The 57,671-nt window shown below is 59.8% G+C and carries 50 protein-coding genes and 1 tRNA gene (1 of these 51 running past the window's edge); 19 read left to right on the top strand and 32 right to left on the bottom strand.

Annotated features, from left to right (window positions below):
* On the bottom strand, positions 1–364 hold a 364-nt coding region (locus tag HY896_13920), incomplete at its 3' end, for a DJ-1/PfpI family protein (GenBank protein ID MBI5577444.1).
* Positions 365–623: 259 nt separating this feature from the next.
* Here HY896_13920 and HY896_13925 point away from each other — a divergent pair.
* The 4 genes from HY896_13925 to HY896_13940 all read left to right on the top strand — a co-directional run bounded on the left by HY896_13925 (position 624) and on the right by HY896_13940 (position 7,029).
* Positions 624–2,129, top strand: a complete 1,506-nt coding sequence (locus HY896_13925; protein MBI5577445.1) for an efflux transporter outer membrane subunit — start codon at positions 624–626, stop codon at positions 2,127–2,129.
* A gap of 15 nt (positions 2,130–2,144) precedes the next feature.
* A complete protein-coding gene (locus HY896_13930) occupies positions 2,145–3,266 on the top strand; it encodes an efflux RND transporter periplasmic adaptor subunit (protein ID MBI5577446.1) in 1,122 nt (373 codons plus the stop codon).
* Positions 3,267–3,271: 5 nt separating this feature from the next.
* Positions 3,272–6,373, top strand: coding sequence for an efflux RND transporter permease subunit (locus HY896_13935; GenBank protein ID MBI5577447.1), 3,102 nt, complete (start codon positions 3,272–3,274; stop codon positions 6,371–6,373).
* Between the two features lie 356 nt (positions 6,374–6,729).
* On the top strand, positions 6,730–7,029 hold the full coding sequence (locus tag HY896_13940; GenBank protein MBI5577448.1) for a hypothetical protein: 300 nt from the start codon (positions 6,730–6,732) through the stop codon (positions 7,027–7,029).
* A 68-nt stretch (positions 7,030–7,097) separates the two neighbouring features.
* Here HY896_13940 and HY896_13945 read toward each other — a convergent pair whose 3' ends face one another.
* The 4 genes from HY896_13945 to HY896_13960 all read right to left on the bottom strand — a co-directional run bounded on the left by HY896_13945 (position 7,098) and on the right by HY896_13960 (position 11,718).
* Entirely contained in the window at positions 7,098–8,474 is a 1,377-nt protein-coding gene (locus HY896_13945) for an NAD(P)(+) transhydrogenase (Re/Si-specific) subunit beta (GenBank protein MBI5577449.1), read from the bottom strand.
* On the bottom strand, positions 8,471–8,767 hold the full coding sequence (locus tag HY896_13950; GenBank protein MBI5577450.1) for an NAD(P) transhydrogenase subunit alpha: 297 nt from the start codon (positions 8,765–8,767) through the stop codon (positions 8,471–8,473). Before HY896_13950 ends, HY896_13945 begins: the two co-directional genes overlap by 4 nt.
* Complete coding sequence (locus HY896_13955; protein ID MBI5577451.1) at positions 8,764–9,912, bottom strand: Re/Si-specific NAD(P)(+) transhydrogenase subunit alpha; 1,149 nt, start codon at positions 9,910–9,912, stop codon at positions 8,764–8,766. Before HY896_13955 ends, HY896_13950 begins: the two co-directional genes overlap by 4 nt.
* Positions 9,913–9,993: 81 nt before the next feature.
* Positions 9,994–11,718, bottom strand: coding sequence for a sigma 54-interacting transcriptional regulator (locus tag HY896_13960; GenBank protein MBI5577452.1), 1,725 nt, complete (start codon positions 11,716–11,718; stop codon positions 9,994–9,996).
* A 322-nt stretch (positions 11,719–12,040) separates the two neighbouring features.
* Between HY896_13960 and HY896_13965 the strand changes: the two genes are divergently transcribed.
* The 5 genes from HY896_13965 to HY896_13985 all read left to right on the top strand — a co-directional run bounded on the left by HY896_13965 (position 12,041) and on the right by HY896_13985 (position 16,706).
* On the top strand, positions 12,041–13,534 hold the full coding sequence (locus HY896_13965; protein ID MBI5577453.1) for a DUF3373 domain-containing protein: 1,494 nt from the start codon (positions 12,041–12,043) through the stop codon (positions 13,532–13,534).
* A gap of 22 nt (positions 13,535–13,556) precedes the next feature.
* A complete protein-coding gene (locus HY896_13970) occupies positions 13,557–13,883 on the top strand; it encodes a hypothetical protein (protein ID MBI5577454.1) in 327 nt (108 codons plus the stop codon).
* Positions 13,884–13,969: 86 nt separating this feature from the next.
* Positions 13,970–15,337 carry a cytochrome C gene (locus HY896_13975; protein ID MBI5577455.1) on the top strand — a complete coding sequence of 456 codons (1,368 nt, stop codon included), beginning with the start codon at positions 13,970–13,972 and terminating at the stop codon, positions 15,335–15,337.
* A gap of 22 nt (positions 15,338–15,359) precedes the next feature.
* Positions 15,360–15,614 (top strand): hypothetical protein, encoded by a 255-nt coding sequence (locus HY896_13980; GenBank protein ID MBI5577456.1) that lies wholly within the window; start codon positions 15,360–15,362, stop codon positions 15,612–15,614.
* Positions 15,615–15,749: 135 nt separating this feature from the next.
* Positions 15,750–16,706: a hypothetical protein gene (locus HY896_13985; GenBank protein MBI5577457.1), complete on the top strand. Its 957-nt coding sequence runs from the start codon at positions 15,750–15,752 to the stop codon at positions 16,704–16,706.
* An 82-nt stretch (positions 16,707–16,788) separates the two neighbouring features.
* Here HY896_13985 and HY896_13990 read toward each other — a convergent pair whose 3' ends face one another.
* From HY896_13990 to HY896_14005, 4 genes are all read right to left on the bottom strand, one after another.
* The gene (locus HY896_13990; protein MBI5577458.1) at positions 16,789–18,126 is read right to left on the bottom strand and encodes a S8 family serine peptidase; all 1,338 of its coding nucleotides are present in this window, start codon (positions 18,124–18,126) and stop codon (positions 16,789–16,791) included.
* Between the two features lie 9 nt (positions 18,127–18,135).
* Positions 18,136–18,861, bottom strand: a complete 726-nt coding sequence (locus HY896_13995; protein ID MBI5577459.1) for a hypothetical protein — start codon at positions 18,859–18,861, stop codon at positions 18,136–18,138.
* 136 nt (positions 18,862–18,997) lie between these two features.
* Positions 18,998–20,989, bottom strand: coding sequence for a hypothetical protein (locus tag HY896_14000; protein ID MBI5577460.1), 1,992 nt, complete (start codon positions 20,987–20,989; stop codon positions 18,998–19,000).
* Positions 20,990–21,182: 193 nt separating this feature from the next.
* Entirely contained in the window at positions 21,183–21,515 is a 333-nt protein-coding gene (locus HY896_14005; protein MBI5577461.1) for a carboxymuconolactone decarboxylase family protein, read from the bottom strand.
* Positions 21,516–21,770: 255 nt separating this feature from the next.
* Here HY896_14005 and HY896_14010 point away from each other — a divergent pair, with 255 nt between their 5' ends.
* From HY896_14010 to HY896_14045, 8 genes are all read left to right on the top strand, one after another.
* Entirely contained in the window at positions 21,771–22,316 is a 546-nt protein-coding gene (locus HY896_14010) for a hypothetical protein (protein ID MBI5577462.1), read from the top strand.
* Entirely contained in the window at positions 22,313–25,990 is a 3,678-nt protein-coding gene (locus HY896_14015; protein ID MBI5577463.1) for a nitrate reductase subunit alpha, read from the top strand. The genes HY896_14010 and HY896_14015 overlap by 4 nt, the downstream gene beginning before the upstream one ends.
* 26 nt (positions 25,991–26,016) lie before the next feature.
* Positions 26,017–27,504, top strand: a complete 1,488-nt coding sequence (gene narH / locus HY896_14020; GenBank protein ID MBI5577464.1) for a nitrate reductase subunit beta — start codon at positions 26,017–26,019, stop codon at positions 27,502–27,504.
* A 3-nt stretch (positions 27,505–27,507) separates the two neighbouring features.
* Complete coding sequence (locus HY896_14025; protein ID MBI5577465.1) at positions 27,508–28,074, top strand: molecular chaperone TorD family protein; 567 nt, start codon at positions 27,508–27,510, stop codon at positions 28,072–28,074.
* A gap of 4 nt (positions 28,075–28,078) precedes the next feature.
* Positions 28,079–28,771, top strand: a complete 693-nt coding sequence (gene narI / locus HY896_14030) for a respiratory nitrate reductase subunit gamma (GenBank protein ID MBI5577466.1) — start codon at positions 28,079–28,081, stop codon at positions 28,769–28,771.
* Positions 28,772–28,793: 22 nt separating this feature from the next.
* A complete protein-coding gene (locus HY896_14035) occupies positions 28,794–30,185 on the top strand; it encodes a NarK/NasA family nitrate transporter (protein ID MBI5577467.1) in 1,392 nt (463 codons plus the stop codon).
* A 46-nt stretch (positions 30,186–30,231) separates the two neighbouring features.
* Entirely contained in the window at positions 30,232–31,245 is a 1,014-nt protein-coding gene (locus HY896_14040; GenBank protein MBI5577468.1) for an LOG family protein, read from the top strand.
* Positions 31,246–31,401: 156 nt separating this feature from the next.
* Positions 31,402–31,830: a hypothetical protein gene (locus HY896_14045; protein ID MBI5577469.1), complete on the top strand. Its 429-nt coding sequence runs from the start codon at positions 31,402–31,404 to the stop codon at positions 31,828–31,830.
* A gap of 277 nt (positions 31,831–32,107) precedes the next feature.
* Here the strand turns inward: HY896_14045 and HY896_14050 are convergent, their stop codons facing one another.
* From HY896_14050 to HY896_14060, 3 genes are read right to left on the bottom strand one after another with little or no spacing between them, the layout of a single operon-like run.
* Positions 32,108–32,509, bottom strand: coding sequence for a HEPN domain-containing protein (locus tag HY896_14050; protein MBI5577470.1), 402 nt, complete (start codon positions 32,507–32,509; stop codon positions 32,108–32,110).
* Between the two features lie 7 nt (positions 32,510–32,516).
* Entirely contained in the window at positions 32,517–32,843 is a 327-nt protein-coding gene (locus HY896_14055) for a nucleotidyltransferase domain-containing protein (GenBank protein MBI5577471.1), read from the bottom strand.
* A gap of 41 nt (positions 32,844–32,884) precedes the next feature.
* On the bottom strand, positions 32,885–33,079 hold the full coding sequence (locus HY896_14060) for a hypothetical protein (GenBank protein ID MBI5577472.1): 195 nt from the start codon (positions 33,077–33,079) through the stop codon (positions 32,885–32,887).
* An 84-nt stretch (positions 33,080–33,163) separates the two neighbouring features.
* On the opposite strand from HY896_14060, the gene HY896_14065 reads away from it, so the two are divergent.
* Entirely contained in the window at positions 33,164–33,358 is a 195-nt protein-coding gene (locus tag HY896_14065) for a helix-turn-helix domain-containing protein (protein ID MBI5577473.1), read from the top strand.
* 28 nt (positions 33,359–33,386) lie between these two features.
* A complete protein-coding gene (locus HY896_14070; GenBank protein MBI5577474.1) occupies positions 33,387–34,472 on the top strand; it encodes a site-specific integrase in 1,086 nt (361 codons plus the stop codon).
* 168 nt (positions 34,473–34,640) lie between these two features.
* On the opposite strand, the gene HY896_14075 is transcribed toward HY896_14070, so the two are convergent.
* The 20 genes from HY896_14075 to HY896_14170 all read right to left on the bottom strand — a co-directional run.
* Positions 34,641–36,089: a hypothetical protein gene (locus HY896_14075; GenBank protein ID MBI5577475.1), complete on the bottom strand. Its 1,449-nt coding sequence runs from the start codon at positions 36,087–36,089 to the stop codon at positions 34,641–34,643.
* Positions 36,086–37,867 (bottom strand): hypothetical protein, encoded by a 1,782-nt coding sequence (locus HY896_14080; GenBank protein MBI5577476.1) that lies wholly within the window; start codon positions 37,865–37,867, stop codon positions 36,086–36,088. The genes HY896_14075 and HY896_14080 overlap by 4 nt, the downstream gene beginning before the upstream one ends.
* A gap of 37 nt (positions 37,868–37,904) precedes the next feature.
* Positions 37,905–38,834: a hypothetical protein gene (locus HY896_14085; protein MBI5577477.1), complete on the bottom strand. Its 930-nt coding sequence runs from the start codon at positions 38,832–38,834 to the stop codon at positions 37,905–37,907.
* 9 nt (positions 38,835–38,843) lie between these two features.
* Entirely contained in the window at positions 38,844–39,731 is an 888-nt protein-coding gene (locus tag HY896_14090) for a nucleotidyltransferase domain-containing protein (GenBank protein ID MBI5577478.1), read from the bottom strand.
* 156 nt (positions 39,732–39,887) lie between these two features.
* The gene (locus HY896_14095) at positions 39,888–40,340 is read right to left on the bottom strand and encodes a Mov34/MPN/PAD-1 family protein (GenBank protein MBI5577479.1); all 453 of its coding nucleotides are present in this window, start codon (positions 40,338–40,340) and stop codon (positions 39,888–39,890) included.
* A 44-nt stretch (positions 40,341–40,384) separates the two neighbouring features.
* A complete protein-coding gene (locus HY896_14100; GenBank protein ID MBI5577480.1) occupies positions 40,385–42,226 on the bottom strand; it encodes a ThiF family adenylyltransferase in 1,842 nt (613 codons plus the stop codon).
* A complete protein-coding gene (locus HY896_14105) occupies positions 42,219–43,361 on the bottom strand; it encodes a nucleotidyltransferase (protein MBI5577481.1) in 1,143 nt (380 codons plus the stop codon). Before HY896_14105 ends, HY896_14100 begins: the two co-directional genes overlap by 8 nt.
* A 38-nt stretch (positions 43,362–43,399) precedes the next feature.
* Positions 43,400–44,920, bottom strand: coding sequence for an SAVED domain-containing protein (locus tag HY896_14110; GenBank protein ID MBI5577482.1), 1,521 nt, complete (start codon positions 44,918–44,920; stop codon positions 43,400–43,402).
* A 2-nt stretch (positions 44,921–44,922) separates the two neighbouring features.
* Entirely contained in the window at positions 44,923–46,122 is a 1,200-nt protein-coding gene (locus HY896_14115) for a restriction endonuclease subunit S (GenBank protein ID MBI5577483.1), read from the bottom strand.
* Positions 46,119–47,621, bottom strand: coding sequence for an SAM-dependent DNA methyltransferase (locus HY896_14120; protein MBI5577484.1), 1,503 nt, complete (start codon positions 47,619–47,621; stop codon positions 46,119–46,121). The genes HY896_14115 and HY896_14120 overlap by 4 nt, the downstream gene beginning before the upstream one ends.
* On the bottom strand, positions 47,618–50,020 hold the full coding sequence (locus HY896_14125) for a DEAD/DEAH box helicase family protein (protein MBI5577485.1): 2,403 nt from the start codon (positions 50,018–50,020) through the stop codon (positions 47,618–47,620). The genes HY896_14120 and HY896_14125 overlap by 4 nt, the downstream gene beginning before the upstream one ends.
* Positions 50,021–50,032: 12 nt before the next feature.
* A complete protein-coding gene (locus HY896_14130) occupies positions 50,033–50,266 on the bottom strand; it encodes a hypothetical protein (GenBank protein MBI5577486.1) in 234 nt (77 codons plus the stop codon).
* A gap of 401 nt (positions 50,267–50,667) precedes the next feature.
* Positions 50,668–50,744 (bottom strand) — tRNA-Pro (locus HY896_14135).
* Between the two features lie 386 nt (positions 50,745–51,130).
* Positions 51,131–51,553 carry a HEPN domain-containing protein gene (locus HY896_14140; GenBank protein ID MBI5577487.1) on the bottom strand — a complete coding sequence of 141 codons (423 nt, stop codon included), beginning with the start codon at positions 51,551–51,553 and terminating at the stop codon, positions 51,131–51,133.
* On the bottom strand, positions 51,537–51,866 hold the full coding sequence (locus HY896_14145; protein ID MBI5577488.1) for a nucleotidyltransferase domain-containing protein: 330 nt from the start codon (positions 51,864–51,866) through the stop codon (positions 51,537–51,539). Before HY896_14145 ends, HY896_14140 begins: the two co-directional genes overlap by 17 nt.
* Before the next feature lie 166 nt (positions 51,867–52,032).
* On the bottom strand, positions 52,033–52,641 hold the full coding sequence (rdgB, locus tag HY896_14150) for an RdgB/HAM1 family non-canonical purine NTP pyrophosphatase (GenBank protein MBI5577489.1): 609 nt from the start codon (positions 52,639–52,641) through the stop codon (positions 52,033–52,035).
* On the bottom strand, positions 52,638–53,390 hold the full coding sequence (gene rph, locus HY896_14155) for a ribonuclease PH (protein ID MBI5577490.1): 753 nt from the start codon (positions 53,388–53,390) through the stop codon (positions 52,638–52,640). Before rph ends, rdgB begins: the two co-directional genes overlap by 4 nt.
* Positions 53,387–55,399 carry a PAS domain S-box protein gene (locus HY896_14160; protein ID MBI5577491.1) on the bottom strand — a complete coding sequence of 671 codons (2,013 nt, stop codon included), beginning with the start codon at positions 55,397–55,399 and terminating at the stop codon, positions 53,387–53,389. Before HY896_14160 ends, rph begins: the two co-directional genes overlap by 4 nt.
* A 135-nt stretch (positions 55,400–55,534) precedes the next feature.
* Positions 55,535–56,296, bottom strand: a complete 762-nt coding sequence (locus HY896_14165) for a hypothetical protein (protein MBI5577492.1) — start codon at positions 56,294–56,296, stop codon at positions 55,535–55,537.
* A 139-nt stretch (positions 56,297–56,435) separates the two neighbouring features.
* The coding region annotated (locus HY896_14170; protein ID MBI5577493.1) for a hypothetical protein crosses the window boundary (this coding region is incomplete at its 5' end): on the bottom strand, positions 56,436–57,671 show 1,236 of its 3,406 nt. Its footprint extends 2,170 nt past the window's final position.

The raw sequence follows: 57,671 nt of genomic DNA on the forward strand, positions 1-57,671 counted from the left end.
CTCTTCTCCCGCGCAGGACGTTCGCCGACGCGAGCATCCAGCCGCCGTGGCATATGGCGGCGACCACTTTCCCCTGCCGGTACGATTCGCGAACCAGGTCGACCATCGACTTACGCAGGCGCATCCGGTCCGGCGCATAGCCTCCGGGTACGATCACCGCGTCGAAGCCGCCCGCATCGGCCTGCTCCACGCCGATGTTCGCTCTCGCCTCGTAGCCGTGCTTGGAAGTATACGTGGATGCCAACGGCCCCACGATCGAAACGTCGGCGCCGGCTTCCCTCAGGCGCAACACTGGATACCAAAGTTCCAGGTCCTCGTAGAGGTTTTCCACCAGGACCGCAACCCGCTTTCCTTTCAGTTCCATATAACACCTCCGGTGTGGCCTTTCCCTTGACCGGGATCTTCTCTCTACACTTCTTTTGAGAAATAATCCCGCGCCGCGGTTTCATCGGGCGGGGGCAGGCATACGGTCTCCATGAGGGATCATGTCGAGGCGATCCAGGCGCAGCAGGCGTCCGAGTTGAACGTAGTTCATGAGATAAGTTGGAATGGACTTGCATCTAATTTTTTTATGCACGATCTTATGATGACGCAGCCGAAACTCTATGGACGGGAAATTACGCATGAAACGATGCATGCGGAACATTGTCGCGTTATTCGTCGCAGCCCTCGCAGGTTGCGCGGCCGGGCCCGATTTTCGCCGTCCCGCTTCCCCCGCGGCGGCTTCATATGCCGGAAAGGATTTCCCCGCAGAGACGGCCGCGGCGCCGTCGGCTGGGGGAGCCGCCCAGCGATTCGTGGAGGGTGAGAAGATTCCCGCGCAGTGGTGGGAACTGTTCCGCTCGAAGCCGCTTGACAACCTGATCCGCCAGGCATTTGCGGACAATCCTTCGCTCTCCGCGGCGGAGGCGAGGCTCCGCATCGCGGAACAGAACCGCAGGGCGCAATTCGGAGCTCTATTTCCGCAGGTATCGGGCAGCGCCTCGGCGAGCAGGCAGAAATCATCAGGGGCGTCGTTCGGCCAGCCGCAGCTCGACATCTCCCCCTTCAACCTCTACAACGCATCGATCGGCGTAACGTATGCGCTCGATCTGTTCGGCGGCACGAGGCGTGAACTTGAGGCCCTTCAGGCGGAAATAGATTACCGGCGATACCAGCGCGAAGGCGCGTGGCTCGCTATTGCCGCCAACATCGTCACGACGGCGGTGCGCGAAGCAGATCTGCGCGCCCGGATCGCGGCGACCAGGGATATTGCGTCCGCGGAAGAGATGCAGCTTGGCCTGGTGGAGCGGCGGCATCAGCTCGGCGGGGCATCCCTCCCGGACGTCCTCGCCCAGAAGGCGCAGCTCGCACAGACCAGGGCTGCCCTGCCGGAACTGGAAAAACAGCTTGCGCAGGCGCGCCACCGGCTGGCGCTGCTCGCCGGCAGATATCCCGAGCACGCGGCGACGCTCCCGGAATTCGCGCTCGACGGAATGAACCTGCCGCAGGAACTTCCCCTGAGTCTGCCTTCGTCGATGGCGCGCCGCAGGCCGGACATAAGAGCCGCGGAAGAGGTGCTGCACGCGGCGTCCGCCAGGATCGGCGTGGCCACGGCGAACCTCTACCCGCAGATCACCCTGACGGGCAACATGGGATCGCTGGCCACAAGGCCGCAGGACCTGTTCGGCTCGGGATCCTCGATCTGGAGCGTCGGAGCGGGGCTGCTCCAGCCTATCTTCCGGGGCGGAGAGCTGACCGCGAAGCGGCGAGCCGCGATCGCCGCCTATGACGAGGCGGCGGCTCAATACCGCGAAACCGTCCTCCTTGCTTTCCAGAACGTAGCCGACGCCCTGCGTGCTCTTGAAAAGGACGCTCAAACGCTCAAGGCGCAGGCCGGGGCCGAAGCCGCGGCCCGGGAATCACTCGAGCTCGCACGGCGGCAATTCGAACTCGGCGCGGTCGGCTATCTGACGCTGCTTAACGCCGAGCGGCAGCACAGGCAGGCGGTTATCGAACTCGTCCAGGCCCGGGCGGCCCGCCTTTCCGACACGGCCGCCCTCTTCCAGGCGCTCGGCGGCGGATGGTGGAACGGCGAACCTGAGAGCGGCGCGGATAAAATATCGCGGAACGGTCGAATAAGTCCTTAACGGAGCCTTCACGCCATGAAAAAACGGATCATCCTCGTCGTCGCCGCGATTTTGATCGTTATCGCCGCGCTTGCAGCGGCCAAGATCATGCAATTCCGGAAGATGGACGAACAGGGGAAGAATTTCGTTCCTCCGCCCGAGACGGTGACCGCCGTTGCTGCACGGACCGAATCGTGGGAAACGGCGCTTGGCGCGGTCGGATCGATCAGCGCGGTCCAGGGGGTAACCGTGGCCGCCGAACTGACAGGGAAGGTGACGGAAATCGTGTTCGAGCCGGGGGCGAAGGTAAAGAAGGGGGACCTGCTGATCCGGCAGGACACCAGCTCGGAGGATGCACAGCTCCCCGGCGCCGTGGCGCAGGTGAAACTAACGCAGACCGTCCTCGCCCGCAACGAAAAGATGCTGGCGGAACGGATCATTTCCCAGGCCGACTTCGACGCGGCCGTCGCCGCGCGCGACCAGGCGATCGCGCTGGCGGAAAGCATCCGCGCCGCCATCGGCAAAAAGACGATCCGCGCCCCCTTCGGCGGCAGGATCGGCATCCGCCAGGTGAACCTCGGCCAGATCCTCCGCGAAGGCGATCCTATCGTCACGCTGCAATCCCTCGACCCGGTCTATGTCGACTTCTCCCTTCCGCAACAACACATCGGGCGGTTGCGGGTCGGTCTCCCGGTCAAGGTGACTTGCGATGCCCTGCCGGGGGTAACGCTCGGCGGACGCATAACTGCGATCAACCCGCTGGTTGACGCGGAAACCCGAAACATCCGCCTGCAGGCGACGGCGCAGAACCCGAAGGAAAGCTTGAGACCCGGAATGTTCGTCAACGCGGCGGTCGGCCTGCCGGTCCGGCAGAAAGTGCTCGCCGTTCCCGCCACGGCGGTTCTCTATGCCCCTTACGGCGATTCGGTTTTCGTCGTAGAGGACGCCAGGGAAGGAAAAGGAGGCAAGGTTCTGCGCCAGCAGTTCGTGCGGCTCGGGGAAAAGCGCGGAGACTTCGTCGCCGTCGCCCACGGACTGAAGGAAGGGGAGAACATCGTCAGCACCGGCGTTTTCAAGCTCCGCAACGGACAAGCGGTGACCGTCGATAACCGTCTCGCGCCGAAATTCCAGGAAGCCCCGAAACCGGAGAACAGCTGAAACATATGAAATTCACCGACCTTTTCATCCGGCGGCCGGTCCTGGCGCTGGTGATCAACCTGCTCATCATCATCGGGGGCCTTCAGGCGATCCGGACCATAAACGTCCGCCAGTACCCGCGCAGCGAGATCGCGATGGTGACGGTCACCACGGTTTACATCGGCGCAAGCGCTGACCTTGTGCGCGGGTTCGTAACCTCGCCGCTGGAGAGGGCCATAGCGGCCGCCGACGGAATCGAGTACATGGAATCGCAGAGCGCCCTCGGCCTCTCCACGATCAACGTGCGTCTCCGGCTCAACTACGATTCCACCAAGGCCCTTGCGGAGATAGGCTCCAAGGTAGACCAGGTGCGCCGCGACCTTCCCCCCGAGGCGGAAGTGCCGGTCATAAACATCGAATCGGCCGACAGCCGGTTCGCATCGGCCTACTTGAGCTTCAGCTCCGACCTGCTTGAGCAGAACGAGATCACCGACTACCTCGTAAGGATCGTCCAGCCCCGACTTTCGGCGATACCGGGGGTGCAGCGGGCGGACGTCCTGGGCGCCCGCACATTCGCCATGCGCATATGGCTCAAGCCGGAACGGATGGCCGCGCACGACGTCAGCCCGGTCCAGGTGCGGCAGGCATTGGCGGCCAACAACTTCCTCTCCGCCCTCGGGAGAAGCAAAGGCACGTACATCCAGGTAAACCTCACTGCGGACACGAACCTTCGCACGGTAGAGGAATTCAAGCGCCTGGCCGTGAGGCAGCGGAACGGAACGATAGTCAGGCTGGGCGACATCGCCGACGTGGTGCTGGGCGCCGAGGACTACGACGCGGAGGTCCGCTTCTCCGGCCAGACCGCGGTTTTCATGGGCATATGGCCGCTCCCGAACGCCAACTCGGTCGACGTCATCAAGCGGGTGCGGGCCGAGATGGACTCGATCAGCCGCGACCTGCCGGTGGGACTTACGGCCCGCGTGGCTTACGACGCCACAGACTACATCACCAACGCGATCCGCGAGGTCCTGAAAACACTGGGAGACACGCTGCTGATCGTCGTCGTCGTGATCTTCCTGTTCCTCGGGTCGTTCCGCTCGGTCATGATCCCGGTGGTGGCGATCCCGTTGTCGCTGATCGGGGGGGTTTTCCTGATGCAGGTCTTCGGGTTCACTTTAAACCTGCTGACGCTCCTGGCCATCGTCCTGTCTGTCGGCCTTGTCGTCGACGACGCCATAGTCGTCGTGGAAAATGCGGAGCGCCACATGCGCGAGGGGAAAACGCCCCTTGACGCGGCGCTGATCGGCGCCCGGGAGCTGGTCGGGCCGATCATCGCGATGACCGTCACCCTGGCGGCGGTCTATCTTCCCATAGGGCTCCAGGGGGGACTTACGGGAGCGCTCTTCAGGGAGTTCGCGTTCACGCTCGCCGGAGCCGTAGCCATCTCGGGAGTCGTGGCGCTGACCCTTTCGCCGGTCATGTCGGCGAAGATGCTGAAGCCCGGTCTCGAGGAACGCGGTCTGGCCGGACGCATAACCCGCGGTTTCGATCGCCTGAAAAACGCGTACGGCCGGCTGCTGGACAATACCCTCGCGGCGCGTCCCGCGGTTTATGCGATCTGGATAGCCGTGTCGCTCGCCAGCGTCCCGATGTTCATCATGTCCGCGAAGGAGCTGGCGCCGATGGAGGACCAGGGCGTCATCTTCGGCATCCTGGACACATCCGCCAACTCCACCCTCGACCAGAACAGCATCTTCGCGACGGAGGTCAACCGCGTCTACCAGAGCACGCCGGAAACCGACTTCACTTTCCAGATCACTTTTCCGAGCGGCGGTTTCGGCGGCATGGTGGCAAAGCCCTGGAAGGAACGGAAGCGGACCATATTCGAGATCCTTCCCGGGGTCCGGCATGAGCTTCAGAAGATCCCCGGCATACGGACCTTCGCGGTGCCCCCCCCTGCGCTCCCCGGAGGAGGCGATTTCCCCGTGGAATTCATATTGGCGTCGACGGCCGAAACTCCCCGGATACTCGAATTCGCCCAAAAGATCCAGGTGAAAGCCATGCAAAGCGGGATATTCGCCTTCCCGCCTGTGATCGACGTAAAGATCGACCAGCCCCAAACCGAATTCGTGATCGACCGGGACAAGGTGGCGGCGATGGGTCTGAACCTGGAACAGGTGGGAGGCGACCTTGGCGGGCTGGTGGGCGGCGACTTCGTAAACCGCTTCGACATATCGGGCCGCAGCTATAAGGTCATCCCTCAGATCCAGCGCGTCGGACGGCTGAATCCCGGCCAACTCCAGGACGTTTACGTCACGGGCCCGAACGGCAGGCTTGTGCCATTAAGCACGGTGGCAACCCTGCGCGAATCGGTAGTCCCCCGATCGCTCAACCGGTTCCAGCAGCTCAATGCGGTGAAGATCAGCGGCGTGGCCGTCCGGCCGCTGGACGAGGCGCTGCGCTTCATGGAGGACGAGGCGGCGAAGATACTGCCCAAGGGCTACGTCATCGATTACACGGGCGAGTCCCGCCAGCTCCGCACCGAAGGGGAAAAGTTTCTGCCTGCTTTCACCCTGGCCATCATACTGATCTTCCTGGTGCTGGCCGCCCAGTTCAACAGTTTCCGCGATCCCTTCGTCATCCTGGCGGGTTCGGTGCCTCTGGCCATGTTCGGGGCATTGATCTTCACGTTCCTGAAGATGCCCGACCCCAACGTCCCCTTCTGGACCCGCGGCTGGACCACCACACTCAACATCTACTCGCAGGTCGGACTGGTGACTCTCGTCGGGCTGGTGTCCAAGAACGGCATTTTGATCGTCCAGTTCGCCAACCAGCTGCAGATCGAGGGAAAGTCGAAGCTCGATGCCGTGCGCCAGGCCGCGATGATCCGGCTCCGGCCGATCCTCATGGTGAGCGCCGCAACGATCGGCGGCCACTTCCCGCTGACGCTGGTCACCGGCGCCGGCGCCGCCGCAAGAAATTCCATCGGCCTTGTTCTGGTCGGCGGGATGTTCATCGGGACGCTCTTCACATTGTTCGTCATCCCTTCCATCTACATGCTGATCGCCCGAGACCATGGCATGGATCGGGAACTCATCCAACCTGGCGGAAACTCGCGGCCCGACTGAAATATTCTTTCGATGCCTGCGGATCGAATCCCCTTTTTGCACATCGAATGTTGATGGACGTCGAAAGGAGGTCCGTCATGGCGGAAGTTGCAGGGAAATCGTCTTTTATTGCGCGTGACCCAACGAGGCTACCGCCGCCGGTCAGGCGGCCCGGTTCCTCGGACAGGGGTTCACGAAGGTGAAAGTGCTGTTGGGCGGCGTCGAGGCATGGGAGAAAGCGGGATATCCGATCATCCGCGCTGCATAGCAGCCTTCCGGAATCGCTTGCGGCCGGCGGGAATCCAACCCCCATAACTTCCTTTCGTCCCGCACGGCGGGACCTTGGGAAATACAGCCCACCGGGAGGAGATGAGATCATGAACATGAGAAAGGCAGTGGCAATGTTGGCGGCGGCGGCGTTTATCCTGGGCCTGGGAATTCCGGGCATTTCGACGGCGATGAGCCACGAGGAATTGAAGGGCACCGTCACCAGGATCGAGGGCACCAGGGTAACGATCCAGGACAACATGGGCATGGAAAAAACGATTCAGGCGACAGGGCCGGAAGAGCTGAAGAACATCAAGATCGGCGACCATGTCTCCTTTAAAAACGGCATGTTGAAGAAAGAGGCGGAAGGGGCCGAAAAATCCAGTCCTGCTCCTGGACCAAAGTACTGATGCGTTGAACGCCGGAGGGCGAAGTTACGCGCTTTCGCCCTCCGGATCCTCTCCTTGCACGAACCGTCTCACCGGCCGGAAGACAATTCCTTGACGATCCCGCCGGCCACAGCCTTGGCGTCGCCGAAGACCATGAGCGTCCGCTCCATGTAGTAGAGCTCGTTGTCGATGCCCGCGAATCCGGGACTCATGCTGCGCTTGATCACCATCACAGTGCGCGCCTTGTCCACGTCCAGGATCGGCATCCCGTAGATCGGGCTGTTCCGGTCGTGGCGGGCGGCCGGGTTGGTGACGTCGTTCGCGCCGATGACGAGAGCCACGTCGGCCTGCGGAAACTCGGAATTCACGTCCTCCATCTCCATCAGCCTGTCGTATGGAATGTCGGCCTCCGCCAGGAGGACGTTCATGTGTCCGGGCATCCGGCCGGCAACAGGGTGGATGGCGAATTTCACGTCGACGCCGGCCCTCGTGAGGATATCGAACATCTCGCGGAGCTTATGCTGCGCCTGCGCCACCGCCATCCCGTAGCCCGGGACGACGATCACCCGGCTCGCCGCCTGCAGAATGTCCGCAGCCTCCCCGGGCGTTGCGCTGCGCACGATCCGCGGCGAAGCGGAAGCCGCGGCCCCCGCCTGCATCTGGCCGAAAGCTCCGAAAAGAACGTTGGTGAAGGAGCGGTTCATCGCCCGGCACATGATAACCGACAGTATGAAGCCGGACGATCCGTCCAGCGCTCCGGCTATTATGAGGAGTTTATTGTTGAGCACGAATCCCATCGCCGACGCCGACAGCCCGGCATAGGAGTTGAGAAGCGAGATCACCGTGGGCATGTCCGCTCCGCCGATGGGGATGATGAGGAGCACGCCGAACAGCAACGCCATCGCGCCGAAGACCGGGAACAGCCAGGAGGCCTCCGGCCGTATCGTCAGATAGGCGCCGGCGGCGGTTGCCAGCCCGAACAGCGACAGGTTGACGATATTCTGGTTGCGGTAGGTGATCGGTCGCGTCGGCAGGATCTCCTGCAGCTTGCCGAAGGCCATAAGCGACGCCGTGAAGGTGAGGAATCCCAGCAGCACCTCGAACGCAAGGGCGCCCATGGTGAAGGTGTCTATTCGGGGGGTCCTCAGATAATACTCCGCCGTCCCTACCAGCGCCGCGGCCAGCGCCCCGAATGCGTGCGAGAGCGCCGTCCGCTGCGGCACGGCGGTCATCGGCATCAGCGCCATGGGAATGCCGATCGCGGTTCCGGCCACGAACGCCACGGCGATCCAGCGGTAACTCTCGATTTCGGGTTTGAGCAGCGTCCCGCCCACCGCCAGCGCCATTCCGGCTACTCCGACGATCACTCCGCGGCGCGCCGTCCCTACGGCCGAAAGCCACATCAAGGCGAGGATGAAGGATACCGCCGCTCCAAGGTATATGAGAGGGATGAACGCGTCGATCATTGCTTGTCTTTCCCGCTTTTCCGGAACATCCGGAGCATGCGGTAGGTGATGAGGTAGCCGCCGACGATGTTGATCATCGAACAGGCAACCGCCAGCGTCCCAAGCACGGTGGAAAGCGCGGACTTCTGCTCGCCCGCCACCATGATCGAGCCCACGACCGCGATGGCCGATATGGCGTTGGTGAGAGACATCAACGGCGTATGCAGCAGCGGCGACACCCGCCGGATCACCTGGAATCCCAGGAACGTCGCCAGCACGAAAACGTAGAGCCCCAGTTCGACGTCGGCGCTCATGAAGACGCCTTGCCTTTCCAATCCGGCAGCCGGACTGCGCCGCCATGCGTTACAAGCGCTCCGCGAATGATTTCGTCGTCCAGGTCGAGGTGGAATTTTCCGTCCTTCCAGAACGCCAGCACGAAAGAAGTCAGGTTGCGCGAGTAGAGGACGCTCGCGTGCCACGGGAGTTCCGCGGGAAGATTGAGCGGGCCGAAGATCGTTACTCCCCTCTCCGTCACGTTGAAGCCGGGCCGGGTCAGCTCGCAGTTGCCGCCGGCCTCGGCGGCCAGGTCGACGATCAACGAGCCGGGCCGCATCGCCCGCACCATCTCCGCGGTGATCAGCCTGGGCGCGGTAATTCCGCCTATGAGCGCCGTCGTGATGACGGCGTCGGCGGCCGAGCACCGATCGGCGATCAGTTCCGCCTGCTTCCGGTAGAACTCCGGGGAAAGTTCCCGGGCATAGCCTGCGGTATCCTGCGCGCTCTCGCCGGTTTCGACGCCGACGAATCGGGCGCCGAGGCTCTCAACCTGTTCCTTGACCGCGGGGCGCGTGTCGGTGGCTTCGACCGTGGCTCCCAGGCGCCTCGCCGTGGCGATCGCCTGCAGCCCCGCCACCCCGGCGCCGATAACGAATACTTTGGCGGGAAAGACGGTCCCCGCCGCGGTCGTCAGCATCGGGAAGAATTTCGGCAACGCACCGGCGGCGATCAGCGCAGCCTTGTAGCCGGCGATGTTGGCCATCGATGAAAGCGTGTCCATGGATTGGGCCCGCGATATCCTGGGGATCCGGTCGGTGGCGAATGCGCTTATCCTTCGCGCCGCGAGCTTATCCACCACGTCCGGGTGGCGCGCCGGAATCAGTGTGCCGAGGAGCATTGCGCCCTCGCGCATCATGTCTATCTCATGAAGACCGAGGGCCGGGTTCATGTCGGGAGGTTGCACCTTGAGGAGAAGATCGGCGCCGGCCAGCAGACCGGCTACGTCCGTCCCGATATCCGCCCCGGCCGCCCGGTAGTCGTCGTCGGAGATATGGGCGGCCGCCCCGGCACCGCTTTCAATGGAAACCCGGATGCCCGCCTGAACCAGCTTTTTGCATGACTCCGGCACGAGAGCAACCCGCGTTTCCCCTTCACGGATTTCCCTTACAGCCGCGATTTCCATTGGGTTCCCCGAACGAACCCCGGTTAAATACCGGAGTTGTCGTTCGTTAGATGCAAATCACGATGGTTTTATGGCAGGTCGCTATCGGTTTATGCCCAATTGTTTCATCCGTCTCCAAAGGGTAACGCGGCTCATGCCGAGCTGCGATGCGGCCTCGGCCCGGTTCCATCGGCAGCGATCGAGCGTCTCCCGAAGCCTCTCCGCCGCAATTTGCCCGTCCCGTCCGGGAGGATTCGGCACAGATCCGCCGGCGCCTCTGAACCGGATTTCGGCCGGAAGCGAGGACTCCTCGACCGTGGTCCCCCGCGAACAGATGTTCGCACGCTCGACGGCGTTTTCCAGTTCCCGAACATTGCCGGGCCACGAATACTCGATCAGCGCCTGCATCGCCAAGGGGGAAAAGGCGCGCGCGCATCCCCCTTGCCGCTCCTGCGAGCGGTCCAGGAAATGCTGCACGAGGAACGGAATGTCCTCCCTGCGGTCACGGAGCGGCGGCAGGGTGACAGACACCACGTTGAGCCGGTAATAGAGGTCGTCACGGAACGCGCCCCCGGTGATCCTCTCCTTGAGGCGGCGGTTTGCGGCCGAGATGATCCGCACATTCGCCTTCCTCGTTTTCGTCTCCCCTACCCGCTGGTATTCCCTCTCCTGGATGACGCGGAGCAGCTTCGCCTGCAGATGCGGTCCGATCTCCGATATCTCGTCGAGGAAGAGCGTGCCTCCCTCCGCCATCTCGAACCGCCCGGCCCGGTCCTTTACCGCCCCCGTGAACGCCCCCCGGACGTGTCCGAAAAGCTCGCTCTCCATAAGATTTTCGTTGAGGGATGCGCAATTGACCCCGAGAAACGGCTTCTCCGACCGGCCGCTCAACCGATGGATCGCCCGCGCCGCAAGCTCCTTGCCGGTGCCGCTCTCCCCTTCGATCAGGACGTTCGCATCGGAATCGGCGACGGTCTCTATCAGGTCGAAAATTTCATGCATGCGATGGTTCTTGCTCAGTATCCCCTGGAACTCCCGCACCTGCCCGGAGGAAACCGGCATGAAATTCATTTCCCTGAGATCGCGGAACGAGCAGATCCCGCCGATCTGCCGCCCTTCCTCATCACGCAGAACCGCCGTGCTGGACGCGATCGGAATCGCAGTCCCGTTCCTGTCCCGCAGGTTCACCTCGACTCCCCGAAGCGTCTCGCCGGTCCGCATCGACCGCTTGAGCGGGCACACGGACTCGCAGAAATCGGAACGTAAAACCTCCATGCACTTCTTCCCGAGGACCTCGTCCGCGGAATATCCGGTCAGTCTTTCGAGCGAGCGGTTGAAGGACATCAGCTTCATGTCCAGGTCGACCGTGTAGACTCCCGAGGGAATATTGTCGAGGATCGTCTGCATCCTGATCCGTTCCCTCCGGTACATGGAGCTTGCTTTCCTGAGGTTTTCCTTCAACTCCTTGAGCCTTGTGATGTCGCGGATCACCTCGACAACGCCTATCGTCCTGCCCGCCGAGTCGCGGAGCGGGGTGAAGTTTATGCAGGCGCTCATCGGCTCCCCGCCTTTTCCCCGAACCTCCACGTCGAACCGATCCTCGGACTTACCCGTTTCCATTACCGCCGCGAAGGGACAGCCGGAGTCGCAGATCGATTCTTGGACGACTTCGCTGCATGGTTTCCCGAGGATCTCTTCCAACCGGTAACCCGACTTTTCGAGAAAGGACCTGTTGGCGAACAGAATCCGCCCATCCGGCGAAATCGCGACCATCACATCGGTGACCGACTCGACAAGAAGTTTCTCGAAAGTCAATTCGGTATTCATGGCACCCCCTTAACCAGCATTTAACGTTTAACGTTTCATTAACGTTAACACGCGATACATTTCGTTTCATCAAGAATGTTTCACGTTAACCGCTTGAAATAATACTATTTGGGATCGTTTCGTACATCTCCGACGGTTGTTTCAGCTTTAACGTGAAACAAACTGAAACAACCTGAATTCTCCGGCGAATTTGTCCCGACGGAAAAACTCCTTTTATTACAACTGGTTTCCCTTTCGATAGCAAATGGCATGGTTATAGCCAGTGCAATGGCAGGGCCGGACGGATACGGATTCCGGGACAGTCGACAAAAGGAGACAAGTAATGAAAAGAAAATGGTCCGCAACACTGGCGTCAACCCTTTTAGCGCTCCTTGTGGCATTGCCGGGAGCATCTCTCGCCGCGGAACCCGCACCGGAAGCGAAGAAATCGACCTTCGACTGGCTGACGATCGGAGGAGATTACCGATTCCGGGCGGATTCCCTTAACGGGAAAATGCCGACGTTTTTCAACTTCTTCGATCCTTCGTACCAGGCGTTCCTCGGAGGCGGGCCGGCGCCTTCCCCGACCGCGGGGGCGGATGTCAAGAACGAGACCCTCTACACCAACCGGTTCGGGCTGAACCTCAAGGCGAAGGCGTCGCAAAACGTGTCGGCCTCCGCCCGTCTCGTCATGTTCAAGACATTCGGCTCGCAGGACGACAGCGCGGTTTCGGGACTGCGCAGCGCGAGCGGGACGATCCAGCCGTTCTTCGCCGACCGTGTCGGCGTGTTCGACGGAACCACGGGCCACATCCCCGCCGACGGAAAGGTCTTCGTCGACTACGCGTATGTGACGATCAACAACATCTTCGATCAGCCGATCTGGTTCTCCGTCGGGAGACGTCCATCGACGGGTGGGATCCCGAGCCACCTTCGGCAGAACAACGAGAAACCGGGGAACGCGGGCATCCCCGCCTTGCTTGTGGATTACGCCTTCGACGGGGCGACCCTCGGATACGCGCCCGACATCGAGGCGCTCCCGGGAGCTTACGCGAAGCTCTGCTACGGAAGGGCATTCGAAAACGGCTTTACGCTGGATTCGGGGAACGGCCTCCGCGATACGGACATGATCGGCGTCTCGCTGGTTCCCTACGACACTGACCGGCTCTACATGAACCTGCAGTGGAACCGCGGCATGAATATCTTCAACTCGCCGGTCATCAAGAGCAACACCGTCTTCGGAAATACCCAGCCCTCCGTCGATCTGGGAGACATCGACTGGTTCGGGTTGACCCTGCTAAGCACGATGAAGAAGGTCGGACCGGGGACGCTGAACATCTTCGGAAGCGGGGCGCTCGACAAGACCCATCCCAACGGAAAGACGGTCATCCTGTCTAACGGCTTCGACACGGGCGCAGGCCTCATGTTCACGGGGCGCAGCGAATCGACGACCGGCTGGGCAGCCCACATCGGGGGCCGATACGACATCACGGCCACCCGGACGAAGATCGGGGCGGAATACAATCACGGCTCAAAAAACTGGATATCTTTCGTTCCGGCGGGGGACGACATATGGACCAGCAAGCTGGGCGCCCGCGGGAACGTCTACGAAATCTACCTGATACAGGAACTGAACGAGAAAGCGGTTTCTTCGCACATCGCGAAGACTTTCCTGCGCGTCGGCTACCAGTACTACGACTTCACCCACACTGGAAGCAACAACTGGGTAGGCGCCCCGGTCAAGATGTCGGAGCTTGTCAACGCCGCGAACGCGCAGATGCTGGTGCCTGTCGAGAAGGCGACGGATTTCTACGCGACGGTTGAAGTGAAGTTCTGAGTTCGAAGGAATGGAGGCTCACATGAAACGGTTCGCGATCGTGTTCGTTATGCTCGCATGCGTCGCCGCGGGGGGACTCTTTCCGGCCGGTGCGGCTGCCGACGGTGAAATCAAGTTGGTCGGCGTTATTTCCGCGATCGATATCGCCGGACAGGACGCCGCCTCGGCAACGGTGACGCTCAAGGACAACAAGACCGATGCGGCGGTCACAGTCGTCGTCACCGACGACCTTACGCTGGACAAGTTCAAGGACCACCGCATCGTCGTCGGGGACGAGATCAGGCTCAAGTACGAATCGAAAGACGGGAAGAACCTCAGCAGGTATTTCCGTAAGACGGCGGGCTGCTGACCGGCCCGCATCGGAAGCTTTGTGAATATTGCGTATTTTCAGCCGCCCGGGATTATCCCGGGCGGCTGCCGCAACGGGAGGGAAGCGTGAAGCGTTATTCGATCGTTTTGTCTTTGTTGGCATGCGCATGTTCCGCCGCCTGGGGGGCGGAACACCCCGGCAGGGCCTATCTGGAGAAGAACGGATACAAGGGCCCTTCGACGTGCGAAACGCAGGGGTGCCACCCCGGAACCGCACGGTCGTTCCTCGACACCGTGCACTGGAAACATTCCTCCAGGGTTACGAACGTGGACGGGACGGACCCCCGGGCCGAGTACGGGATGAAGAACCGCATATACACGATGTGCAACGGGAACGACATCGTTAACGACCTGAAGGAAACCCCGCCGAATACGAAAACCGGCAAGACGAAATTTACCGGATGCAACACTTGCCACCCCGGCAACCATACAAGCGACGTGGGGAGCACGGGAAAGGACGCGGAGAACGCGGTCGATTGCCTGGTATGCCATTCATCGTCATACGATTACCGCCTCCGCAAGCCGTACAGGGACGAGAAGGGCAGGATCGTCATGGGACAGGACCGCAGCGTGAAAGCCGCCCTCGCGGTCGGCAAGCCCGGCGTCAAGAACTGCATGGTATGCCACGAATCGGCTGGAGGAGGCGTCCTCCTGAAACGCGGATTCGCTTTCACGCGCGAGAACGATGTCCATGCGGCCAAGGGTATGGTCTGCGTCGACTGCCATGCCGCGAAGGACCATAGAATCCCGACCGGGTACGACCCTAACAACTGGGCGAACGACGGTATCCGCGTTTCCTGTTCGGGCTGCCACGGAGAGACGCCCCACAAGGACGGCGACATCGATCGCCACACCGGAAGGATCGCCTGCCAGACATGCCACATAACCAGAACCGGCGGCGCGGCGGCGAAAGACTTTACCCGGTGGACACAGGGGGCGGACGGCTTTTTCGAACCGACAACCCTCCGCATGGAAGCGAACGAGACGACGCCGGTGTACGCCTGGTACAACCGCACCGTCGCAAACACGCCCGGGTTCATCGGGCCCAAGGGAACCCGTGCGGACGCAGCAAGCCGCATCCATCCTTTCAAGATATACGAAGGCAAGGCTTACTTCGACCGGAAGACCGGCAGCCTTCTTTCGATGGATTTCGCCCCGCCGATGGCGACGGGCGACACGCTGGCGGGAGTCGCCTCCGCCGCGAAGACCCTCGGTATCCGGGAATACGACCCCGTCCCGGGCTGGCAGACGATCTACTTCGGGAGCAGCCACCTCGTGACACGGAGCAAGGCGCTCACATGCGCGAACTGCCACGCCCCGAACGGCGTATTGAACTTCGCCGCTCTTGGATACACCGCGGAGGAGGTCCGCAAACTGACCTCCGCCGGGATCTACTTCGAGAAGATGACCGCGAAACAGAAGGAGGAGTGGTAAAAACCCCGAAAGGAGGAGAGAGATGAGAAAGATCTTCGTTGCAGCGGGCATCATGCTGGCCATGTCGCTGTCGGGCGGCACGGCCGACGCGGCGGGGCCTTCCCACGCCGGGTACGTCAAAACGTTCGAGGGGCCGCGCACCTGCACGGCGGCTTCATGCCACCCGGACGCCGCGAAAGAGGTGGCGGAAAGCCTCCATTATCAACAACGGGCGGTGCCGCAGTTTCTGGAAGGCTGGGAATCGGGAAAACTTGCGGGAATGACGGAGACGTATTGAGCGCCGCCCAATACGGTAGCGGGGCATAACTGGATCGGAATTCTCCAGTCCAGGGATGCCTCTAAGCCGGCGCAGCCAGGTGGCTGCGCTCTTTGCCACGCGGGACTCGGCGCGAAGCCCAATCCTGTCGGAAAGTTGACTGAAGCGGATTACGACAACATCGATTGCCTTTTGTGCCACGCCCCGGGCTACAAGCGTACGGTTACGAAGGACGGAAACAAATTCCGCATCGTCCCGGACCCGTCGATCGATATCCTTAAAGCGGCGCAGTCGGTCGGAAAACCGACGAACGATATTTGCCTTCGGTGCCACGCGGGCGCCGGCGGTGGGCCGAACCACAAGCACGGCGTCACCCCGACGAGGGAGAGCGACGTGCATGTGGCCAGGGGAATGCTGTGCGTCGATTGCCATTGCACCGAAAAACACAGGATACCCGGAGGCGCGGACATCAAGGCGCAGGAGCTAACGGACATTAAAACCGCCTGCGAGAACTGCCACTCCTCACCGCACGAGGGGGAGCAGGCGAAAGAGCTGAACCGGCACACGGCCCGGATCGCCTGCCAGACTTGTCACATCCCCTCGATAGCACGGGATTCGAAGATGCCCACGATCGTCGAGCGCGACTGGACGAAACCCGTCCTTAACGAAAAAACCGGGCTCTTCGGTCCGACGAACAGGACGGCGGGCAATGTGCGACCGGAGTACGCATGGTGGAACCGTTACATGAAAGTGCCGCCGGAGCCCGTGGGGTCCATCGGCGATCCGAAGGCGAAAATCTACCCGTGGAAACGGACGGATTACACCGTGATCGGCGACGCGGCGACCGGCAAGCCGGTCTTCATCAAGTCCGGCGCCTATGCCGTAACCGGAGACCCCGGGGCTGCCGCGAAAAAGGGGGCGGAGGACTCGAAGCAGAACTACAGCGGAACATGGAAAGGGATAAAGGAGACGATGGTGTTCTCGTTGAACCACCAGGTCGCTCCGAAATCCGAGGCGCTTTCTTGCGCATCCTGCCATGGCCCGAAAGGCGTGCTGGATTTCCGCAAACTCGGGTACGGCGACGAGAAGATCGGGAAACTGATCGGCAGGTAAAACCGACGAACCCGCCGGCAGGCAATGCCGAATCGATGCGGGTTAACGATCAGGAGAGGGCGGGGTTCGCCCGCCCTCTCCTCTACTTCCGCAGTTCCTCCAGCGCCATCGTGTACGCGGGAAACCCCGGACGCAGCGAAAGAGCGGTCTCGAACAGTTCTTTCGCCCGATCGATCCCGCCCAAGTCCCGCCAGGCCGCGGCGAGATTCGCCGCTGCGTCGGCGCTCCAGGGTGCGACCGCCCGGGCGGTTTCCAGCAGGATGCGGGCCTCCTTCGGATTTCCCCTGCACAATTTGTACAGGCCGGCATTGGTGTATATGAATTCCGCGAAGATTCCGCATGAAGGGCATTCCGTCGGATCCATGTACGGATGGCCCGGAGACATCGCAGCCTGCAGTACGTTGTGCACATGCGGCAGGTGCCGGATCGCTCGCTGAAACAATTCATCGGCGCGCTGGAGAAGGACGGGATCCTGCCGCTCCGGGGCGGTCGCCGCCAACGTAGCCTGGTAAAAGGAGGCATCCGCTCCCGCTCTTCCGCTCGTCCGGTAGGCTTCCAGCTCTCCGTTGCTCAAGCCAAGGGCCGCCGCGCCGGCGAACAGGGGACTTGCGAAACTCGTTCCGAGCATTCCCGGTATTTCACGGATGCGAAAATCCGCCAGCATAGCCTGCGGAGCGTGGGGAGCCAGGGAAAAAGCCCTCTCCGTTTCGCCGCCGCCTTCCGCCGGGAGATTTTCCCTCGATTCGCTCATGAAGCCGACGGCGTACACGGCATCCTGGCGCCCGGGGCAGAAAACGCTGCCCGAATTGTTGCCGGCGGCCGCGAACACCTTCTTGCCCTTGACTGCGGCCGCCGATGCCGCCTCGCACAGCACGCAGTCCGGGTTTTCGGGAGACAATTTACGTTTGCTGAATGCCGCCCGCCCCAGAAGGATCTCCGAAAACATCCTGATGACTTCTTCCGTGAAGGAAAACTTGTGCGGAGTACCCAGGCTCAGGTTGACTATATCCGCATCGGACCCGGCCGCATCGCGTACCGCGTCCCTGACCGCATACGGATCGACCACCCCGTCCCTCACGACGGAATAAATGTCGAGCCTGCACTCCGGCGCCACTTCGGCGATGAGGAGCGCCACCACCGTCCCGTGCTGCATCGAAGCCTTTGCCCCGCTTTGCGGGACGTAGCTCTTCACGCGATCGACGAGCCCGGCCAGCTTTGGAATCGAAAGGTCGCAGAGCGAGTCGATGACGGCCACCCGTTTCCCGCTGCCGCGGTAGCCAAGACCGTGGGCATGTTTCACGGCGCTCCAAAAAGGTCCTTCCAGGGAAAATCGCCACTTGTCCGAGGCGGGATCGTAGCCGCCGAGCACCGCCTCGGCACCCGCGGCTCCCTCCAGCTCGCACCACAAGGGATGCGGCATCGCAGCCTCCTATTCGGTGAATAACGGCCCGCGGGGAGAGATCTCCATCATGGGGATCTCAGGCATATCCCGCATCGCTTGAGTAACTGTTTCCGTCCCCCACCAGTTAAGCCCGTAGAGCCGCAATAGAATGGGGCCCGCGCCTTCCAGTTGATAGCCGAGGTTCCGCGAGTCGAGTATGGATATGCCGACGTTCGCGATGTCGAAATTCCTGATCGCCGATACATCGCCCTTGAGACGCACCGACGCGTCGGAAGCGCCCGATACCAGGACCACGAACCTGCCCGCCACCTCGACATGGCTCACCAGCAGATGGCCGGCCGGCCACTCCGGGCTTCTGTCGACGATGTGCTTCCGCACAGCCAGCAGATTCTCTATCTCGTTCGTACGCACATCCACCGCGTGGAACACGACCGCGCCTTCGGAGCCGAAGCTCAACTGGAAATCCAGGTCCACGGCGGGCCCCGGAGACGGGCCGGAAGCTACGGGCGCCGCTGCTCCAAGCTGAACGACCGTGCACTGGTTCGAGTGGAACTTCATGACATTGGGCTGCTGATTCTGCCGTTTCAGAATTTGCAGCTGTGGAAAAACGTCGCTTATGTTGCCCTGTCGCACGAAGGCATTGTTCTCTATCTTTCCGATGTCCCCGGGTCCGACCAGGTCCCCCGGCTGCCACACCGGTATGTAGCTCAGCTCGTTCCGAACTTCCCTGGAGTACCGTTTTACAAGATTCATCCTTCATCCTCCTTCGGCGGCGTGAGCGTTCCGGACATACCAGTCCCACTTATCTGGATGAAGAAATATTACACCAATCTGCGATGTATTGCATAAAACAGTTATTGAGGTTGGCGCGTTGTAGAAAGCCTGACGATCAAAACATCAATAAGCGCAATGCAACCTGCGGCAGGACGCGGACTTGCGAGAGGACGGCGATGCCCGCCTGCTGAATCATCCTGTGTTTTATCATGATTGCGGCTTCCGTTGCGAAATCCGCATCCTTGATCCTCGAACCTGCCGACGAAAGCGCATCGATCTGCGTTCGCTGCACGCTTATGACGCTTTCCAGCCGATTACGGACAGCCCCCAGACCGGAACGCATTTCGTCCACCGATTCCATCGCGCCGTCGACGACGGCGATGGCGCCCATCGCCTGCTCGCGCGTGTCGATCCGCCGGAAGTCCGCCCTGTTTCCGAAGGAATCATAGCGCATGCCGTAAACCCCGGTCGCCGAACCGTCCTGGTTTTCCGAATCCCAGGCCACGATGAATCCGCCGCCATCGAGCCCGGCGACGGAACACGCCGATTGGTATCCATCCGTGTAATCGTTCACCCGGAATTCACCGCCCGCCATATTGCCGCCGGCATCGAATCGCTGTCCGTAAATTCCCGATCCCGACCCGTCCTGGTAAAGCGCTTCCCACACTACGACAAAGCCTCCGTCGTCGAGTTTCGTAATATCGGGATAATACTGGGGGTCTGCCGTTGTCGTATTCACCTGGAACTCGGTGCCTGATTTGCTGCCGTCGGCATTGAACCTCTGGGCCTTGACGTCGCCCCCCGAGCCCCAGGCGGCGATGAACCCGCCGCCGTCCAGCGCCGCCACAGCGGGCATGTCCTGTGTGCCGGCGGTTATGGTATGCAGGGGGAACTCGACGCCCGCCCGGTTGCCGTCTGCGTCATATCTCTGCCCGTAGACGCCGTAACCGCTGCCGTCCTGCCCGACGGAATTCCACGTGACGACGAAGCCGCCGCTGTCGAGAGCCGCGACATCCGGCTGCATCTGCTGATTCTGCCAATAGGTATTCACCTGAAAATCATTGCCGAGCGCGGTGCCGGAGGAATCGTACCTTCGCGCAAATATGCCGTTGACGCTCCCGTCCTGCGGCCAGGACATCCAGGCGATCACGAAACCGCCTCCGTCGAGCGTTGCCGCCGACGGCGCCATCTGGTCCGCAAAGGTGGTGGAGTTTACCCTGAATTCACTGCCGGCGGGATTGCCGTCCGGGTCGTATATCCGGGAATAAACACCGTAGCCCGATCCATCCTGTCCCAACGAATCCCACGTGACGATGAATCCTCCGTTCTCCAGGGCGATAACGGACGGCCTGTTCTGCTCGTTCGACCAATACCCATTCACCTGGAATTCGCTCCCCGCCTTGTTGCCGGAGGAATCGTATCTTTGCCCGAAGATCCCCTCGGCGGATCCATCCTGGTTCGTCGAAACCCAAGCCACCACGTATCCGCCTCCGTTAAGCGCCGTGACGGAAGGCCAATACTGGAAGTCGTTCGTCGTCGTATTTACCGGGCCTTCCGTGTCCGTGTAAAAACCCAGCGTTCCGGTCGATACCGCATCGAGCGAAACGGCAAGGGTGTCGTATCCGGCCGTACCGACTTTCAGGTTCACGTCGCCCGCCGAGCCGTCCAGAAGTTTCATCCCGTTGAACTCGGTGCCCCCCGCGATCCTGTCGATCTCCTCGACAAGATGCGCATATTCCTCCGATATCGAGCTTCTCTCCCGGCTGCCGAGAGAACCGTTGGACGCCTGGACCGAAAGTTCGCGCATCCGCCCAAGCATTCCATCGACCGTGCTCAGGGCCGATTCCGCAACCTGGACCATCGAAATGCCGTCGTTCGCATTCCGTACGTCCTGGTACAGGCACTTGACCTTTGCGTCGATACTCGAGGACAACGCAAGCCCCGCGGCATCGTCGGACGCCGAATTGATCCGCAGCCCTGACGCAAGTCGCCTCACGGAACATTCCAGCCGGTTCCTCGTCACCGCGAGCGAACGACCCCCAATCGTGGACAGCATGTCGGAACAAATCGTCAAGGACAGCTTGGACTCTCCCCCCACGGCCTTCATCGGGCACACTTCTTCCGCTAAGAGACACTCGGTCGTTTTTAGATTTTCTTAAGAGATCGGCGTGATTTAAACAAGCCGTAATAATTGACATTTCTGATATGCGGAAATAATTGTCGTGTGATCGATTACGGTTGCGATGGAATACCGCCTGAACACCGCGCGGAAGTTCGGCGGAGGCACGTGGGACGGCGCGCTACTTCCGGGGTTTCCCCAGGACGTCTCCCGCCCATGTCATCGCGGCCGCGACCGTGGGGAACCCGACGGTCGAAGTGATCAGGACCAGGGCATGCCGGATCTCTTCCGGTTTTGCCCCCGCCTCGAGCGCCCTGCGGACGTGGCTGTGGACCGATCCTTCCGAGCGGATGGCTGCCGCGGCGGCAAGCTGGACAAGTTGGGCCGTCTTCTCATCGAGTGGGCCCGCGCCTTTCAATGCCTCTCCAAGCTCTTCAACCGCATCCATGACCGCCCCGTACCGCTCTTTCATGCCAAGGTATGCCTTCGGGAGTTTTTTCTTCACCTGTCCCATGTTCCGTTCCTCCCTTCGAATGGGCTCCACGCTGTCATTCTACACGCAACCCCGGTTCATGCCCGCGCCGATTTCATCTAACCCGCATTTCTCACCATTTTTTCCGAAACGCACAGGAGTCGTCCGTTATCGAAACACGGTAATTTCCGGCAATTATGGCCCTGCTTGACCTGGGTCAAGGAAACGATCCGGCGGTCAGGGAGAATAAAGCAACGGTTTCCCGGCCATTGACAAAGGGAACGGAGGGAACCACCGATGCGCGGCGGCAGGTTCGCAACTCTTCTCCCCCTGATCCTCTCGCTTTCCATTCTCCCCGCATTCACGCCGGAAATATTCCCTGCGGACGCTGCCGCCCCGCTTCAAGGAGACCCCGATCGCGGACGCGGCCTTTTCACCGGCGAGCTCCGGTTCGCCGGCGGAGGGGCAGCCTGCATCGGCTGCCATTCCGTCGCCGGGATTCCCGGCGGCGGGGGCCTGCTGGGGCCGGACCTTTCCAAAACACATTCGGATTACGGCGCAGAAGGCATTGACGCGGCGCTTGCGGATCTGTCGTTTCCCACGATGAAGCCTTTGTACGCGAATCGCCCGCTTAGCCCAGCGGAAAGGGCGCACGTTGCCGAGTTTCTCAGGGCGTCCGGAAGCGCGCCGCCGGAAGATCCGCGGAGTCCGCATTCGCTTTCCGCGGCCGCCGGGTTCGCCGCCCTGCTGATCCTGCTTTTCGCGCTTGGAAGGGGCCGCCTGAAAGGGGTGCGGAGGCCGCTCGTCAACAGCCGGAAAGGAAGGGAAGGAGCCGCGAGATGAGCTGGATCCGTGACCTTTTCGATCCGCGTGCGAGGAAGTGGGAGGAGTTCTACAGGAACCGCTGGCAGCACGACAAGGTCGTCCGCAGCACCCACGGGGTAAATTGCACCGGCGGCTGTTCCTGGATGGTCCACGTCAAGAACGGGATAGTCACGTGGGAGCTCCAGGCCACCGATTATCCGCAGCTGGCGGGAGACCTCCCGCCTTACGAACCGCGAGGATGTCAGCGCGGCATTTCCACGTCCTGGTACGTCTACAGCCCTCTTCGCGTCAAGTATCCTTACATGCGCGGCGCCCTGATGGATCTATGGAGGGAAGCGAAAAAAAGGCATTCGGATCCCGTTGAGGCGTGGACCTCGATCATGGAGGATGCCGACGGGCGGCGCCGGTACCAGCAGGCTCGCGGAAAGGGAGGGTTCCGCCGTTCTTCATGGGACGAGGCGCTCGAACTGATTTCCGCAAGCGCCATATATACGATCAAGAAGCACGGCCCCGACCGGATCATCGGTTTTTCGCCGATCCCCGCCATGTCCATGCTCAGCTATGCCGGCGGATCCCGGTTTCTCCAGCTTCTGGGCGGCGTGAGCATGAGCTTCTACGACTGGTACAGCGACCTGCCGAACGCCTCGCCGGAAACGTGGGGGGAGCAGACCGACGTCGCCGAAAGCGCAGATTGGTACAACAGCCGTTACATCGTGGTGATGGGCTCCAACCCGAGCATGACGCGGACGCCGGACGTGCATTTCGCAGCGGAGGCAAGGCACAACGGCACAAAGCTTGTCGTCATTTCACCCGATTTCAGCATGACCTCGAAGTACGCCGACTGGTGGATCCCCGCCCACGCGGGCCAGGACGGCGCGCTGTGGATGGCTGCCAACCACGTGATCCTGTCCGAGTATCACGCGGCGAGAAGCGTTCCGTATTTCACCGACTACCTCAAGCGATATTCCGACGCCCCGTTCCTCGTCGTGGTCGACGAGGGCGGGTCCGCCGCAGGATCGTCCGGCGGAAACGGAGCAGGGGAATCGTGGCGGTTCCTCAGGGCGGGATGGCTGCCCCGGTACGGCGGCGTGGAGCACGGCGAATGGAAGCCGGTGGTGTGGGACGAAACGTCCGGAGAGCCCCGATCTCCCCAAGGCAGCGTCGGTTACCGCTGGCAACAGGAGAATGGCCGCTGGAATCTGGAAATGAAGGACGGACAGGACGGCTCTCCCCTCTCCCCGGCGCTTACTTTTTTCGGGTCATCCGACGGAGTGCTCGAAATCGGGATTCCCGACTTCGCGGGCGGCAGCACGCTGCGGCGGGGGGTCCCGGTAAGGTACGTGGACACGGATCGGGGACGGCTGCCGGTGACCACCGTCTTCGATCTCCTGATGGCGCAGTTCGGCGTCGACCGCGGACTTCCCGGAGATTACCCCTCCGGATACGACGATTCCGGGAGTCCGTACACCCCCGCGTGGCAGGAGAAGTACACGGGGGTGGACCGCAGCGCCCTGATCCGCTTCGCCCGCGAGTGGGCCGACACCGCGGAGAAGACCGAGGGGCGCTGCTCCATAATCATCGGCGCGGGGATCAACCACTGGTACCACAACAACCTGATGTACCGGGCGGGGATGGTCGGGCTGATCCTCTGCGGATGCGTGGGGCGGAACGGCGGAGGTCTCAACCACTACGTCGGGCAGGAGAAGCTGGTTCCGATGGCGCCGTGGGCCGCGCTGGCCTTCGCGCTCGACTGGGGGAAGCCCCCGAGGCTGACGAACACGCCGTCGTTCCACTACGTCCACTCAGACCAGTGGAGGTACGAGCGCGGCTTCGGGGAATATCAGCCGATGCCGTCCGGCGGCCCTTCCGCCGGAAACGGGAACGGCTCCGGCGCCTCGCTTACCCGGGGGCACACGATGGACGTGCAGGCGCTGGCTGTCCGCATGGGATGGCTGCCGTTCTTCCCACAGTTCGACCGGAACCCGCTGGACGTCGTGCGCGACGCGCAGAAGGATGGGGCGACGGACGACGCAGGGATCGTGCGATGGGCGGTGGAGCGCATAAAGGAGGGGAAACTCCGGTTCGCGGTGGAGGATCCCGACGCCCCCGAAAACTGGCCGAGGCTCTGGCTCATCTGGCGGGGGAATGCGCTGATGTCCTCCGCCAAGGGCCATGAGTATTTCCTCAAGCACTACCTCGGCACGCACCACAATGCCGTTGCGGAGGAGGTCGCGGAAGGCTCCGTCAACGAGGCAGTGTGGAGATCGCCCGCTCCGGAGGGGAAGCTCGACCTGGTCGTCGACATCAATTTCAGGATGGACACCTCCGCGCTTTATTCGGACATCGTCCTTCCCACCGCGACCTGGTACGAGAAGAACGACCTTAACAGCACCGACCTGCACTCCTTCATACACCCCCTGACCCAGGCGGTTCCCCCCTGCTGGGAGTCCAAAAGCGACTGGGACATTTTCAAGGCGATAGCGGAGAAGGTGAGCGGGCTGGCGGCTGTCCACCTGCCCGGCAAAGTTCGTGACCTGGTCGCAGTGCCGCTCCAGCACGACACTCCCGCCGAGCTCGCTCAGCCCCGCGTAAAGGACTGGAAACGCGGCGAGTGCGAGGCGATTCCCGGGAAAACGATGCCCAACCTGGTCGTGGTCGAGCGCGACTATGCCGCCCTGCACCGCCGCTTCGTCTCGTTCGGGCCGCTGGCCCGCAGGGACGGGATCGGGGCGCACGGGATAGCCTGGTCGATAGAAGACGAATACGACGCGATGGCGGCGCTCGACTCCGCGGAAAGCTGGGAGGGGAAGCGGTACCCCACCATCGGCGACGCCGTGGATGCGGCTAACCTCATCCTGCGACTCGCCCCCGAGAGCAACGGAGAGATGGCTCACCGCGCCTTCAAGGCCGAGGAGAAGAAGGTGGGGCTACCGCTTGCGGATCTTGCCGAAGGATCGAGGGAGGTACGTTATACGTTCGACGACCTCGTCCGCCAGCCGAGAAGGGCGCTCACGACGCCGTGCTGGACCGGGATAACCAAGGGCGGCCGTGCCTACTCCGCATACTGCGTGAACGTCGAGCGGCTCGTCCCGTGGCGGACCTTCACGGGAAGACAGCACCTCTACCTCGACCACGAAGGGTACATCGCTTTCGGAGAGCACCTGCCGACATACAAGCCGAATCCGGACCCCCGCGCTATGGGCGATATAACGAAGAGCCGCCCCGAGGGGAAATCGATCCTGCTCAGCTACCTGACGCCGCACGGCAAGTGGCACATACATTCGACATTCTCCGACAACGAGCGGATGCTCACCCTCTCGCGCGGCTGCGAGCCGCTTTGGATGAACGACCGGGACGCCGCGGAAGCCGGGATCGCGGACAACGACTGGGTGGAGGCATACAACGATCACGGCGTCGTGGTCACGCGGGCGGCGGCGACGGCCCGGCTTCCCAGGGGGATGTGCATGCTTTACCACTCCCCCGAGCGGACCGTCGGGGTACCTAAATCCCCGATCCGCGGAAACAGGAGGGGCGGCGGTCATAACAGCCTGATCCGGGCGCGCCTGAAACCGGTGCTCATGATGGGCGGGTACGCACAGTTCACTTACGCTTTCAACTATTGGGGCCCCACGGGGGTCAACCGGGACACCCTGGTCTACGTCAGGAAACTCCCCGGCAAACCCTCCTGGTGAAAAATGCGGGTTAAGCGAGGGCCGGCATGGATGTGAGAGCGCAGGTCGCGTCGGTATTCCACCTGGACAAGTGCATCGGCTGCCACACGTGCAGCATCGCGTGCAAGAACGTCTGGACCGACAGGCGGGGCGCCGAGTACATGTGGTGGAACAACGTGGAATCGAAGCCTGGTACCGGCTACCCGACTCTGTGGGAGGACCAGGAGAAGTACCGAGGCGGCTGGGAGAAGCGCGGGGCAGGACTCGATCTGCGTCTCCAGGGGAGGCTTTCCGGCCTTGCGAACCTTTTCTTCAACCCGTACCTGCCGTCGCTGGACGACTATTACGAGCCGTGGACCTACAGGTACCAGGACCTCTTCGGAGCGCCGCAGGGAGACGATCAGCCGACAGCGCGTCCGGTGTCCAGGATCACGGGGAAACCGATCGACATCGAGGCGGGCCCCAACTGGGACGATGACCTGGGAGGCTCCCCCGTCTACGCCGAATCGGACCCGGGTCTCAAAAGGATGAGCGAGGCCGAGCGGCGCGAGATATTCGAGCTCGAACGGATCTTCTGCTTCTACCTCCCGCGGATCTGCAACCACTGCCTCAATCCCGCCTGCCTTGCAGCCTGCCCCGCAGGGGCGATCTACAAAAGGGGCGAGGATGGGATCGTGCTCGTGAACCAGGAGAAGTGCCGGGGCTGGCGCATGTGCATATCGGGGTGCCCTTACAAGAAGGTCTACTACAACTGGGAAAACGGGAAATCGGAGAAGTGCATTCTCTGCTACCCCCGTGTTGAGACCGGGCAGGCCCCCGCCTGCTTCCATTCCTGCGTCGGAAGGATCCGGTATCTCGGGGTCCTGCTCTACGACGCATCGCGGATCGAAGATACCGCGAAGGCGCAGGACGCGGATCTCGTTGAAGCGATCCGGGGGATCATCCTCGATCCGTCCGACGGGAATGTGGTTTCGGCCGCGCGCAAGTGCTGCGTCCCCGAAGAGGTGATCGCCTCCGCGAAAAAATCTCCGGTCTACAGGTTCGTCAAGGAGTTCCGGATCGCCCTCCCGCTCCACCCGGAGTTCCGCACGCTGCCGATGCTCTACTACGTCCCGCCGCTCCTGCCGGTGCTCACCGCTGAGGGCGACGGATCGAGGAACATCGCGGAGGATCTCTTCGGCTCCCTTTCGAGGGCCAGAGTCCCGGTCCGCTACCTCGCCGGGATGCTGGCGGCGGGGAACGAGACGGTGGTTTCCGCTGCGCTGAAGAAACTGATCGCCGTCAGGATCCGGGCGAGGGCGAAGTCGGTGGGAGATGTGCCGGAGGAGGATGTCCGGCGCGCGCTTGCGGAAGGCAGCCTGACTCCCGAGGAGGCCGAAGCGATTTTCCGGCTGACCGCGGTCTCCAAATACGACGAGCGGTTCGTCCCGCCCCCTTTCGCCGCCGACCGCGCGGCCGAGGAGGCCGGGGCCGGACCCGACATCGAGAGGGGACGCACCGGAGTCGGATTCCTCAAGAAATCGGGGAAGGAGTAGGCGATGGAAGGCGGGAACCCGGACTGGAGGGTGCTGGGATTGTTCGCAGGGATGCTCGACTACCCCGGCGAGGCGCTGGCTCCGCTTGCGGAAGAGGCAGAGAAGGTACTGTCGGAGAACCGGCCGGAAGCGTCCTCCCTTCTGGCGGAATTTCGCGCATCGCTGCGCGACACTTCGCCGGCCCGGATGGAGGAGATCTACACCGCAACTTTCGATCTGCAGGCTGCATGCTGTCCTTACATAGGCGTTCACCTTTTCGGCGAGGGACACAAGCGGCGCATCTTCCTCGCGCGGCTGAACGACATGTACGGAGATTACAGGTTCCGCGCCGCCGGTGAACTGCCGGACCACCTGGCATCGGTCCTTCGCTTTCTCGCGGATTCGGCATGGGGCGACGACGCCAGGGCACTGCGCGAGGACGGGCTTCTCCCCGCCCTGGAAAAGATGGCGGAGGCATTCCCGGAAGGGTCCGCCAACCCGTACGGGAAATTATTGGGTGCGCTTCGAATCGCGCTTCGCCCCGGGATGCCCGTGAAGGAAACGCCGCCTGTTCCCGGTAGGGAGGTCTGAGGCGATGTCCGAAATCTTCCTGTACGTCGTTTTTCCGTACGCAGCCTTCCTGCTTGCGATCGCCGTCGGTATCTACAGGTACCGGTCGGACCGTTTCTCCTTCACGAGCCGGTCGTCCCAGTTCCTCGAAGACCGGCTCCTTTTCTTCGGATCGATTTCATGGCATTACGCGATAGGCATCATACTGGCTGCCCACATCCTCGCCGCGATCTTCCCGGAAAGCTGGGCCGCGCTGCTCGGCTCGCCGCTGCGGCTGCTTATACTCGAAGGGACAGGGCTCGCGCTCGGCGTCGCGGCGACAGCCGGGATCGCAGCCTTCGCGCTGCGCAGGATCTTCGACGCAAGAATCGCCGCGACGACGGAGACGATGGACTGGATCGTCCTCGCAACGCTACTGTTCCAGACAGGATCGGGAGTGTACGTGGCGTGGAAGTACCGCTTCGGGGCTGCGTGGTATCTCCACACCGCGGTCCCGTGGCTGTGGTCCCTCGCGCGCCTTTCGCCGGAGCCGGCCTACGTGACCGTCCTGCCGCTCGCCGCGAAGCTCCACCTGCTGAACGCGTTCTTCCTCGTCGCATTGCTCCCCTTCACACGCCTTGTCCACCTGTTCTCGATCCCGGTTTCCTACGCATGGCGTCCCAATTTGCTCTTCCGATGGAACCGCAAGGGGCCGTACCTCTCCGGAGACGGAAGATAACGGAAGATAAAGGAGGAAGCGCATGCAGAACGATAACCCGCAACCTTCCCCGCTTGCGGGAAACCTGGAAGGAGTCGCACGCAGGCCTCCCTCTTCGACCTGGCTGGACCGATGGGAGCCCGAGGACGAGCGGTTCTGGAAAACCGGGGGAGAGCGGATCGCGTGGCGTACTCTCGCCATAACTACAAGCGCACTGGTCCTCTCCTTCGCAACATGGTTCATGATGAGCGCCATTGTCGTACGCCTTCCGCAGGTCGGTTTCCGTTATTCCACGATGGAGCTTTTCTGGCTCGCGGCCATGCCGGGACTGGCGGGAGGCTCCCTGCGGGTCGTTCACACGTTTCTCATACCTATCTTCGGCACCAGGCACGTCGTAACCGTTTCGACGTTGCTCAAGCTGATCCCGTGCATCGGGATCGGCATCGCCGTCATGAACCCGGAAACGCCCTTCTGGCTATTCATGGTGTTGGCGCTGCTCGCGGGATTCGGCGCCGGCGATTTCTCCTCGCACATGCCGAGCACCAGCGTGTTCTTCCCCAAGCGACTGCAGGGGACCGCGCTCGGAATCCAGGCGGGCGTCGGCAACTTCGGCGTGAGCCTTGCCCAGTTCGTTTCTCCCTGGATCATCGGTTTCGCCGCCGTCGGCACATCGCAGACGCTGGTAAAGGGCGGAGCTTCCACACAGGTCTGGCTGCAGAACGCCGCGCTCTGGTACGTGCCGCTTCTACTTGTCCTCGCCGCATTGGGATGGGTATCGCTGAGAAGCGTCCCCGTGATGGCGTCGTTCCGGGAGCAACTCGACATCTTCGGCAACAAGCACACGTGGTTCTGCACGATTACTTATCTTATGACCTTCGGATCGTTCTCCGGGTTTTCCGCGGCGTTTCCGCTCCTGATCAAAATCCTGTACGGGGATTTCCCCGGCGCCCCCGATCCGCTGGCCTACGCTTTCCTCGGTCCCCTCGCCGGATCGCTCGCGCGCACATGCACGGGGCCCATCGCCGACAAGGTCGGCGGTGCGATACTTACTCACGTCGTCGGGATCGGCCTGATCCTCTGCGTGGGCGTCTTGGCATTCACCGGACTGCTGGCTCCCGCTTCACTTGCCCAATTCCCCTGGTTCGTAGCCGTGATGCTGTTGATCTTCCTGCTCACGGGAGTGGGGAACGCGTCCACGTTCCGCCAATATCCGATCATATTTTCCCATTCGCCGCGGCAGGGCGCGGGAGTGATCGGGTGGACGGCGGCCGTCGCTGCATACGGCCCGTTCATCTTCGCAACCTTGATCGGAACGGTGATAACGCGGTTCGGCTCGCCGATTCCTTTCTTCCTCGGGCTCGGCGCATTCTTCGTCCTGGCCGTCGCGATCAACTGGTGGTATTACACGCGCAAGGGTTGCGAAAAACCGAGCTGATGCCCCGGAGGCGGAGCGAAGCGCCGCCGGCTCTCATCGAAAGATAATGAAGCCGGATCGCGCGCGGAACGCAGGCCGAAGGGCGACCATGGACGAGTTGGTCGGCGAACTCCGCCAGGCGGTGGATGGACTGGCGGCCGACGGGATCGACCGGGGCGATATAAAGATACTTTTGCGCGCAGTGCGCGAGCTCCGGTACTCCTTCAAGGTCTTCGCCGGGCTCAAATCCTACCGCAAGGTGACGGTGTTCGGATCCGCGAGGTGCGCGGCCGGGTCGCCCACCTATCTCCAGGCGGTCGCGTTCGGCAAGGAGATGGCGCGCAGGGGCTGGATGGTCGTAACCGGGGCGGGAGAAGGGATAATGGAGGCCGCCCACGTGGGAGCGGGACCGGAACTGGCGATCGGAATAAATATCCTTCTTCCGTTCGAGCAGGCGGACAACCCGGTCATCGCCGGGAGCGACAAGTTGATCCACGTGAAGTACTTCTTCACCCGCAAGCTGTTGTTCATCAAGGAAACGGACGGAGTGGCGCTCTTTCCGGGGGGGTTCGGTACGCTCGACGAGGCATTCGAGATCCTGACGCTTCTTCAGACGGGCAAGAGCCGCATCTTTCCCGTGGTGCTCGTGGACGCCCCCGGAGGAGACTACTGGAGGATCTGGAGATCGTTCGTCGAGCGGCACCTCCTGGCGCGGAAGTGGCTATCGCCGGAGGACCTCTCGTTCTTCCGCATCACCGACAGCGCGGAGGAGGCGGCTGCGGAAATCCTCGGTTTCTACCGGGTGTTCCACAGCATGCGCACCGTCGGCCCCGAGCTCGTCATCCGGCTGCGCCGCCCGCTGTCGAAGAACGAGCTCCAAGGTCTTAAGGAACGGTTCGGGGACATCCTGTCGGGCGGCACTTTCCTTGGATGCGCGGCCTTGCCGGGGGAGGAGGACGAACCCGAACTCGCGGCGCTGCCCCGTCTTGCGTTCCGCTTCAACCGACGGAGCTACGGCCGGCTCCGAATGCTCATCGACGCGCTGAACAGGGAAGAGGCTGGTCGGGACGGGCAGACTTGACCGGCCGGCGGTGCTTGACGACAGCATATTTCCGAGAATATGTTCAGCAAGGGAATTCGCGAGCGGCTTCCAGGAAAACGACGGGGCGGTACGCCCATGGAATGAAAGATGTCTGCAGGAGACACAAAATAAAGTCCCGACAACAGAGGAGGACGTATGAAGTCGATCGTGGCTGCGGTGTTGGCCGGCGTGGCGGGCTGCCTGGTGACGCTCGTGATGGTGCATGGGAACGGCGATGCCTGGGCAGCGCGTGCGGAGCAGGTAAAAGAGATTCGCACCGAGAGGGTCGTGCTTGTGGACGCCAAGGGGGGCTTGAAGGCTGTCCTGGGAACGGGCAATGATGGGCGGCCCGTCTTCGCGATGGTGGACGGCAAGGGAAATGTTCGTATATCCATTGCGATCTCGAGTAACGACTCGCCGGCGATCGGCATGACGGACAGCAAGAACCGGGCGGTAATCGGCCTGGCTGTCACCAATAACGACGATGCCGCCTTAACGCTCACGGACAACCAAGGCAAGGTGCAGGCGGCGCTGGGCATCCAGAAGGGGTCCGGCAAGCTTAAATTGAACGGCAAAGACATGTAAACCGGATTTCTTCCATCCAAGCTTTTGGTAAACATCGCAACAGGCGGTCATCATCGCCAACAGGTAACTGCAGGGAATTTCTGGTCGGGACGGCCGGACTTGAACCGGCGACCCCTTGCTCCCAAGGCAAGTGTGGCGGATTTTCGGAAAAAGCGGTTAACGATTGAAATTGCGCGGATTCAAGCGGTTACGAATGTACCGCCAGTATACGGGGTATAGGGAAAACCGGCTGTACAGGCAGGTGGTGGTAAGCTTTCGGTAAACATCGATCGGTCCATCACTCCCCTCTTCTCTTCTTTACCTTAGGCAAGTGTTTCCCGATCTCGTTGCGTACTCGTCTAGCAAGGGCGACCGCCCGTCGCGCCTCGGTCAGAGAAATCTCCTCGAAATAGCCCGGGTAGCGCGCCTCCGTCGCGTAGGCAGTGAGTCTGCGTTGCTCCGATACCGAGAGCTTCGGCCGAACGTTTTTCGGCATCAGTGAAATGAGCCGGCCCAGATCATGGGTCTTCGGAAAATCAATGTTACTCGAAGCGAGATAAGCCTTGATCGATTTCTCGATGCATTGTTGCGCATGGAAACATACCGTATCCGTCGGGCATTCTTCGCCCAATGTCAGCGTGTGTGTTGCGGTCTTTAGGTCGTTTTCCGCTTTGACCGTCCATTCGCAAACAACTTGCATTATGCGTTCACGGTCTGGCATACACCACTTTCCCTTCCCGGGCAGCGGGCTTTTCTATCGTTCCTGAGATCTCCTTCCGCCAGGCAAAATCGTTAGGAGTCGTCACGATGATATCCTTCGGAATCCGAATGTCATCCAGTGCCACCGCGATTTCGATTGCCTTGTTCCGCTTCGACCCCCGCACAGGCATGACGACCAGAAGATCCACATCGCTATCAGGCCCGGCATCTCCCCGGGCGTGCGATCCGAACAGGACGATCCGTTCCGGCCCGAACCGTTTGACGATCCGCCGCACCATGGTGTCGATCTTCCTCTGGACACCGGACGCCTTCATTTGTTCACCTCGCCTCTCGCCTCAACTATGAGCCTTCAATGTCAACGTTCACCGGCCTTCGTTTTTTTCTTGGGTTCGCTTTCCTCCGATAGATAACCCAGTCGCGCAAGCTCTTTCGCGACCAGGTAGCGAACAGCGGAAGAAAGGCTGCGCTCCTCCTTCGAACAGTAAGCCTCCAGCGCTTCGGCCAGAGCCCCGGTCAATCGAAGTCCAAGAAAGCGTTCCTTCTTGATCATGAGTCGATTGTTAAACATTTTATCTTGACAGGCAATGATTATTTTCGGATAATACGTTTAACATACGGATAACAAGGAGCGCCAGTGACCCCACTTACCCGATTTTCGCTGATCAGGCCCGAGGATGTGGCGAAAATACTGGGCTGCAGCGTCGTCTATATCTACAAATTGGCCCAGCGCGGCGAACTTCCCTCCTATGCATTTGGCCGCTCCGTCCGGTTTCATCCTCATGAGGTATCCGAGTTTATCAAATCGCATCGTCGCAAGGACGCGGAATAACCCAGCATTATGCCCGAGAAAGCCGAGCATGGGAGTTTATAAGGTCACATACCCCGGTACGGGGAAAGTCTCCTATGGTGTCGATTACTGGGATCCCAGCGGAAGGAAGATCCGTCGGATCGTTTCCGACAGAAAAAAGGTGGCCGATGCAATATGGGCGAAGATACACGTCGAGCTTGAAACCGGCGCCTATTATGACCGGAAGCAAATTAAAACCTTTACGATCAAGGACCTGATCGAAAAGTACCTGGAATGGTTCAGGGGTCGCAGATCCTTCGAGACGGAAAAGATTCACCTGTCCGCCATCGCCGCTCATTTCGATCGTAAAATCGTGTGCGACATCACGGAACACGACGTGATCGCCTTCCGAAACATCCGCCAAGACACGCCGACGAGAAATGGAACACCCCGAACCCCCGCCGCGGTGAACAGGGAGATATCTGTTCTCAAGCGCTTACTCGGAAAAGCTGTAACGTGGGGAATGGCCCGGACCAACGTCGCCTTGGGCGTAAAGCCCCTTAAGGAACCAAAGGGGCGTTTGCGTTACCTGGAAGTCGAAGAGGCAGGCAGGTTACTCCAAGAAGCAGTGAAATCGGAAAATCCTCATCTGTATCCGATCCTGCTCACCGCGTTGGAAACGGGGATGCGCCGGGGAGAGATCATGAAACTTCGCCGCCCCGACCTGGATATTAAATCTGGGAGGATCTACATACCGGATACAAAAATCGGAAAACCGCGTCATGCCCCGGTTTCCTCAAGATTGATGACAACGCTAATAAAAATTCCATCGCACCCTGATTCGGATTTTTTCTTCGCTGGAAATGGCGGGAAGCCATTTCATGACGTGCGTACATCCTTCGAAAATGCATGCCACCGCGCGGGCATCATAAATTGCCACTTCCACGACCTGCGCCATACTTTCGTCACACATATGATCGATGCGGGCATCGATTTGTACGTCATCGGGAAAATCGTCGGCCACACGAACGCGACGATGACCGAGAGGTACGGACACCTTGTGAAGGGAAGAGACAAGGAAGCAGTAGAGAAACTTCCGGACTGGGAAAATTGCAGGAAGGTCTTGGTTTGCTCCCGCGCTGACGGTAACAGTTGAGTTTATACCGTCTATCTCTAATGAAAGGGAATTCGGCACCCCTATTCCCCGTCCCTGAAACGTGGCAATAACACTGGACATAATTCAAAAGGGGAACAGGATAAGCATTCTGGTGTTGCCTCTCACAACATTTATTAAACCAAAAAGTTGCCTAATGATTAAATACTGCTACCGACATCCTATCCAAGACACGTTGAACCCCGATAGCGGGTGGTCATAGAAGGATGATCTACCGCTATACATCCTTCCGAGCAAGCTAGATTTTTCCATCAAGGCTTGCTTCAATAAATCAACGTCCTTTGCTCCGAGAGGCCGCAGCAGTTTTTCGGCGTTTTTCACAGGACCTGCTTGCAAGAGATATTTGGGTGGTTTTCTGCTCATGTACAATGAACTCCAAGGCCTCCATTTCAACCATCCCGATGTGTCCGTCTCTTGGATTATTCCTCGCAAAAATAGGAAATAATCCGCTTCCATAAAATCTTCAAATGATACAAATCGGCTGATATCGTCTTCCTCGTACCTGGCTTTCAGAATATCCGCGTGCAGCGATGCCCGACGCAGGTCCAATCGCTTATTCCGATCATCGAGCAATCGTACATGCTCTGATGCGTAATCGAACGATACGGTCCCCTCTCTGTTTATGCCGGAATTCCTGACATGTAAATCGTTGTCCAGCAAATCGGCGATTGTTTCCCACCTGTCTTCCTTAATGAGTAGCGAGAAAAGATCTACTAAAAGCTCATGCCCGACGAACTTGAAGAAATCGAAGTCGCTATCCCTACTGCTGCCAGAAAATCCGGCAGGAGTGTTATATCGCTCCAGTAACTTGCCAAACCCCTTGTACACGGCGAGTGCAGCCGATGCAGCGTTCATCGCTGCCATCAGCTCGACAATACGACAGAACCCTGTGACTAGCGGTTTCGCACTGTCTATTGCCCGTAGCAGCAATTCATCGCGTTCTTCCTCGGTGGAATAATCTGGGGCGAGCGAAACGATACGATCCACCAGATTTTCCATGTACTTTCGGGCAAGGTTGGTTTGGTTTGGCTTATTACCCTCTATTGCCAACCGAAGCTGGGTGCCAATGGAGGGGCCTTCGGAAACATCGGGGGTTGCCTCACATTTCGCAATGATGGCACGTAACGCACCTTCAAGCTTACATTCCAGAACTTTGCGCTCAGGAGCACGTTCTGTGGCTTCCTCGGACATCTCATATGTGATGACGTATTTCATTCGGAGATCAAAGGGAAGTTCCTCTGGGATTCCATAGGCCGTATTCATCACCAGGAGATATTTGTCCGGCCCCAGCGCTTTCATGGCGTACCCGAGCTCGATGAGGACGTTTGGATTCGGGGACAGTCTTTTCTCGCCTCGGTTGATGATCGATATATCGGCGACGAAAATGTGGGCTTGGTCGATCTTGTCGAGGATGGTCCTTCCAATGTCGGGTGAGCCCGGCACACCTTGGATATCGCGGTCCACAACAGGCTCTACTTTGAGTGAGTCGTCGGTGCGAATTGCTTTAGCAGCGTTTTCGAGGGACTTCTCGATGAATCCACGATTGGTAGCGTTGGGGAGATCAGACTGCCACGAATAAAAGATTGTGTATTTCCTCACGGCGCGTCGGGTCCTGGATTGGCTTTCGCGAGAGACCTAACGACCATGTGGATCCTCTCAAGGGCCTCGGCGCATTTTTCTATCAGTTGTAATCCCTGCTGGATACCGTGCTTTGACAAGTCAATACCCGCTTTCCCCATCGCGAGATCGGCTTCACTGCTAGGTAGATGAGCATCGGCAAGCCGGAGTTCGTACACGCCGAACAATGGAGTCATAATGGTGTAGGAGTCGGCGGCTGAGACAACCGTTGCGAGCACTTTCTCCAACGACTTGAGCGAACCCCATTTCTCTCCCTTCGGCGGTGGGACGAGATTCTGTAACGCCTCGGTATCCAGGCTATCCGCGGTCAACCGGGCAACGTCCTTTGCCTGGGCCAACAGGCCGTTCCGATCGTAGGCGCGGAACCGGTGGACTCTATGCAGAAGTTCCAAACGGTGCGGATGGCCACGGAACAGTGGGGTGCCGGTCACCGTCCGGAATACTTCGTCGAGGGAGGCCATTGCGTCGGCGAGACGACGTTCAGGTGCGGTGGTGTCAGCCGGCATGGCGCGCATCTGAGACGCCAGAAGCTCCTCCGAGACGCCTCCCTCCGGGCCGACGTTGAAGGCCGCCCAGATACGCTGCTGCCATTCCGGTAGTAGTGCGATGTCTTTCGCGTACACGTTGACCAGCCCGATGCTGTTCACACCGAAGCGTATCTTGTAATCGGGTGAGCATCGAACATGACCGGTATCTCTTGTATGCCAGCCGAGAGCGCCGCCCCGTCTATGGGCCAGAACTGGGATCACTTCAGGCTTGAACCACAACCAGCGACTGTCGCGGACGAGCGTGTCCTTTGACTCGCGTTTGCCCGACGCGTCCGTCAGGAAGAACACCGCTCCCGGCACGTGATCTCGACGGATGCGCGGGCTGTGCTCGCTTGGGTCGATCCACTCGTTGCGCCAATTCTCTCCCTGTACGAAGAAGAGCTTCCTTTCGTGTCGCCCGAAGGTCCAGGATCTTGACGAGACGTTCTCATCGGTCGGAAAACCAAAAACTGGCACGTCCTCGCCCGGGTCTATGTCGGTCCGCGAGACGTGAAACACTGCGGTCTCAGCTCCGTACGGCGTACCCCCTTCATGAATCGCAGTGACCCGTCCCTCCCAGCGGTTGTCATCAGTTCCCTGGAAGAAGGGGTTATCTGTCCACCCGATATGGCTTGCGTCCTCCACCACCTCCTCGCGGTTTCGATACGAGGTGATGTAGAGGCCCATGTTCCTTGCACAAAGATAATCACGAAGGAGATCGGAACGGATTTCCATCAGGGTTGGGTACCCGTTGGGGTGCCGCGACAACCTAGCGACTTCCGTGTAATCCTCGTCCGGACAAACCCATTTATCACCCTCTCTTAGCAGGCCCAAAGTAACCACCAGATCCTGATGGAGATGCCACACCGAATGCTCACTGCTGTTTATGCGTTGTTCGAGCACCAGTGCAATCCCGAACGGCCGCTCCGGATCGGCCTCGTGCACGTCAGCAGGGATGTATCGTCCCTTATCTACGCAGCCTCTGTGTTCGTGGCCAATGCCAATGTCGCTCCATCCGAGACGCATAGCCTCTTTCTTGCTTCCGACCGGAATTGCCAGGGACCCGGCACCGAAAAATTCCTCCCGGAATCCAAGATGCCCACGCTGTCCTTCCTCATGCACACCATGGATTGCACGCAGGGGAATCCACACCGCCTTCGCAAATGAGCGGCGCCGAAGATCTGCCATCTCGAACCACAATTGGTCCATCATGGCGCAGCACATCCACTGATCTGCTTCCTCATGTCGATTACGTACCCGATCCATTTCGTGAACAGGTCCGCAAGAGATACCGCTTCACCATCACGTCGGTCGCATCCACCATGGTGCCTTCCTGGTATGTCCGACAGAAACTGTAGAAGATGTCCAGAATCGGAGTGTTCGTTCTTCGGTGATCATAAATCCGGTCTTGCAGATGGCGTGACTCGACCTCAAGAATTTCTTCGGACAGTTTCTCCTTCATTACCCTGTCCCATAGCGCCTCCGAGTCGTTTCTAATCTTCTCCACCGTGTCGGCGGACTCGTTCTGCCGGATGTACTCGCGGATGAGCCACAGAAAAAGTGGCAAGGCTGGCGATAGCACGGATAGAACGACATCCCGGACGTCCATCCGGCGCCAGAATCCAGCGACCAACACCACAGCACCAAGGGCGATCAGAACAGCGAGAACACCGCCGGTGTAGCGACTGCGGAGACCGGCGTCCCACACTACATTCCCTCGCTGGCACAGAATACGGGCAACTGGGAGCGGCACTTTCCCGACCGAAATCGGGTACCACTCCGACACGCGTTTTCTGCTGATAGCGTCCTGTCCCGCTTTCCGAAATGCGTCGCTGATTGTCTCTTCCGGCTCCTCCTTTCCAACCCTCCGCTCATGCCACTCCATTCCCAACAAGTCACAGTCGAACTTCTCCTGTATTCGTGCAGCGGATTCTTTCAGTCTCTTCAGGAGGTAGTAGGGAATAACTGCGTCACCAGCGGAGACAAGAACGCTATACAAGCCGACCCAGGGCTTGAGGTCCGACCAAGCAATGAGTGCAAAGGCAAGACCTACTGGGGCGAGGACGACCAAGACCATCTGCACTTTCAATATTCGTTTCGCCCGCATGTACAGGTGGTTGGATGCCGCCCACAACTTAAAGAACGATTCCTGCGCCAGTCTCTCCGGAATATCGTTCATCGTCGTCTCTTACGATGCACGTTTAGGGAAGTATCCGTTGAATACGATGTCCCATTGCCGCCTAGCTTCGACATGATCGCCCTTTTTCTCCGCGCTATAGGCGTACGCAGCATGGTTGGCGGAAGCGGCGATGGAGCGGCTGACCTTTTCCTGATACGCCGCCGTCCTTGCGGCTGGCACCAACCCGGAAATGCGAAGCGGATCCTGCATCGCCCTACAGTTACGTTCCTTAAGATCCCATAACGCCTTTGCAACGCAATACGAGTAACTGCTCACGCCCGAGCAGATTCCAGAATCCGCGAGGTACAGTTCAATATGGAATGACGACAGTCTGATGTCTGCCTCCCGGCAGTGACGCCAGTATTTCAAAAGTCTGGACACATACCGGAGCTTCCTGCCTGATGCCTCGTTGGCACTCTCGATATAGGTGTCATGTGAATCGGGACTTGCCACCTTCCACTCCCCGCCCCCTTTGGGGATGAGATACATCGGACGCTTCTGCGCGCTGAACCCGTGGAATACGGCGGGAACCACGTCCACCGAGTTTGCGCCGCCGCCGAATTTTACGACGACGGCCTGCTCGTCCCGGGAGATCTGCGTGTTCGGATACCGCCCCGTCAGGTCCTTTCTGATCTTCTCAATAAACGTTTCGGAACTGATCCTCCGGTCACCCCACTGCGATTCGGCGACCGGAAACAGTACGAAGAAGTCGACATCGCTATGGCGACGGATCGCAGTCCCTCGCTTGTGGCTACCGGCAAGGAAAATCTTCTTAATTCCGAAGGAGTCTACGAGGCGTCTGTTGATCGTGGACATCTTCGTTCTGATGTCCGCAAGTTCTGAGTCAAGAGGCTCGATACGGTCAAGCAGGGTGGCGAATGCATCTCCAACTTTCATTCGGAACGTTCCCCTTCCTGTCTTTTCCATTTCTCTGTGTATATTGCCGGTCTGTCAAGCCATTCCAAGGAACCAGTTCCGGCCGCGGAAAGCACCTTAGATAGCGACGCACCAAAACAGGAATATCTAATGTCTCGCCGGCCGCAATCTCGCTATTCACATGGAGCATTCCTGCAACTCCACCGGTTGCCCCGCAAAGGGAAAGATAAAGACCCTCGCATTCCATCTTTCGTCCCTTCCGTCGCCTACGATGATGAGCACGGGCTCCGGGCAGTGGTAGTTCTCGTCCTCGGATATGCGTTTCATCTGCCGCACGTCGTCTGTGCTCGGGGCAACGATATCGGCCGGGTGATGATGCCATTCCCCTATGTAGTATTCCCGACTTGGTTTCGACCACAGCTTTGCCAAGAACCGCTGCAACCCGGCGACTCCCCTGTGGAACCAAGTACGCCCCGCTTTGGAGTCCCTGGGCGGCGGGGTGGCGGCGGTGAGAATTGCCGTCGCACGGTTTGGCGTGTATTTGCCGACGAGAATTCCTCCCGTTTCCCGTCCTCTCGCTATCGCACAGAGACCACGGATCTTGTGTTCGACTTCCCCCGGGAGGATCACCTTAAACCTTCCGTCGTCGGAAGAATAGGATCGCGGGGTCGGACTCACGACGTCCCGCCGGTCTCGGCTCCGTCCGTGCGGTCGTAACCGACGAAGATATTGTCCGCGAATTTCTGTTCATAGACGACAAGCGAGGGATACGGTGGAGGGGTATTGACACGCGACTCGATCTCTTTGATGGAAGTGGCCGCGGCCAGCACAACATCCTCGTACCTCGCGGGAAAGAGGGGGGACCAGCATCCAGCTCCCTCAAATATTTCTTCATCCTCGGCAATATGCTGCTTTTCCTTGTCCATCCAGCCCCGGATTTGATCGCGGAACCGTGCGGCCGGAAATGTGTTCCCGTATGCAGTGAAGCAATACAGTCGCCTTGCGCGAAAACCGAGCGACAGGGAAACGAACAACTTCGGGATACGGAACCAGGTGGAAGCGAGGGAAGACAGTATCCCGTCCGACGCCGTACAGTCGATCAGAACATCAATGCCATCCATCATCCGCACGGATTCTGTGCTCGGGAAGTTGGATTTCAGGGGGACGACCGACAGATGAGGCGATATGGATTGCAGACGTTCCGCAACGGCTATTGCCTTGTTTTGCGACAGGTCATGGAGGGTCAGGACGTGTCTGGATAGATTACCGACCCCTATGTTTTCTCCATCGACGAGAACGAAGGTCTTCACTCCTCCGCGCGCTAGGAGCTCTGCCACCGCGGACCCAAGAGAACCCACACCAATGATTCCGACTGAGGCGTCTCGGAGTTTCTCTCCAAATCGTCCACGGACCCTCAGCCGGTCAGGGTGCCAGTTGCTAGTCATGAGATATGGAATCGCACGGTCATCGGCAAGATCCAACTGGAATTTGCGTTCCAACCCCATCGCGTTTTTTCTGAATCCATGTGGCGCCTTGCCTCCTCCCGGTCTAAAAACGGGCAGATCGATAGCCTTCCAATGGATCTCGGAATTTGCTTCTCCGACTTTCCGCGGAATTGGGAATCCCAGGAGCAGAATGACACGGTCGACCTTGGGGCTTATGTGCGAAATGATCGTCTTGAAACCGCCGATGAGGTCCACACCCAACCTAATCCCCAATCCACTTAGGTCTCTCCAGGTGACAGGAGCTTGCCATGGTTCCAAGATGATCGGCCCCGGCCAGAGCCACCACACTCCTTCCCTGATGTCAGTCTCCGGGGGTTTGTATCTCCATGATCCCTCTCGGATAGATCTCCCATCGAAGGTTTCGTACCGGTAGACAGCAACGGCATCTTTCGGGGGTGGACAAGGCGCGAAGAAGATTCGGCCGATTCGTTCCATTGTGGCCGTCCAGGCCGACATGGAAGCGGGGCCCTCGTCATGAACCACATGGATGGCGGAAAAGGCTAGTCCCCGATAGTCGGGGAGTTCAAAAGGATCGCCGGGTCTGAGAAGCGTTCCTTCGGCGGCCGCCTTGATCCACTGGCTCGCCCTTTCCGCATACCACAACATCCGGAGTTCTGCATCTCCGAATGGCTCCTCCGTGAAGTCGTACCCCCCGAGTGATCGAACCTGGGATTCGAGACACAGTTTGCCCTTCCTCCATGGGAGGGTGTCCGAGCCTGAGATGTTCAGGGCTTGATGGGGAAACGTACAAGTAATTCCTCCCTCCTTTGCCGGGAAATAGCAGACTTCCCCCGCAGGATAGATGTCGGAGAGCGTGATGAACCAACGGCTTACTGGCGGGATATGATCCGAAGAGACACGAGCCACGATCTCGACCGGGAAGGCCCAGCCATTGTCGGTGCCGAACCAGACGGGGGTGCCTAGGACCTTCAGATCCGCCGCTCCCCGGAGTGCGTTCAGGGCGACGACGATCGCACTGTTCGGAGACCGGGGGACGTTTCCGTTAGGCAAACCTTGTGCTCCCGGGGATTGTTGGAGCGATCCGTTCCGTGAAACCGCCTGAAGTTTTGCCTCCACCGTTGGACGGCTTTGGGAACTTGTCCCCGAGTAGCTTCTGCCATAGCTTGCCGCTCTCTGCCGGGTCGGTACTCTCGTATGCCTGTGCCGCTAAGAGTGCCGCATTCTCGGTCTGTTCGAAGAATTTGGCGAAGTCCTCCACCGTGATCCGAGCGAAGACGTCATGGCTGGGTACTCCATAGTCCGGAAGGACAGGATTCCGGCCGTTGTCGACGTCCTCTCTATACTTCAGAACAATCTCGGTTAGCGTTTTTTTTATCCCTTCGGCGACTGACCCAATGTTGTCGGGGCAGCATTCGCCGACAAGGCGTTCGAGGGGAAATCCCTTGGGTCGCTCGGGCTCGGGGTGCTTCTCCAAGCGCCACCACTTTATCGCTTTAACGACATTTACGAAGTGCTTATTGCACCGCGAGTTCTTATCCCGGGTCCAGCGGATTTGTTCAAGCGGGTGTGTATCTTCCCAGATGTTAGCATCCCGGTCCGGAATACGGAGAGGCTCCATCTTCCATTCCTCTCCCCTTTCTGCTTCGTAGAGCTTGCTGAGGGCGGCAGACGTCCTCTTGTCAGGGCTGAGCCATGCCTCGTGGAGTCGCCAGTCCGGGGCGTCCGAAAGATTGAAGTTCGTGGTAACGGCCTCTGAGGCCAGGAATCTCGCTTGCGCTTCAGTAGGAGCCGACGTGATGACGAGATCGAGCTCCACGTACGAGAGCTCGATCCCTATGGACCGTCCCTGAATCCGGTACTTTCCCTTGTAGTGCTTCTCGACAAAGGGTTTGAAGATGTTGATCGCCTGGGCAGGAGTATAACCCCCGTCTCCGCCAACCTTGCGTTCCTTCAAGTTCGTTACCACCACAATGTCGACGTCGGCCCGAGCGTCCCCGTGGGGGCGCACCGAGGTGTCCCGACGGTAGCTTCCCTGGAGGAAGTCGCTTACGATGACGGACTTGAGATCCTGGTCGGCCCTGAGCCTATCCCTGAGCGTATTGTGGCCCGTCTGAAGAGCTTCCCGATGGTTCTCCTGGAGACGGATCTCTTGGAGGAACTTTGCGAAATTGCTTTCGAGTATCATGTCGTCACACCTCCTTGACTCCGGCCACCACCCTGCCGTTATGGCAGAGCGAAACTCGGAGTGTACGTGTTGCCCCGTTCGTTGTCGAAATCGAACTCGTAAAGACGCACCCGCCCCATAGTTCTTCCGGATTGTCCCAAGAAAAACAATAGGGCGTTGGGGGAAGCGACAAACAGATGGATCGTTCCGGTCACGCCGTTCTGCCTCTGGCGACGCACTTCTTGTACGACCCCGTCCGCAATCAATACCGCGTGGTCTGCGCCCTTCACGCTTAGGTAGCTCGGGCCGGATTCCGGGACGAAGTGGATAAGCCGACGAATGGAAAGACCGGTTTCGCTGAGGTACCTTTCCACGTCGGCCAGGATCGGATTGGTGGCGGAGATTGCAACAACCGCGTCCGCGGAAACAACGCTTTGTTCGCTTACTTCGACCCTCCACTCAGGCTCACCCGTCGGCCAAGCCGGAGAGGCCGATGGTTTCCATGGTTCTCGGATCGCCCCTTTCTGTACCGGGAACACCTGCGTGCCGGATTTGCGGTCCAGGGTGAAACCCGCTGCGTACGCGACCGACCCGTGGCATTCCAGGAGAAGGTGGTGCTCGCGTTCCCGCAACGACGAATCCTCCAGGAATGCCCGGAGGGCGGGGACAACCTCGTCGGTCCACAACCTTCCATCTCGAATGTGCCTTCCATCGAAGTGCTTTGCCACGCAGACGAAGCGATTGGTTTCTGCTTCGATCCGCTCCGCGAATCGCATGAAGCTACGAATGCCGAGCGTCGGGATTTTAGGTCCCGTCGACGCGTTCTTCTCCAAGAGGTCATGACGATCGCAGATCTCGGTCAGCGTTTTTGCGTCGAATTCGTTTGGTCCTTCCATGATGAACTTTCGCGCCAGATCGGTGTACGGGTTCGCGCGACGATCCGGGGGAACTGGCCTGAGGCCGGCCCGGTAGAGCCGGTCGTCCACAATGGCTCCAAAGTCGCGGCGGTTGAAGTAGTGCGGCTGAAACCTGAGGCGGAGGGCGAAATCTTCGAATTCGTCAGGGGGTACGACGAGGTGGCTGCGCCACGACTCCCTCGCCGCACCAAGTTTGCCCTTCGGTCCATCCGTAAAAAACCCTCTAGGCAAGGAGCCGTCCTCGCGGACTGATTTGGCTAGAGGGTCATCGGCCTTCCACCCCCAGTTGGACGCGAAGTTGAGGAGAAACCAGTCGTGTTTCCTGCGGACGGTTTTATACCCCGCATGGAATCTCTGTAACAGGGAGCTTTTGTTCCCCGTGAGACCGGGGTCTATCAGGTTTCGAGAGCAGTAGGCGTCCCGCTGGTCGACGTGGTATTTTACCTGAAAGAAGTCCGCCCTGCTTAGACGGCCGCTCGCGTCGACGCCGGGTGCCCGATAATACACAACGACGTCGTCCATTCCGGATACACCATCGTGTTCAAGGATGACGCGGTCGGCAGGCGACGTCTCTATCAGTAGATTCGCGGCTTGGTACCAGAAGAACAACGCCTGCATGTCATCGCCCATGATACGTGCGGCCACGGCCTTTCTCGCCGCCATCGTTACAGGTCCCCTCGGAACGCGCGATGGAGAAGGGATTGGAACAGATCGTCCAGCCGGCGGCAGGATTCGGCTTGCTTGGCCTCAAGCAAGCGGATCTCAGCAACGCGGGCGGCGAATTCTTTTTGCAGAGATAACGGTGGCCTGAAGCATTTGTAGCCCTCAATGAAACTTCGTGGAACTCGCTGTTGCCCTGCGGTACCGGTAAAGTTTATCTCTGCCTCTTTTATGAATCCATCTCGCCGAATGATCGAAAAGATGAATTGGGCTTGTACTTCCGGGCGTGGACGAAGCACGATAAATTCAGTGGAGCCGAACCCTATTCCACCAATCAGATCTTGAGCAATGGCTGCCTTGCCGTTTTGCATACATGGTGTGATCTTTGCGAAAAGGACGTCTCCATCCTTAAAGGACGTAAAACCTTTTGACACCCCGGAAAGTAATCTCGTCTCTGGCCGAGCGATAACTCCTGCCTTTTCATCTACCGCAGCCATCGGGATAAAAGAGACAGCGGTGTCGGGCGATATCCCCGTGGTATTGAGAGGTCGCGGGTTTATCTCTGCTAGTTCACCCAAGGTGGCATTTGGCCACCCTTTCGGGTTCGCCGCAAGATCCCCGAACATCTCTTTGAACAACGCAGGAATTAGGTTCCCCGTACGATGGTCGGCCTCCTCTCTGAGACGGCGGAGTCGATCTGCGGTATCGAGAATCGTCACGATCCTTTCCTGCACAGAGATGCACGGAACCGGAATCCGCGAGTTGGTCATGAAGTTTGTAGGAACACGCTGTTGCCCCGCCGTTCCGGTGAAATTTGCCTCTGCAGCCGTCCTGAAAGACGGTTGTCGTACAAAAGCAAAAACCCACTCCGGGAGCACTTCCGGTCCCGGACGCAACACATGGAATTCAGTGGAACCAAATCCGATGCCTCCGGTCAGATTCCGGGCGATCGCCGCCTTGCCGTTTTGCATGCATGGAGTGATTTTGGCGCAGAGAACATCATTCTCCCGAAAGGAGGTGTACCCCTTCGAGACTTCTCCGCACCGCTTGACTACCGCAAAACGTATCGACCCGGTTGTTTCGTCGATGGCGGACATCGGAACGAAGGATACTTCGGTCTCGGCAGGCGGTAGACCGCCTTTCCCCTCCCGAGGGTTGATCTGACAAACATCTCCAAGCCGTTTTTCGGGCCAAACCTGTTTCACTTCCCTACCTCGGCCAGCAATGCCTTCGCTTGTTTCGCAATCTTCTCTTCGAGAACCAATACCTCCGCAAGGATTTCCTTCGGCGTGTCGTGATTGACGGCTTCAGCCGCGATGACCTTGTACCGGCCCACTGCAAGGCTGCCGTCGTTCTCGACGATCTTCTCGACCGGTATACGGAGGCTATTCGGTCCCTCCTCTCGGCCGGTCCATTTGGCGAGAACGTCGGGGATGTCGTTCGCCTCTGTCGTCGTTCGTTTGTCGTCGAGGGAGTAGCCATCCGCGGTAATATCGTAAAACCAGACGGTCTTGGTCCTCCCTCCCTTCCTGAACACCAGGAATGCCGTGCTGACTCCGGCGTAGGGTCTGAACACCCCCGACGGCATGGAAACCACGGCTTGCATCTCGCACTCGTTCAGGAGCATATCGCGGAGTTTCTTGTGCGACCTCGTGGCCCCCGAAAGGACACCGGCGGGCACGATTACCCCTGCGCGTCCTCCCGGAGCGAGATGGTCAATGAACCACTTCAGAAACAGCAGTTCGGTATCGCGGGTGGGTAGATTGATGTCAGAAAGAATGCTTTCCTTCTGGATCGACCCGGCAAAGGGAGGATTCGCGAGTATCACATCGTAGGTGGCTCCCGGGTACTTCCCACTGATGCTTGTCGTCAACGGATTGAAGAACTCGATGTTGGCCTTCTCCAGACCGTGCAGGTACAGGTTCAGGATGGCGATCTTCACCATGTTCGCGTCGTTGTCGTACCCGGTGAAGGCCATCTCGTCCAGGTGCTTCCATTGCTTTGGTTTCAGGAGCGATCCGTCGATGGTGCCTTTTTCCAAGTCCGCCGGATTCGTGTGCTGCTTCATGATGTGGTAGAAGGCGGAGATGAGGAACCCGGCAGTTCCGCACGCCGGGTCGCAGATCTGTTCCATCGGTTGTGGGTTCACCATCGCCACGATCATGTCGATGATGTGCCGGGGAGTCCGGAATTGCCCGTTTGTGCCCGAGACGGCGATCTTGCCGAGCAGGTACTCGTACATGTCCCCCTTAAAGTCGTGGCCGTCGGTCGTAGTGAGATCCATGTCGTTAATGGCTTGGACGACGGCACGCAGCGTGGGGCGGTCGTAGATCTTTAGCGTGGCGCGGTTGAAGAGCAGTTGGCCTGTTGCCGACAGGCCGGGCAGGCCGTGGATCGCCTCGATGGCGCCGCGGACCGTCTCGAACAACTCGTCTCCGGCCAACGTGACGAAATGCTCCCAGGAATATCTCTCCCACTTCCCTGAGAAGATCTTCTTGTACGTCTTGCTGACGGCCGCCCGTTGATTGTCTTTCTCGGTAAGGAGTCGCAGGAAAAGCAGGTAGGAGATCTGCTCGATTGAGTCCATGGGATTGTTGACACCACCCGAGTAGAGCATGTCCATGAGGGCGTCGACCTTCCCACGAAGGCCGGAAGAGAAGAAGTTGTTCCCGTTCGATGGAACCGTGATGATGCTCGGCGTCATGCGTTTATCGCTCCTTGGATGGACTGCCGCACCAGCATCGACTGGCGCAGGGCTCCGAACACCTCATCGCGGTGCTCGAACCGTGCCAGAGCGGGAAGCCCACCGATCTTATTGAACTGGCTGCTGTCGTACAGGGTGACGTCGTTGTCGAGGAACTTCCGGAGCGATTCGGGGTCTTCCGCCACGAGCCCCGCCATGGCGCTCAAGAGCTTCTGCTCGCTGTACCTCAGGTTGAAGCGAGCGGCGATCGAGTCCACCGTATCGTCGACGATCTCGTCTTTGGTGGGAAGCGGGCGCCGGCCGAAGGCCCCGTAAACGAAGGACGGTGTCGGGGCCGGGACGTCATAAGCCTTGACCAGCTTGTCCGCAGAGTAGAACATCTCCGGCTTGTGGAAGAACCGCTCCTGCATGATGGTCTCCACAGCGTCGTCGTCCTCGTTTTCCACGGCTTCCTTGAACGCCGGGTCTTTCTCGGCAAATTCCTGGACGTCCTTCTCGAAGCGGCCTCGGAAGGTCAGGATGTCCACCTTCTCCCCGTCCGGGCCGACGATCCGTATCTCCTCCGAAACCACGATGTCTCGGCCCGTCCAAACGGGGATTTCCTTTGGGGGCTTGGGAGGACCCGGCTCCGGCGGTACGAGTTCCGGCCCGACGCCTGGACCGGGGCCCGGACCAGGGGGTGTAGTCGGGGGAGCCTCCCCACCCTTGGGGATCGGCAACAGGATGGGAATGGTGTAGTCATATTTCTCCTCGAAGTATTCCGCGACACCGCAGAAATCGAGGATGAAGTAATGTTCCTTGTCGTAGGCTTTACCGTCGTGCTTGAACGTGTAGAGCCTCGTCCCCCGACCCTTGATCTGAATGTATTCCGTCGGGGAAAAAACGGGGCGCATGAGCACGATGTTCAGGAGATTGCGGCAGTTGTAGCCTGTGGACAGCATGTCCACGGACACGGCGACGCGCTCCTTCCGCTTTCCGTCACGGAACTCCTTGGCGATCGACGAGGAGTCTGGAATCCGTGAGGTGATCGTCACCGCAATCTCCGGTTGCATGTCGTTTAGGATCTTCGTGATGTTGGTCGCGTGGGTCTGGTTTACAGCAAAGATGATGGACTTTCCGAGGCTTCCGTTGGGCTCGCGCTGAGCGTGTTTCAGGAACTCCTCACACATGACCCGGTTGCGCTCAGGTGTGAAGATCTTCCGTTCGAGGTCCTGGACCTTGTAGTTCTCCTCCCGCTCGTCGATCGTGACGGCCCACCCGCCATCGTCCAGGGCCTGCGTCGTGATGTCCGACCGGATGTCGAAGATCTTGGGCGTACAGAGGAACGGGCCTTCGGGATCCTTCGAACCCTCTATCATGTCGTACCGGAAGGTCGGCTCCCCCGGTTCACAACCGAAGTAGATGTAGGTGTCGCGGAGCTGGCGGGCCTCAAGGGCCTTCGGGTTTTCCTGCCCCAGAGCGCCAATGTCCACATTGAGGAGGTATGCCTTGGGGGTGGCGGTCAGGCCGATACGCGTCGCCTGGAAGAACTGGACACATTCCCGGGCATCGCCGTAGATGGACCGGTGGGCCTCGTCGTTGATAACCAGGTCGAAGTGGAACGGGGTGAACTCCGTCCGGTAACGGCGGTCGACCATCAGTGACTGGATCGTGGCGACAACCACACAAGAGCCGAGCAGCTCCAGAGGGCGGCGGCGCGCGGTCTTGAAGATTACCGGCTTGTAGTCCCGGAGGATAACCTCGAAGTCCTCCATCGTCTGCTTGGCAAGCTCGATGCGGTCCACAATAAAGAGGATGCGCTCGGCGTTCCGGGTGACGAGGAACCTCCTGCCAAGGGCGGCGCAGAGCAGTGTCTTGCCGGTTCCGGTTGCCATCTCCAAAAGGAATTTCCGCTTCCCCTGCTCGTCGAACTGATTGGAAACTTCGTCGATCGCTCGGATCTGATACCCGCGGAGGCCGATGTCTCTCCGAAATGGCTTGAGGTAATCCGAGCCGATGGGTTCCGACATCAGGGGACTGGGCGGCTTGAGATTCTTCTGGCGGAGCCGATCGAGATCCTCCTGGGAGGGGAACCGTTCGATACGGTAGGCATCTCGCTGGTCGGCCCGCTCATAGTTCCAGAACCAGTGCTGTCGGCCGTTGGAGAGGATGACAAAAGGCACCTTGGCGGTCTCGGCGTATTTGCGAGCCTGCTCCTTGGCGTCGTAAGGGTCCTCGTCCTCGCGCTTTGCTTCAAGGACAGCGAGGGGACCGTATTTTCCGAAGAGGAGGTAATCTACGCGGCCGCTCGAACCCGTTACCTCGAACCGGACAACCTTGTCGTCGAGGATGTTCCAACCGCTATCTCGAAGTGCTTTGTCGATAAGGACACGAGAGAATGCTTCGTTGTAGCCGGTCATAGGCTCCTCCGCCTACCTTCGCACCTTTCTCGCCGCGCTCTGTTCCGCCATAGAGAGGACACCTTCGATCTCGACGCCTGCTTTCCGGCAATGGTCCCGGATGAGGACCTCGATCATGTTCGCGACACTCCGATTGTCATGTTCCGCCGCTTGACGCAACGCTTCTTTCACGACGGGGTCGATCCTAATGGTCAGTTTCTCTGTTTTCCGTGGCACAAGCGGCTCTCCTTTATGATGTACGGCCAATGTACGGCCTACAAGAATTCGAGGTCAAGCAGATTTGTTAGGGTTTATTCAGAAAAGAAAATTGGATGGGCGGAAGATCCATGAAGGCCATTCCCTATGTTCAACGCTGCAAATATCGTCAGTCCGGTCGGACTCGCCCACCTTTCCGGAATTCCTTGAGGGCTTGGCTCAGGTCGTCGAAGGTTTTATCCTGCCTGATCGACCCAGCTACGATTTCCCACGGAAAAAACATTACGATCTCCTTCCCCGAGGACAAATTGCGCTGGAACCACCGTTCGTTTTTGTAAGCCAGTTGGATTCTTGTCCTCCGCGACCCAGTAGACCAGGAAAACTCTGGTAACCTTTTGGTAAGAATTGCTACAGGCGGCCGGCACGGAAAACAGGCAACTACTTGAAAATTCTGGTCGGGACGGGCGGACTTGAACCGCCGACCCCTTGCTCCCAAGGCAAGTGCGCTACCAGGCTGCGCTACGTCCCGACTTATAAATCCATTTCGCACTACAACTCATATATCGCAAGGGGTCAGGCTTCGCCCCGACCGGCTCGCGTTCGTACATCCTTGTACTCACTCCGCCGGCGGCCTCGGCAGCTAACGGCGCCATCCATGGCGCCTATTCCTCGCTAACCGCTCGGCGCTGCCTCGGAGCTCGAATCCACAGTTCCATATTCCGATCTGTCGGATTCTCGCTCCTTGCTCCCAAGGCAAGTGCGCTACCAGGCTGCGCTACGTCCCGACTTATAAATCCATTTCGCACTACAACTCATATATCGCAAGGGGTCAGGCTTCGCCCCGACCGGCTCGCGTTCGCCTTCCCGAAATCACAAGGAAAGCATACCGGATTAAAGGAGCCCTACCCGCCAAAATCAGGTATTGCCTTTCAAAATTTCATCCGGTAATAACGACCGTATCCTATCCCTTACTCGGCGAGCCATTTCCACTGCTCCCGAAGCCTCTTCTTCGGTAATCGGGTCCCAATTCCCCGGGTACCTCCCCTCGATCGAATAACGGTTCAACGGAAGAACCTGATCCGGAGGAAGATCGAGTGCAGTATGATGGCAGGCAAGATCAAGCAGCACGCGCAGGTCGTGTGTCCTGGGATATGAAATCCCATGCAGGACGAGGATGCCTTTCAGATACTTTTCGACGCATTGCTGGCTATGAAAACAAACGACCTCCGCGAGCCCTTCACATACCAATTGCATATTATGTTTTGCCGCGGTCAGATCATGTTCCGCTTTCTCGACCCAGAGAAACACCTCGTGAACGATTTCAGGCCGCACGTTCATAAATAACCTTACCTTCGCGAATCGCCTCGCGGATGATGGTTCCCACGCAATCCTGGTATATCTCAACTTCCTCGGGGGTCACGACGATTATGTCTGTCGGTATCGGTATTCCTACAAGTAGCAAATCGATCTCGACTGCAGTCATTCGCTTGGAACCCGTTACATTCATGACGATCAACAGATCGGCATCGCTGTCCGCTGTCTGCTTGCCACGTGCATACGAACCGAACAAAATGATTTTTTCCGGCCGAAAACGCTCCGTTATACGCTCCACGATCTTCTGAAGAACAACCTTTATTTCCGTCTCGGTCACGATCTCAACCCTTCTCCTCAACCCAAGGCAAGTGCACTACCAGGCTGCGCTAAATCCCGACGTCTTCTTACGATACGCTTTGATGGATTATAGGCGGATTCGGCGGCATCATCTATATCCAAAAACCAGGATACTGCATGGAAGGGCAACCGCCGGCACAGGCGCCTTACCCCAGCACCCCCTGGGCGCGCAGTTCCGCGACAAGCTTGCGGATCGCCTGGCCGCGGTGGCTGATCCTGTTCTTCTCCTCGGTGGATAGCTCGGCCATTGTTCTTCCCGTCCCTTTCACAAGGAAGACGGGGTCATAACCGAAACCTCCCGTCCCGCGCGGGGCGGGGATGATCTCACCGTCGATCCGGCCGTCCGTTTCCGCGATCACGCGGCCTGGAAGCACGCAGACCGCCACGCATACGAACGCCGCTTTCCACGGCCCGGGACACGCCTTAAGATCGTCAAGGAGCATGGCATTGTTGTCGCGATCCGACGCCTGCGGGCCCGCGTATCGCGCGGAATGCACTCCGGGCCGTCCTCCCAGCGCGTCCACCACAATGCCGGAGTCGTCGGCGATGCACATCAGCCGGTGGGCCGCGGCGTAATGAAGCGCCTTGATCCGGGCGTTATCGGAGAAGGTCTTCCCGTTCTCCTCGGGTTCCTTTATATGCGGCATTTCGAAGATCGCCTTGACCTCGACGTTTTTCAGCGCTCCCAGCCCCAACAGCGCCTTTAGCTCCTGGACTTTCCCGCGGTTTTTCGTGGCCAGGAGGAGCCGGATCACTTGCTCCCCCGCCTCCAGGAATTCTGCATCCGCGCGATACTTTTCCCCGCGCCCATGGCCGCCCGTAGCATTGCGTCGAGCTGGCCGCGGGTGAACGGCCTGCCTTCGGCGGTTCCCTGGACCTCGACCATGTCCCCGCTACCCGTCATTACCACGTTCATGTCCACTTCGGCGGATGAATCCTCCTCGTAGTCGAGGTCGACGAGGATCCTGCCTCCCACGACGCCGACGCTGATCGCCGCGACGGGCTCCCGGACGGGATTCCATGAAATCGTTCCGCCCGATACCAGCCGTGCGCATGCCTGCCACAAGGCGATCCAGGCGCCGTTGATCGACGCCGTGCGCGTCCCTCCGTCAGCCTGGAGCACGTCGCAGTCTATCGTGATCGTCCTTTCTCCCAGCGCCTCGAAATCCACCACCGCCCTCAATGCGCGCCCGATCAGGCGCTGGATTTCATACGTGCGCCCCTGGACCTTCCCCGTTCTCCCCTCTCTGGCCACCCGTGTGTCCGTGGAACGCGGCAGCATCGAATATTCCGCGGTGACCCATCCCTTGCCGGTTCCCTTGAGGAATGGCGGAACCCGCTCTTCGATCGACGCGGCGCAGACCACTTTCGTGTCGCCCATTTCAAAAAGAACCGACCCTTCAGCGTGCTTCTGCACCCCTTCGACGATCCGGATCGGGCGGATCTCCCCTGCCTTTCTTCCTCCCGAGCGTTTCAAGGCCGGGCCGGTCCCCGACTTCTTCATCTATACGTCCCCCCCGGCCCCGATTCCAGCACCTCGCGGACCTTCGTCGTGAGCGTTCCAGGACCGAACGGTTTCTGCAGGAATGCCACTTCCCGGTTCGCCACCCTGTGATGCAATGAAACCTTGTCCGTGTAGCCGGACATGAAAAGCACCTTCATCTCCCGCCGAAGCGGGGACAGCCGCTCGGCAAGCTCCTGCCCGCTCATCTTCGGCATCACCATGTCCGTCACCATAAGGTGGATCGGTTTCCCGTACCGCATGGATATCTCGAGCGCCTCTTCCCCGTTACCCGCCTCCAGCACCGTGTACCCGCTTCGCAGCAGAATTTCGCATACAAGCTCACGCACCATTTCTTCGTCTTCCACCACCAGGATCGTTTCCCTTCCACCCAGGGAACCCGGCTCGGCGGGGGCGATATCGTGGGGATCCGCCGCACCGTCGAAACGGGGCAGGTATATTTCGAAGGTCGTCCCCCGCCCGGAAACGCTGTCGACCCGAATATGCCCCCCGCTCTGCCGGACGATGCCGTATACGGTGGCAAGCCCCAGGCCCGTCCCCTTCTCCTTCGTGGTGAAGAATGGTTCGTACAGGTGCGTCTTGACTTCTTCGCTCATTCCCGTGCCGGTGTCGCTCATCGAAAGAACGACCCATTCGCCCGCGGGAACATCGGCGGGCGGTGAAGATGCCCCCTTCGGAACGTCCACGTTCGCTGTCCGGATATCGAGCCTGCCCCCCGCAGGCATGGCGTCCCGGGAATTGACCGCCAGGTTCACGATCACCTGCTCAACCTGGCCCGGATCGGCCTTCACCTTCCCCAATCCCTCGCCCAGCGAAGTGACCAGTTCGACGTCCTCGCCGATCAGCCGCCGGAGCATCCTTTCCACGTTCAGCACTACCGAGTTCAACTCAAGCAGCTTCGGCTGAAGAACCTGGCGGCGGCTGAAGGCGAGAAGCTGGCGGGTGAGCGCCGCCGCCCGCGCGCCGGCCCTGCGGATCTCCTCGATCTCTCTCCACATCGGTTCGCTGTCGCCGACCCGGTCGAGCAACAGTTCGCTGTACCCAGTTATCGCCATCAACAGGTTGTTGAAGTCGTGGGCGATCCCTCCTGCCAGCCTTCCCACCGCCTCCATCTTCTGAGCCTGGCGAAGCTGATCCTCGCTGAGCCGCAGCGCTTCCTCGGCCCGCTTCCGCTCGGAAATGTCCGTTATTATGGACATTATGCTGGTGATCCCGCCGGACGCGTCGCGCAACGGCGCCGTCGATACGCTGATTTCGATGGCCGAGCCGTCCTTTCGCACGCGGCGAAGCTCCTTGCCGGTGAACGTCCCGCCGCCGAGTGCGAATTCACGGAACGCACGGAATTCTTCCTTCTTGTCCTCCGGAACTATCGGGTGAGGCCTGCCCACCACCTCCTGCGCCATCCAACCGAACATTCGTTCGGCGGCCGGGTTCCACATACGTATGTTCCCGACCGGATCGAACGTGACGATGGCCAGCGGCGACGCGTTGATGAGCGCCTGGAGAGTCTCTCCGCTGGACCGCAGTTCCTCCTCCGCACGTTTTCGCTCGGTAAGGTCGCGTACGAAGCCAAGGACGGCGGGGCGGCCCTGGTACACGGTGGGTATCGCATGCACCTCCACGTCCACGGCGGTGCCGTCGAGCCGGAGGAACTTCGCCTCTTCCACGGGGGTTCCCTTCCGCTCCTCCATCAACTCCCCGATACGCCTCCCCGCAAGCTCCCTGGAATCGGGGTGTACAAGGTCCATCGCGTTCCGCCCGACAAGATCCTCCGGCGAAACTCCTCCGAAGAACTTCACCCCGGGCTCGTTGATGTAGGCGACTTTTCCGTCCTGCAGGATGGCGACCACGTCAGGGTAACGCTCCACGACGCGGCGGTATCGTTCCTCGCTCTCCCTGAGCTCCGCGAGGAGACGCGCGTTTTCCCTGTTGCCTCTTCGCGATGCCTTGGGGCGCACGGCCCTGGAGCGCTTTGGAGTATCGTCAGCCATAGGTCCGCTTCCCATGCCGTCGATCCATCTGAAAAATAATACACGGAAATCGACCGTACTTGGCCGATTTCGGTGCGTTTGTAAAAATTTCCGTTCGGGTTTTTCTTACTGGAAGGTTTCTTCGGGAATCGACTCTTACGGCAGGCTGCATCCTTGCGACTTCTGCAAGGCCTGGATTCGTACGACTTTACCCGTCTGGGCGTCTACGATCACTGCGCATCCGCCGGATGAGGAGGACTTGCCGTTCTTCCTGGGGAACATGTTTATGACAAACACTTGGCGGTACTCGACGGACCCCGCATTCCTCTCCGGGAATATAGCCATGTTCTCCGCGAAGAGGCGATACTCCTTCCTTTCCGTCGCCGGCAGGGAGCTCTGCGCCGCCTTGATTGCCTGGCCGCGGTGAATTTTCACCGACCCGGGGGCGCGCGCGTTCGGATAAAGCATGGCGTCGAGCGACTTTATATGCCCGTCGGTATCGATGGAAAACACGAGGGAAGAATCGTAAACCGCCATTCCGCGGACCCTCTGCTGGTAACTTACGCGCCATATGCCGTCCGTCTTTTCCGCTTTCTTCAGGACAAGATGCTCGGGCGGAACTTTAAGCAGCGAACCGTATTTCCCGACCAGAAGGGCCCCGATTTCGTTGATCTCACTCTTCGTCAAACCCGCGATGTTCTTGATCTCGAGCAGGTCGGATCCGACCGCCGTGATGTTCTGTGGAGCCATGGTCAGCGAGTCCCACGTCACATCAAGGGATTGCCCGTTCAGATTTACATGCCGGTCGCCGGCCCTGAACGCTTTTACCTGGAGCGGCGCCAGCATAAAGAAAAGCGCCATCGCGGCGGGAAGAACGCTTTTTCCGCGTGAGAAACGGTCGGTTGCAGTTACGGGCACCGGGATAACGCTCGTGTGACGTCCATCCGCTCTCGATTGCCGTACGGGTTCGCCTGTAGCTGAAGGTCCAAGGTGATGGTGGAAAATATAAATTCGGCGGCAGGAGAAGTCAACGCATTTGCGAACGTGTTGCGCCCTCTCAAGGGCCCGGCACGGGCATCGACAAATCAATCTCGTAGTCCCATTCACGCGCAGGTCCGGAAGGCGGCGCGCCGGCAGAACCGTACCACTTGATCCAGTCGATCCAGCCGTAGAACACATTGCTGCCAAGGCTCGCATCCGATCCTATCGCAAATATGCCGTTCGCCTTCACGATCGAATCTCCTGTGTAAAACTTCCTGGAATTGTCCGTCCCCTGGTAAGACTGGTCGGCCTTGGTGCAGTTCCTCAGACCCGACCACAGGTTGTCGTTGTAATTCCCGTTGGTACCCTGATCCTCAACGTAAATGTCGGCCGGCACGAAGTATTGCCCCGGAATCCCCCCCGCCTTGTTGTTGTCCCAGACCGCAAGGACGTAATACCAGTGGTCGGAAACGATCGGGCAAAGCGTGTAATCGGTCAGGACCGGCTTGGTCGCCACGCCCCCGTGCCTGTCTACCGGGTTCGCCCAGAACGCGATGGAAGCCACGCCGGATGGTGCGCTGTATGTCCATCCCGACATGGCATTGTTCCGCCAGACCGACACCTGGTAGTTGCCGCCGTTGACAAGACGTCCGACGATGCGCTTTATGTAGTTCGTCGTGCCGGACATCCCGGTGGGCCTGATCCGCGCCTCCAGCCGCATCCCCGTGTCCGCCTGCAGGCAGCTGTTGTTGTACTCGAACTTGATGTAGTTGTTGCTGTTGTCCCCGTAAAAGGTGCCGCTGCCCATGGTGTTGGACGGATCGTTCACAACGCCGTAGAGCAGGTTCGAATTGTCCAGGACGAAGGCGCTGCCGGCCGATTCGTCCAGGTTGAAGACGACCTGGCCGGTCGGGCATCCGGAGAACTGCGTGATGACCACGGACGTCGTGTCGGCGGGATTCCCGTGATCGTCGAAAATCGAATTCGCGGCCGCTGCAAGGGTGTCCACGTTGATGTCGTTCGAGTTGTCGAGGGCGGCATTCAAGGTCAGAGTGGCGGTGGAGGCGCCCGCCGTGTGCGTCACCCCCGTTATAGTCCTGCCGTTGTCGGTATCCGTCAGAGTGAAATCGAATCGGTCAAGGGCGCCGGTACCGTTCGAGTTGGAGTACACCCCCTCGGAGAAGGTCACGTAGAGCTGGTTTGTCCCGATTACCCCTTCCACCCTGTCGATCCGCGGGGGCGCCATGGTGTCGATGGTTTGGAAATACGAGGGGGACTTGGTGATGTTCCAGACCTTCACCTCGTCCAACCG

The organism is Deltaproteobacteria bacterium (assembly GCA_016218975.1).
In the GTDB taxonomy this organism is placed as follows: domain Bacteria; phylum Desulfobacterota; class Deferrimicrobia; order Deferrimicrobiales; family Deferrimicrobiaceae; genus JAENIX01.

Coding starts and splice junctions, on each gene's coding strand:
- HY896_14015 (MBI5577463.1), top strand. CDS start 22,313: ATGAGCTGGATCCGTGACCTTTTCGATCCGCGTGCGAGGAAGTGGGAG.
- narI (MBI5577466.1), top strand. CDS start 28,079: ATGTCCGAAATCTTCCTGTACGTCGTTTTTCCGTACGCAGCCTTCCTG.
- HY896_14090 (MBI5577478.1), bottom strand. CDS start 39,731: ATGAAAGTTGGAGATGCATTCGCCACCCTGCTTGACCGTATCGAGCCT.
- HY896_13935 (MBI5577447.1), top strand. CDS start 3,272: ATGAAATTCACCGACCTTTTCATCCGGCGGCCGGTCCTGGCGCTGGTG.
- HY896_14005 (MBI5577461.1), bottom strand. CDS start 21,515: ATGGGACAGGTGAAGAAAAAACTCCCGAAGGCATACCTTGGCATGAAA.
- HY896_13925 (MBI5577445.1), top strand. CDS start 624: ATGAAACGATGCATGCGGAACATTGTCGCGTTATTCGTCGCAGCCCTC.
- HY896_14085 (MBI5577477.1), bottom strand. CDS start 38,834: ATGAACGATATTCCGGAGAGACTGGCGCAGGAATCGTTCTTTAAGTTG.
- HY896_14035 (MBI5577467.1), top strand. CDS start 28,794: ATGCAGAACGATAACCCGCAACCTTCCCCGCTTGCGGGAAACCTGGAA.
- HY896_14055 (MBI5577471.1), bottom strand. CDS start 32,843: ATGAAGGCGTCCGGTGTCCAGAGGAAGATCGACACCATGGTGCGGCGG.
- HY896_14110 (MBI5577482.1), bottom strand. CDS start 44,920: ATGGCGGCGAGAAAGGCCGTGGCCGCACGTATCATGGGCGATGACATG.
- HY896_13930 (MBI5577446.1), top strand. CDS start 2,145: ATGAAAAAACGGATCATCCTCGTCGTCGCCGCGATTTTGATCGTTATC.
- HY896_14070 (MBI5577474.1), top strand. CDS start 33,387: ATGGGAGTTTATAAGGTCACATACCCCGGTACGGGGAAAGTCTCCTAT.
- HY896_14040 (MBI5577468.1), top strand. CDS start 30,232: ATGAAGCCGGATCGCGCGCGGAACGCAGGCCGAAGGGCGACCATGGAC.
- HY896_13980 (MBI5577456.1), top strand. CDS start 15,360: ATGAGAAAGATCTTCGTTGCAGCGGGCATCATGCTGGCCATGTCGCTG.
- rph (MBI5577490.1), bottom strand. CDS start 53,390: ATGAAGAAGTCGGGGACCGGCCCGGCCTTGAAACGCTCGGGAGGAAGA.
- narH (MBI5577464.1), top strand. CDS start 26,017: ATGGATGTGAGAGCGCAGGTCGCGTCGGTATTCCACCTGGACAAGTGC.
- HY896_14105 (MBI5577481.1), bottom strand. CDS start 43,361: ATGATACTCGAAAGCAATTTCGCAAAGTTCCTCCAAGAGATCCGTCTC.
- HY896_14025 (MBI5577465.1), top strand. CDS start 27,508: ATGGAAGGCGGGAACCCGGACTGGAGGGTGCTGGGATTGTTCGCAGGG.
- HY896_13970 (MBI5577454.1), top strand. CDS start 13,557: ATGAAACGGTTCGCGATCGTGTTCGTTATGCTCGCATGCGTCGCCGCG.
- HY896_14010 (MBI5577462.1), top strand. CDS start 21,771: ATGCGCGGCGGCAGGTTCGCAACTCTTCTCCCCCTGATCCTCTCGCTT.
- HY896_14160 (MBI5577491.1), bottom strand. CDS start 55,399: ATGGCTGACGATACTCCAAAGCGCTCCAGGGCCGTGCGCCCCAAGGCA.
- HY896_13955 (MBI5577451.1), bottom strand. CDS start 9,912: ATGGAAATCGCGGCTGTAAGGGAAATCCGTGAAGGGGAAACGCGGGTT.
- HY896_14060 (MBI5577472.1), bottom strand. CDS start 33,079: ATGATCAAGAAGGAACGCTTTCTTGGACTTCGATTGACCGGGGCTCTG.
- HY896_14080 (MBI5577476.1), bottom strand. CDS start 37,867: ATGATGGACCAATTGTGGTTCGAGATGGCAGATCTTCGGCGCCGCTCA.
- HY896_14050 (MBI5577470.1), bottom strand. CDS start 32,509: ATGCAAGTTGTTTGCGAATGGACGGTCAAAGCGGAAAACGACCTAAAG.
- HY896_14140 (MBI5577487.1), bottom strand. CDS start 51,553: ATGAACGTGCGGCCTGAAATCGTTCACGAGGTGTTTCTCTGGGTCGAG.
- HY896_14000 (MBI5577460.1), bottom strand. CDS start 20,989: ATGAAGGCCGTGGGGGGAGAGTCCAAGCTGTCCTTGACGATTTGTTCC.
- HY896_13960 (MBI5577452.1), bottom strand. CDS start 11,718: ATGAATACCGAATTGACTTTCGAGAAACTTCTTGTCGAGTCGGTCACC.
- HY896_13995 (MBI5577459.1), bottom strand. CDS start 18,861: ATGAATCTTGTAAAACGGTACTCCAGGGAAGTTCGGAACGAGCTGAGC.
- HY896_14045 (MBI5577469.1), top strand. CDS start 31,402: ATGAAGTCGATCGTGGCTGCGGTGTTGGCCGGCGTGGCGGGCTGCCTG.
- HY896_13965 (MBI5577453.1), top strand. CDS start 12,041: ATGAAAAGAAAATGGTCCGCAACACTGGCGTCAACCCTTTTAGCGCTC.
- HY896_13950 (MBI5577450.1), bottom strand. CDS start 8,767: ATGAGCGCCGACGTCGAACTGGGGCTCTACGTTTTCGTGCTGGCGACG.
- HY896_13990 (MBI5577458.1), bottom strand. CDS start 18,126: ATGCCGCATCCCTTGTGGTGCGAGCTGGAGGGAGCCGCGGGTGCCGAG.
- HY896_13940 (MBI5577448.1), top strand. CDS start 6,730: ATGAACATGAGAAAGGCAGTGGCAATGTTGGCGGCGGCGGCGTTTATC.
- HY896_14120 (MBI5577484.1), bottom strand. CDS start 47,621: ATGACGCCGAGCATCATCACGGTTCCATCGAACGGGAACAACTTCTTC.
- HY896_13945 (MBI5577449.1), bottom strand. CDS start 8,474: ATGATCGACGCGTTCATCCCTCTCATATACCTTGGAGCGGCGGTATCC.
- HY896_14125 (MBI5577485.1), bottom strand. CDS start 50,020: ATGACCGGCTACAACGAAGCATTCTCTCGTGTCCTTATCGACAAAGCA.